Annotated in this window: 46 protein-coding genes, 3 pseudogenes, 1 riboswitch and 1 other annotated feature (2 of these 51 cut by a window edge); of the genes and pseudogenes, 6 read left to right on the top strand and 43 right to left on the bottom strand. The window is 40.9% G+C overall.

The annotated features are described in order from the left end of the window. From IAE45_RS03265 to IAE45_RS03355, 19 genes and pseudogenes are all read right to left on the bottom strand, one after another. Positions 1–216, bottom strand: the 5' end (the start) of a protein-coding gene (locus IAE45_RS03265) for a serine hydrolase domain-containing protein (protein ID WP_200124955.1). 768 nt of this gene lie to the left of the window's left edge; only the first 216 of its 984 coding nucleotides appear in the window; its start codon is at positions 214–216; its stop codon lies beyond the left edge, outside the window. Positions 217–355: 139 nt separating this feature from the next. After that, positions 356–892 (bottom strand): CDP-alcohol phosphatidyltransferase family protein, encoded by a 537-nt coding sequence (locus IAE45_RS03270; RefSeq protein WP_200124957.1) that lies wholly within the window; start codon positions 890–892, stop codon positions 356–358. A gap of 134 nt (positions 893–1,026) precedes the next feature. Continuing rightward, positions 1,027–1,719 (bottom strand): M23 family metallopeptidase, encoded by a 693-nt coding sequence (locus tag IAE45_RS03275; protein ID WP_200124959.1) that lies wholly within the window; start codon positions 1,717–1,719, stop codon positions 1,027–1,029. Between the two features lie 320 nt (positions 1,720–2,039). Further along, a complete protein-coding gene (locus IAE45_RS03280) occupies positions 2,040–4,013 on the bottom strand; it encodes an ABC transporter permease (RefSeq protein WP_200124961.1) in 1,974 nt (657 codons plus the stop codon). Between the two features lie 2 nt (positions 4,014–4,015). Further along, positions 4,016–4,774 carry an ABC transporter ATP-binding protein gene (locus IAE45_RS03285; protein ID WP_200124963.1) on the bottom strand — a complete coding sequence of 253 codons (759 nt, stop codon included), beginning with the start codon at positions 4,772–4,774 and terminating at the stop codon, positions 4,016–4,018. A 93-nt stretch (positions 4,775–4,867) separates the two neighbouring features. Continuing rightward, on the bottom strand, positions 4,868–5,851 hold the full coding sequence (locus IAE45_RS03290; protein ID WP_200124965.1) for a sensor histidine kinase: 984 nt from the start codon (positions 5,849–5,851) through the stop codon (positions 4,868–4,870). Next, complete coding sequence (locus IAE45_RS03295; protein ID WP_016611088.1) at positions 5,844–6,536, bottom strand: response regulator transcription factor; 693 nt, start codon at positions 6,534–6,536, stop codon at positions 5,844–5,846. The genes IAE45_RS03290 and IAE45_RS03295 overlap by 8 nt, the downstream gene beginning before the upstream one ends. Before the next feature lie 109 nt (positions 6,537–6,645). Continuing rightward, positions 6,646–7,038 (bottom strand): annotated as a pseudogene (locus IAE45_RS03300) (prenyltransferase); the annotation flags it as partial. Between the two features lie 252 nt (positions 7,039–7,290). After that, positions 7,291–7,719 carry a VOC family protein gene (locus IAE45_RS03305; protein WP_200124967.1) on the bottom strand — a complete coding sequence of 143 codons (429 nt, stop codon included), beginning with the start codon at positions 7,717–7,719 and terminating at the stop codon, positions 7,291–7,293. A gap of 74 nt (positions 7,720–7,793) precedes the next feature. Beyond that, complete coding sequence (locus tag IAE45_RS03310; protein WP_200124970.1) at positions 7,794–9,455, bottom strand: phosphoenolpyruvate carboxykinase (ATP); 1,662 nt, start codon at positions 9,453–9,455, stop codon at positions 7,794–7,796. 1,478 nt (positions 9,456–10,933) lie between these two features. After that, positions 10,934–12,727, bottom strand: a complete 1,794-nt coding sequence (locus IAE45_RS03315; protein ID WP_200124972.1) for a glycoside hydrolase family 2 protein — start codon at positions 12,725–12,727, stop codon at positions 10,934–10,936. A gap of 4 nt (positions 12,728–12,731) precedes the next feature. Further along, positions 12,732–13,757 carry a Gfo/Idh/MocA family protein gene (locus IAE45_RS03320; protein WP_200124974.1) on the bottom strand — a complete coding sequence of 342 codons (1,026 nt, stop codon included), beginning with the start codon at positions 13,755–13,757 and terminating at the stop codon, positions 12,732–12,734. Positions 13,758–13,775: 18 nt separating this feature from the next. Further along, entirely contained in the window at positions 13,776–14,936 is a 1,161-nt protein-coding gene (locus IAE45_RS03325; RefSeq protein WP_200124976.1) for a Gfo/Idh/MocA family protein, read from the bottom strand. A gap of 1 nt (position 14,937) precedes the next feature. Further along, on the bottom strand, positions 14,938–15,810 hold the full coding sequence (locus IAE45_RS03330) for a sugar phosphate isomerase/epimerase family protein (RefSeq protein ID WP_200124978.1): 873 nt from the start codon (positions 15,808–15,810) through the stop codon (positions 14,938–14,940). A gap of 25 nt (positions 15,811–15,835) precedes the next feature. Next, positions 15,836–16,723: a carbohydrate ABC transporter permease gene (locus tag IAE45_RS03335; RefSeq protein ID WP_200124980.1), complete on the bottom strand. Its 888-nt coding sequence runs from the start codon at positions 16,721–16,723 to the stop codon at positions 15,836–15,838. A gap of 2 nt (positions 16,724–16,725) precedes the next feature. Further along, positions 16,726–17,604, bottom strand: coding sequence for a carbohydrate ABC transporter permease (locus IAE45_RS03340; RefSeq protein ID WP_200124981.1), 879 nt, complete (start codon positions 17,602–17,604; stop codon positions 16,726–16,728). A gap of 107 nt (positions 17,605–17,711) precedes the next feature. Further along, positions 17,712–19,022, bottom strand: a complete 1,311-nt coding sequence (locus IAE45_RS03345; protein ID WP_200124983.1) for an ABC transporter substrate-binding protein — start codon at positions 19,020–19,022, stop codon at positions 17,712–17,714. A gap of 212 nt (positions 19,023–19,234) precedes the next feature. Next, positions 19,235–20,671 carry a response regulator gene (locus IAE45_RS03350; RefSeq protein WP_200124985.1) on the bottom strand — a complete coding sequence of 479 codons (1,437 nt, stop codon included), beginning with the start codon at positions 20,669–20,671 and terminating at the stop codon, positions 19,235–19,237. A gap of 10 nt (positions 20,672–20,681) precedes the next feature. Next, positions 20,682–22,448: a sensor histidine kinase gene (locus tag IAE45_RS03355; protein ID WP_200124987.1), complete on the bottom strand. Its 1,767-nt coding sequence runs from the start codon at positions 22,446–22,448 to the stop codon at positions 20,682–20,684. Between the two features lie 332 nt (positions 22,449–22,780). Between IAE45_RS03355 and IAE45_RS03360 the strand changes: the two are divergent. Beyond that, positions 22,781–23,315, top strand: a pseudogene (locus IAE45_RS03360) (ISL3 family transposase); the annotation flags it as partial. Between the two features lie 5 nt (positions 23,316–23,320). Then, a pseudogene (locus IAE45_RS19350) lies at positions 23,321–23,515 on the top strand (ISL3 family transposase); the annotation flags it as partial. 280 nt (positions 23,516–23,795) lie between these two features. On the opposite strand, the gene rlmD reads toward IAE45_RS19350, so the two are convergent. The 5 genes from rlmD to IAE45_RS03385 all read right to left on the bottom strand — a co-directional run bounded on the left by rlmD (position 23,796) and on the right by IAE45_RS03385 (position 29,528). Continuing rightward, on the bottom strand, positions 23,796–25,163 hold the full coding sequence (gene rlmD / locus IAE45_RS03365; RefSeq protein WP_200124989.1) for a 23S rRNA (uracil(1939)-C(5))-methyltransferase RlmD: 1,368 nt from the start codon (positions 25,161–25,163) through the stop codon (positions 23,796–23,798). A 243-nt stretch (positions 25,164–25,406) separates the two neighbouring features. After that, positions 25,407–27,236, bottom strand: coding sequence for a translational GTPase TypA (gene typA, locus IAE45_RS03370; RefSeq protein WP_200124991.1), 1,830 nt, complete (start codon positions 27,234–27,236; stop codon positions 25,407–25,409). 129 nt (positions 27,237–27,365) lie between these two features. Beyond that, positions 27,366–28,133 carry an inositol monophosphatase family protein gene (locus tag IAE45_RS03375; RefSeq protein WP_016611043.1) on the bottom strand — a complete coding sequence of 256 codons (768 nt, stop codon included), beginning with the start codon at positions 28,131–28,133 and terminating at the stop codon, positions 27,366–27,368. Positions 28,134–28,141: 8 nt separating this feature from the next. After that, positions 28,142–28,414, bottom strand: a complete 273-nt coding sequence (locus IAE45_RS03380; RefSeq protein ID WP_008381425.1) for a UPF0223 family protein — start codon at positions 28,412–28,414, stop codon at positions 28,142–28,144. Between the two features lie 208 nt (positions 28,415–28,622). Beyond that, a complete protein-coding gene (locus tag IAE45_RS03385) occupies positions 28,623–29,528 on the bottom strand; it encodes a hypothetical protein (protein ID WP_200124993.1) in 906 nt (301 codons plus the stop codon). Positions 29,529–29,716: 188 nt separating this feature from the next. Between IAE45_RS03385 and IAE45_RS03390 the strand changes: the two genes are divergently transcribed. Next, on the top strand, positions 29,717–30,241 hold the full coding sequence (locus tag IAE45_RS03390) for a type 1 glutamine amidotransferase domain-containing protein (protein ID WP_077453782.1): 525 nt from the start codon (positions 29,717–29,719) through the stop codon (positions 30,239–30,241). Between the two features lie 72 nt (positions 30,242–30,313). Here the strand turns inward: IAE45_RS03390 and IAE45_RS03395 are convergent, their stop codons facing one another. The 19 genes from IAE45_RS03395 to purC all read right to left on the bottom strand — a co-directional run bounded on the left by IAE45_RS03395 (position 30,314) and on the right by purC (position 55,673). Further along, the gene (locus IAE45_RS03395) at positions 30,314–31,513 is read right to left on the bottom strand and encodes an MFS transporter (protein ID WP_200124995.1); all 1,200 of its coding nucleotides are present in this window, start codon (positions 31,511–31,513) and stop codon (positions 30,314–30,316) included. A 162-nt stretch (positions 31,514–31,675) separates the two neighbouring features. Then, positions 31,676–32,947, bottom strand: coding sequence for an O-acetylhomoserine aminocarboxypropyltransferase/cysteine synthase family protein (locus IAE45_RS03400; RefSeq protein WP_200124998.1), 1,272 nt, complete (start codon positions 32,945–32,947; stop codon positions 31,676–31,678). Between the two features lie 50 nt (positions 32,948–32,997). Then, positions 32,998–33,251 (bottom strand) — a binding site (T-box leader). Positions 33,252–33,361: 110 nt separating this feature from the next. After that, positions 33,362–34,768, bottom strand: coding sequence for a dihydrolipoyl dehydrogenase (gene lpdA / locus IAE45_RS03405; protein WP_005230052.1), 1,407 nt, complete (start codon positions 34,766–34,768; stop codon positions 33,362–33,364). Between the two features lie 7 nt (positions 34,769–34,775). Further along, positions 34,776–36,422 (bottom strand): dihydrolipoyllysine-residue acetyltransferase, encoded by a 1,647-nt coding sequence (locus IAE45_RS03410; RefSeq protein ID WP_005236379.1) that lies wholly within the window; start codon positions 36,420–36,422, stop codon positions 34,776–34,778. 25 nt (positions 36,423–36,447) lie between these two features. Beyond that, positions 36,448–37,425: an alpha-ketoacid dehydrogenase subunit beta gene (locus IAE45_RS03415; protein WP_005230047.1), complete on the bottom strand. Its 978-nt coding sequence runs from the start codon at positions 37,423–37,425 to the stop codon at positions 36,448–36,450. Positions 37,426–37,427: 2 nt separating this feature from the next. After that, positions 37,428–38,537 carry a pyruvate dehydrogenase (acetyl-transferring) E1 component subunit alpha gene (gene pdhA, locus IAE45_RS03420; protein ID WP_005231936.1) on the bottom strand — a complete coding sequence of 370 codons (1,110 nt, stop codon included), beginning with the start codon at positions 38,535–38,537 and terminating at the stop codon, positions 37,428–37,430. A gap of 434 nt (positions 38,538–38,971) precedes the next feature. Next, on the bottom strand, positions 38,972–41,563 hold the full coding sequence (gene mgtA / locus IAE45_RS03425) for a magnesium-translocating P-type ATPase (RefSeq protein WP_081118912.1): 2,592 nt from the start codon (positions 41,561–41,563) through the stop codon (positions 38,972–38,974). Positions 41,564–41,750: 187 nt separating this feature from the next. Further along, a riboswitch (M-box (ykoK) riboswitch) is annotated at positions 41,751–41,922 on the bottom strand. 389 nt (positions 41,923–42,311) lie between these two features. Further along, entirely contained in the window at positions 42,312–43,412 is a 1,101-nt protein-coding gene (gene wecB, locus IAE45_RS03430) for a non-hydrolyzing UDP-N-acetylglucosamine 2-epimerase (protein WP_140966327.1), read from the bottom strand. Between the two features lie 121 nt (positions 43,413–43,533). Beyond that, positions 43,534–44,511, bottom strand: coding sequence for a GMP reductase (gene guaC, locus IAE45_RS03435; RefSeq protein WP_005230038.1), 978 nt, complete (start codon positions 44,509–44,511; stop codon positions 43,534–43,536). A gap of 210 nt (positions 44,512–44,721) precedes the next feature. Next, complete coding sequence (locus IAE45_RS03440; RefSeq protein WP_081118545.1) at positions 44,722–45,636, bottom strand: aldo/keto reductase; 915 nt, start codon at positions 45,634–45,636, stop codon at positions 44,722–44,724. Positions 45,637–45,806: 170 nt separating this feature from the next. Then, positions 45,807–47,093, bottom strand: coding sequence for a phosphoribosylamine--glycine ligase (purD, locus tag IAE45_RS03445; RefSeq protein WP_200125000.1), 1,287 nt, complete (start codon positions 47,091–47,093; stop codon positions 45,807–45,809). 16 nt (positions 47,094–47,109) lie between these two features. Next, on the bottom strand, positions 47,110–48,645 hold the full coding sequence (gene purH / locus IAE45_RS03450) for a bifunctional phosphoribosylaminoimidazolecarboxamide formyltransferase/IMP cyclohydrolase (protein WP_200125001.1): 1,536 nt from the start codon (positions 48,643–48,645) through the stop codon (positions 47,110–47,112). After that, entirely contained in the window at positions 48,638–49,222 is a 585-nt protein-coding gene (purN, locus tag IAE45_RS03455; protein ID WP_081118542.1) for a phosphoribosylglycinamide formyltransferase, read from the bottom strand. The genes purH and purN overlap by 8 nt, the downstream gene beginning before the upstream one ends. Then, complete coding sequence (gene purM / locus IAE45_RS03460) at positions 49,219–50,265, bottom strand: phosphoribosylformylglycinamidine cyclo-ligase (RefSeq protein ID WP_081118541.1); 1,047 nt, start codon at positions 50,263–50,265, stop codon at positions 49,219–49,221. The genes purN and purM overlap by 4 nt, the downstream gene beginning before the upstream one ends. 115 nt (positions 50,266–50,380) lie before the next feature. Continuing rightward, positions 50,381–51,805: an amidophosphoribosyltransferase gene (gene purF, locus IAE45_RS03465; RefSeq protein ID WP_010749590.1), complete on the bottom strand. Its 1,425-nt coding sequence runs from the start codon at positions 51,803–51,805 to the stop codon at positions 50,381–50,383. Further along, positions 51,790–54,018, bottom strand: coding sequence for a phosphoribosylformylglycinamidine synthase subunit PurL (gene purL, locus IAE45_RS03470; protein WP_170920135.1), 2,229 nt, complete (start codon positions 54,016–54,018; stop codon positions 51,790–51,792). The genes purF and purL overlap by 16 nt, the downstream gene beginning before the upstream one ends. Then, positions 54,011–54,688 (bottom strand): phosphoribosylformylglycinamidine synthase subunit PurQ, encoded by a 678-nt coding sequence (gene purQ / locus IAE45_RS03475; protein WP_016620871.1) that lies wholly within the window; start codon positions 54,686–54,688, stop codon positions 54,011–54,013. The genes purL and purQ overlap by 8 nt, the downstream gene beginning before the upstream one ends. Then, positions 54,685–54,957: a phosphoribosylformylglycinamidine synthase subunit PurS gene (gene purS / locus IAE45_RS03480; protein WP_081118540.1), complete on the bottom strand. Its 273-nt coding sequence runs from the start codon at positions 54,955–54,957 to the stop codon at positions 54,685–54,687. The genes purQ and purS overlap by 4 nt, the downstream gene beginning before the upstream one ends. Next, the gene (gene purC, locus IAE45_RS03485) at positions 54,948–55,673 is read right to left on the bottom strand and encodes a phosphoribosylaminoimidazolesuccinocarboxamide synthase (RefSeq protein WP_081118539.1); all 726 of its coding nucleotides are present in this window, start codon (positions 55,671–55,673) and stop codon (positions 54,948–54,950) included. The genes purS and purC overlap by 10 nt, the downstream gene beginning before the upstream one ends. A gap of 214 nt (positions 55,674–55,887) precedes the next feature. Between purC and IAE45_RS03490 the strand changes: the two genes are divergently transcribed. The 3 genes from IAE45_RS03490 to pbp4 all read left to right on the top strand — a co-directional run. After that, positions 55,888–56,322, top strand: coding sequence for a hypothetical protein (locus tag IAE45_RS03490; protein ID WP_081118538.1), 435 nt, complete (start codon positions 55,888–55,890; stop codon positions 56,320–56,322). A 101-nt stretch (positions 56,323–56,423) separates the two neighbouring features. Next, positions 56,424–57,029 carry a DUF1054 domain-containing protein gene (locus tag IAE45_RS03495; RefSeq protein ID WP_081118537.1) on the top strand — a complete coding sequence of 202 codons (606 nt, stop codon included), beginning with the start codon at positions 56,424–56,426 and terminating at the stop codon, positions 57,027–57,029. A 1-nt stretch (position 57,030) separates the two neighbouring features. Beyond that, a protein-coding gene (pbp4, locus tag IAE45_RS03500; protein ID WP_200125003.1) for a penicillin-binding protein PBP4(5) crosses the window boundary here: on the top strand, positions 57,031–57,671 show its beginning. It continues 1,408 nt past the right edge of the window; 641 of the gene's 2,049 nt are visible here — the first part of the coding sequence; it begins with the start codon at positions 57,031–57,033; its stop codon lies off the right edge, out of view.

Below are 57,671 nucleotides of genomic sequence, written 5' to 3' on the forward strand. Positions count from 1 at the left end.
TTTGTCATTGACACTCCTGATGAAGCCTTGATCGATCGCTATCCCGACTAGTAGAGAAACGATACTTTTCGTAGCGGACATAAAGTGGCAAGTGTCCTCTGGCTTATACTCATGCCATTCATCCGAGTAAACTTCCTTTCCATTTTGGTAGGCAGAAATTTGGCAAATATTGGGCTGGTTTTTACTGATACATGCATGCAGTTCTTGTCTAATCATTTGTAAGCCTCCCTTTAAAGATAAGCATAAGGCCATTAAAAATGGTTTTCAACGTTATTTTTAAAATTGTTTTTAACGAATCTTTTAAAAGACTGTTAGCTTTGAATAAGCAAAAAAGGCCCTCAATGATAGAGGTACCTTACTTAAAGCTTTCGAATATCGATTTTTGATTTCTATCCAGATTTTTTGAGAGGATCGTTATCAGTAATTCTTCTAATGCGGAAATAGTGGCGATGATCCCCAAAATCAAGACAACAATTTTTTCATGGAACATGATGAGCAACAACGGGAAAATACATAAAAGAAATCCGACTGCTTTGTTAAGCCATGTATGCAGACTGCCAAAAGACCGATATTTTATATAGCCAATCAGATAACTGACGAAACGGATGATAGCGATCACCAAGATCCAAACCATGATTGCTTGGGTTTCCAGAAGCCGAGGTAGTAAAGAAAGAAAAACGGCGAGAAAAAAGCTGACATCTGCGAAACTGTCTAGTAAGGCACCGACCTCACTGGTGAGCTTCATCCTTCCTGCAAGCAGCCCATCGACAAGGTCACTTAAAAAACAATAGGAATAGAGCAGCCAAAACCAGCCAGACATTGGCTGAAGGAATAGTAAAAGTGGTGATAGAATCAGTCGAGAAGTGGTAAGGATATTGGGTAATTGCTTCATTTGTTTCCCCCAGAGATACATTTTCTGAATACTTAAGATTGTTGCAAATTTTTTAAAGAAGCTCAGAAACGTTTAAATGTTCTTTCTTCTAATCATTTCGGCGATGCCCCCTATGAATGTTTCACAGCTTGTCCCTAATGCTCCTGCAAAAATCTTATCCGTTCTGTACTATCTGGCATCTGATTCCAAACCTTTATCCATCGTCCTTCTCGGTAAACCTCGTATTCTTCAAAACGACAAGGAAGCCCTTTTGCATGAGCGATATCACTGGTGTCCATCACTTGAAAATGCAGATGAGGCGAAGTCGAATTTCCTGAATGGCCGACGTTTCCGATCACCATCCCTTTGGTGATGTTTTGTCGTACGGAAACAGTGACAGATCCTTTTTGCAGATGGACAAATGCCATATAAACGCCCTCAGAAGCTTTTATCACAATGTAGTTGCCAGCTATTTGTTGATAATCATCTTTGTGTTCATTATAAAACAAACCATTTTTTACAGCGATCGAAAAGTCTCTGATCCAGTGAACGATTTTCCGTTCCCGATAGCCATCTCTTGCAACAATTACTTCGCCATCACAAGGTGCATAGATTTTTTCGCCCCAACAATAACAGCTCTCCAGCGGAACCCCTAAGAAGAAATAGCGCAGAAAGCTTCGATCATGAAAAGCCTTGGTTTTCCCCTCAAAATTAACTTGTAAAAAATCAAAGGAATAACGCAACCCCATTCGATCGGTACCATGGCTAGGAATCTTTTCGGCTGGTGTAGTCGGCGCAAGCCACTCACCTCTTAAGGGGAATCCAATGGTTATCGGCTGCTCTTTCATAAGGCTTTCTCCTTTTTGGCTCACATGATCCCTTTTATTTGGAAATGACTATCATCCGCACGGCACTCTACACCTGCGCTTTACTCCTTTTCACTATAGGTCACCTAAGGCTTTTTTTCAACTCTAAAAAAGTGGGCTAACGGGCGTGTTATCAAAAAAACACCTCAATCATGTAGCAATTCCAAAATGTTAGACCAAAAATTCTAACTCTTGAGCGTCGCTTCACGAATGGGGTGTTCTTACATTTTATTTTTGTAGCTCCTGTCGGTGACGGCTAATCCATCCAGCTATCATCTGACAAAATAGCGTTTGTCCATCTTCTACTGTTTGCGCTCCACCAATCGATAGTAGACCCTTGCGGTGATGAAATACACCAGCAGATAAATCATTGTAAACAATAGGACAGAAATAATCGATACCGTAATCAATAAGTTGCGATCTGTTAGACCAAAAAGAAGCAACAACTTCTGAATCATCGGAAAAGCAAACGCTAAATGGATGATCGCAGCAGCTAAAGGAAACGAGAAGATCATCAAGACTTGCTGCTGGATCACTTGTTTGACTTCCTTATGGCTTAACCCAACTTTTTGCAAGATCTCGAAACGTTCTTTGTCCTCCATTCCTTCGGAGACTTGTTTATAATAAATGATCAACGCGGCAGCTAAAATAAAGATCACACCAAAAATCAAGCCTAAGAAGAAAAAACCACCAGTAAAGGTTTTTGTCTCATCTTCAAAAAGATCTTTTGACTGAACGCTCGCATGAGCATCTGCTGCCAGAAGTTCGCTGCGAATCTCTTTTGCGATGATTTCACGATCGCTTGCTTCTGCTGTTTGAAAATTGAAGACTGTTGTTGTTACTGGTTGCTGGTAAAGCTGGAAATCTTCGTTTTGATACCAAGCGCTTAGCTTTTCGGCAAGCCACTGATCATCCGCCACGAGAACAAGATGCTGAACGGGGTTTTCTGTTTTCGTGAATGTTGGCAGTTCTTTCAATTCCCGCAAGCGAAATTGACGATCATCGATCGTCGTCTTTTCTGGTAATGCTTTTTGCGTCCAGGTTGCCGGAAAAACGAATAATTCATCTTCAGCGGGTCCTGTTTTCCCGGTGATTTCATGGTATTCAGAACTGGTAAGAAAAATAAGATACACGGCTTTATCTAAGCTACCGCTATTTTCTTCAAAAGTGGTTGAGGGAACAAAAGTTGGTTCCTCAAAGGTAAAAAGCAACGGTCTTGTTGTAGTGACTTGTTGGCGCTCTTTGATCGTTAGCTTCTCTTCAAGTCCATCAATCGCTGTGTTGATTTGCTGGGAATCAGCTGCTGATTCAATTTGAACATCGTACGGATAACGGGTGTCGATCACATTCTTTTGTCCAAAATAAAGACTGGCGGTCGTAGCAACGGTCACTAACACCATCGTTGATAAGATACAGATACTCGCTAAACCAGCCGCATTTTGTTTCATCCGATACAACATGGTAGAGACATTGATAAAATGGTTCGTTTGATAATAATAGGTCGTTCGTTTTCTTAAAAACTGCAATGCTTTGATACTGCCAGCAATAAACAACAGATAGGTGGCTAAAATCACGAGGATAACTGCGACAAAGAAGAGCCCTAAGGCACTGATGGGAGACTTGATTGTCACAGAAATCGTATATCCTGCTACTAAACAAAGGACACCCAAAAGTGCTAAAATGCCTTTCGCACGAGGCTCTTTTTCATTACGTTTGCTTCCCTGTAGCAGTTGAAGTGGGTTGGTTTTGCGTACTTGCAACAGGTCAAATAAAAATAAACACCCAAAGATGAATATAAAATACAGGATCACCAAGCCAATACTCTCAAATGACAGTTTAAAAACAAAGAACTCGCCTACAGCTAATATTTTCTTCAAAATCAAAAATCCTAATCGTGCAAACAATAAGCCACTGATCAATCCGGCGGCAAGGCTAATGAGAAAACTGTAAAAGAGTTCCCAAAAGACCACGAAGGCTATCTCACGTTTTCCTAGTCCTAAAACATTGTAGAGACCAAATTCTTTTTTTCGCTGTTTGATCAAAAAGTTATTGGTGTAAAAGGAAAAGATCGCCGCAAAAATCATGAGGATGATATTTCCTAAACGAAACATGAAGATGGCGCTTTGACTACTAGGAAGTTCCTTCATTCCTGGATTGTTCACGATGATTTGCGTCATCATCAAAACAGCCACCAAGAAAATCATAGATAATAAAAAGGGTGTGTAAGCTTTAGCATTTTTACGCAAATTGGAGAAGGCGATTTTTTGAAAGAACATCGTTACTCCTCCTTTGCAAAGACAGCAGTCATTGTTTCGGCGATTGCTTCTAGAAAAGCGGTATTGCTGCGATCCCCTCGATACAGCTGGTGAAACACATACCCGTCTTTGATAAACAAGACGCGTTGTGCGCGACTGGCTGCGATCGAACTGTGAGTGACCATCACGATCGTCTGTCCATTTTGATTGATCTGTTGAAATAATGTCAGCAGTTGATCAGAGGTTTTCGAATCCAGCGCTCCGGTTGGCTCATCTGCTAAAAGCAGTTCTGGTTTTGTGATGATCGCTCGTGCGACGGCGACCCGTTGCTTTTGTCCGCCAGACAATTCATACGGATAGTGCTGCAATAAATCGGCGATCCCTAAAGTTTGTACGATGGGCTGAAGCTGCTTTTCCATTTGTTTGAAGGAAACTTTCGATAAAACTAATGGCAACAAAATATTGTCCTTTACCGAAAAGGTGTCCAACAAATTAAAGTCTTGAAAAACAAAGCCTAAGTGATCCCGTCGAAAACTCGCTGCGTCTTTTTCCTTGATCGTGGTCAGATCGATGCCATTCAGCTGCATTTCCCCCGCTGTCGGTTGGTCTAACGTCGCCATCAAGTTCAGCAACGTACTCTTTCCCGAACCTGATTCCCCCATGATAGCGACATATTCCCCTTCTTCTACCATAAAGGTAATGTTTTTCAACGCTTCAACGGGTTGTCCGTTCAGCTGGCTTTGATAGATTTTTTTTACTTGTTGAATGTTTAAAAGTGTCATCTTGTTCCCTCCTTCCTTTTTAGAATAAGCTGAGTGGCAGAAAAAAGCGACTTACAATAAAAACCGCAAACTTACAGTGTTGAAAGTTTGCGGCTATCGGTTATTTGTGGTGGGAAAACGAAGCGTGACAATGGTTCCCTGTCCTACTTCAGAATCAATCGATAAACGGCAGCCGATTTTTTCAGCCGCTTGTTGACTCATATATAAGCCTAGCCCGCTCGCTCGTTGCTGAAAGCGACCATTTTGTCCCGTATATCCTTTCTCAAACACCCTTGGCAAGTCTTCCTTACGAATACCAATGCCGCTATCTTGAATCACCAAGGCATTGTCTTTAGTGAAAACAGTGATGCCACCGGTTTCGGTATACTTCAAGCTGTTGAAAAGAACCTGTTCAAAAATAAAAACAAGCCACTTTCGATCGGATGTCACCGTTAAATCCACCGCCATATCCAGTTGCAGATTCTTTTTCGAGAAAAACAAGGCATACTTTTTGATCGTTTGACGAACGAGGGGCGCTAAAGCAATCGACTCGAAGACAAAATCTTCATTCGCTAAATTTTGTCGTAAATAATTCAACATCATTTGCAAGTAATCATTCACCTTAAATAATTCCGCTTTGACCTCCGTCGGTGACAACGAATCGCTTTGCACCAAAAGATCTAGCGCCGCTAGAGGCGTTTTGATTTGATGAAGCCACAAACCGAAATCTTCATAAATTTCTTCATTTTTCATGGTTGCTTTGTAATCGGACAGCGTTTTTTCTTTTGCCAGCTGCCTTAGAAGGGCTTGGTATTCGTCTTCTAAACGATTTCGATTGGCAGGCAAGAACGCCAACGCCGCTTCCGTCATACGTTCTTTTCTTAATAAATGCTGTAGCTGCTTTCTTTTTTGTGCGTAACGAAAATAATGAAAAAGGGAAAGTCCCCCTAAGATCACCCCTGAAAAGACCACATAGTCAATGAAGGGCTCCAATGAAAGGCTATGGAGAAAGAATAGCCCAAATAAGCCCGTACTAAATAGCAGGTAAACGAGATAAAACTTTCCATAAAGCACGAAATATTCTTTCACGTTAGTCATAGGCGTGTTCCTTTTCGATCAAATACCCTTTATTCTTTACCGTCTGGATCAAATCGGATAGTTCGATCTGGCTCAATTTTTTTCGCAAGCGAGTCATATTGACTGCTAATGTATTGTTATCGATGAACTCTTCACTATTCCAGAGCATTTCAATGATGGTCTCTTTGGCTACGATCTTCCCTCGATGCTGCAAAAGCAAGGAAAGAATCCGAGCTTCATTTGGAGACAGTGGCAACTGTTCCCCCTGTTTTTTTAATACATTTTCTGTGGGATAAAAGGTTACTTGCCCTATCTCAAAGGTCAGCGCTTGTTGGTGGCTATACTGATAGCTGCGCCGCAGCAACGCTTGGATTTTTGCCAAAACGAAGGCTAAATCAAAGGGTTTTGTTAAATAATCATCCGCCCCCATGTTCATTGCCATGATCTGATTCATCTGTTGATCCATCGACGAAAGGAAAATGATCGGCACTTCTGACGTCTTGCGAATTTCTTGGCACCAATGATACCCGTTGTAATAAGGCAGCGAAATATCTAAAAGAACGAGATCCGGTTTGATCTCATGAAACTCTTGCAAGATACTAGCAAAATTCTTCGCCGAAACACATTCGTACCCCCACTGCTGCAAATATTCTGCTAAAACAGAGACGATCGTTGCATCATCTTCAACAAGATATATTTTTTGCATGTCTTTCTCCCCTCTGTTGTTTAATCAACTGCTTCTTTACAGACAGTGTACCAGAAAAGAAAAAGAATCGTCTAGATGGGGGGAAAACTTTCAAAGGGCTGTTTTTTCCTCAATCCTCTGCCAATCGAGCAAGGATTTCTTGGTAACGCTGTGTAGCAAAGGGACTGATTTGTCCTTTTTTACAAAAATTCAGTTTCCCCAGTTTTGGTACGACCCGTTCTACGATGACATTGCCATTTTGAACTTTTGATTCAAACTGCTGCAAAGCCTCTAAAAACCGTGCGTCTTTTCTGGCAGCAGGATAAAAAGACAAGACATACAGATAATAAAAAAGATTGTACCCTCTAAAGGGATATTCTGTCTGCATAAATAATGTGCCCATCCCATAATGACAAGGACTGATTGGCTGCCGGATCTCCCAATGAGCAAGCAAAAATTCGATTGCTTGCTTAAGCGTTTCCATCTGCTCACGATCATGAGTATATCGAAAGGCATCAATGATAAAAATTCGAACGTTTTTTAACACACGAGTTAGATTTCTGTTTTTGAATTATCCAAATGAATTTTAGGAAACAAATAGTTTTTTCCAGACAGACGTACTTTTAAAAAAGAGTGTTCTAGTTTTCCTGATGACAGGTTCGAAAAAAGTTTGTCTCTGATATCGCATGGTCATTCGAACCCCATAATGAAAGATCACCTGAATAGGAACACGTTCACGCAACAAGTTCATGCCACGCTCTTTTAGTTTAAGGAATCAGGCATAATGAAATAGTTCAAAACGAATGCCTTCTGGGCTTTCAAAGAATAAGGCATAGTAGTTAGGGGCGATGCGCTCTTTGTACTCCATTGGTCGATCGTGAAGGATCTTTACCCCTAAGGCTTTTATTTGGGGAAAGATCCCATCTACTATTTCACGGCTTTCCGCCTTAAACGCCATATGCTGAATAGAGCCCGGTTTTCTTGAATCGATTTTCTCGTTCTTCCATTCTTTTCGTGGGGAACAAATACCGAAATCAAATGAATCCCCTATATATTCTACTACTTCCATCTCGGCATGTTCTAAATACCCAGAATATTTCTTCTGAAGGTCGAAACCTAATAGTGCAAATAATTGGTCATAAAAGCCTTCTGCTTTTTTTACATCATTGACTGTGATTTGGATATGGTGAAACTGAATGCTCATAATCGCTCCTTTCTGGCTAACCAAATAAGTGTTTCAGGAAGAAAAGCCGCTTGCGGGAGATTGACTCAACTAAATTAACTAGGAAGCTCACTTAATTTAGAAATCACCTTTTCCATTGCCTTTGCTACTTCTTTAGGCAGCTTATTATAGCCGTCATTTTCTGTTTCTTGAGCCAAAATAAAGTCCAGCCGTCCTTGCATTCGCTCTCTTAAATAAGCAACATAAGAGGCATCTTGAAAATCAACTTCAAAGCCTGTTACTGGCAGGAAACTCATCTCTGTGATCCCGCCAAAATTTTTAAATTCAGCCTCATGTTCTACGATTATTTCAATCGATGTCAGCGTGACCTCAGGCGTGACCTTCTTGCCTTTGTAAAAGCCTGTGTTTAGAATATAACAAGCCGTTTGGTTTTCTTTGAATAAGTGCATGAAATGAGCAAAATCTTCTCCTAAAGGGTAAACTCTAAATGGATTGGCATAAGGTTCGATGACCAGTTTATCTATATCCGTGGTCTCGACAACATGTTCAGCTGTCGTACGCTTCGTAGCTAAGGTCAAACCAAAAACAGCGGCTAAAATCGGATCGTCAATTTTTACTACAGGAGGCAGCGTGTCATCTTTCATGATCCAAAATACTGCATCGATCGGTGAATCTAAATGATCCACCCGATTGGGTGTGACATACCGTGATTTGACGGTTCGGCCATTCCCGTTACGAATATCTTGGGTCACGAGGACCTTTTTTCCTTCCTCGTCCAAAGTAACCCCAACATTTTGACAGGTGATAAAGTAGCGGACATTTGGGTTGGTTAATGGATAGTCTTGCGTTTTATCAAAATAAGAAGGCTCCAGAGCAGTGGACGCACCATTTGTTTGATTAATCACAAATGCATCGTCATGCAGAACCTTGATCTCATATTTGCCATCATGTTCCGCCAATGTGATAGTCGATTTTCCTGATCCTGAAAGACCAAAAGCAGCCATCGTAAATGTTCGATTCGGTAACTGATATTGCTTCATTCCCCCATGACACGCCACAAAGCCATTGCGATGCGCGGTAGCCCAAGCCAAAGTTAATGTCGCTTTTTTCAATTCACCAAAATAGTTTAAGCCTAAGACTGCCGCAACATTGTGTTCAGGATCAAAGAGAGACAGCCCATAAGGAAAATCAGGATGAGACCAATCTGGATCAGCGTACAAAAAAATGTCCGTCTCTGGATATTCTTTGGAACGTTGATACCTTTCCTCCCATGATTTCGTCATCAATTGAAAATTCAACAAATAAGAGTAAAAATTGGTTTCATAGTGCTCTGGTAACAACAGGTGAGCTTTGACCATAAACGCTTCGTCTAATCCTACAACAACTTCACTGCCATAAAATTTTTTACGTGTCCCTTGAAACAAAGCATCTCTTAAAATCCCTTCATACAATTTTCGATCAATCCCGGGATGTCCGATGATGCGTCGAGCTGCTGCTGTCCGCCCGACTACTTTCCCGTCATTAAACACGATGACTTTTGCATCCTCTGGTAAACCTAGCTCTTCGGTGTTGGTGACCGGCATATCCGTAAGAATAGCGCCAGAAGATTCTTTTGCTAAGTGATAAGCAGTGGCTAGATCATCAATCCAAGTGACATTGTTCCCATAAAAAGCTGACTCTATCAACACTTTAAAACTCGACAAATGCGTATTCTGCGGTGTAATCTCTTTGTGTGAAAATGCACGAATCGTTGCCATGTGCAATCCCTCCTAACAAAAATTTTCTATTCACTACGTTTATTATAATACTTTCTAATCACCACATGCCATATTTTTTTATACGCTTACATATTAATGGCCGACCAAACTTTATGTTGAGGGATTTGGATGTCTGCATATTTGAAGCTTCACCACAATATTTAAGCAGCAACTCAAACAAAATAAATGAGAATCGAAAAATTTTCTCCCTTCCCTCATGCAAATCTAAACTTTTGACAACAATTGGTCATGAAAGATTATAATGCAGCTCCTTATCTTCCTTTTCCATAATCACAACGCTAAATACACCTAATGGAGTTTTTTATGAGGCCGGATTCAAGATTTTGTATCCATCTTATTGTGATGTCCATATCAAAAATTTGTTAAAAGGCCTAGAATAAAAATATCGAATCTTAACATCATCGTAGTAACACTTTATATTAGACCTATTATAACTAGTTAAGATTAGGTTAGTTAGGTTAATAATTCATTTCGTTCTACCCTTTTCTGATTACATAGCAATTTACAAAATAAGTAAAATAAATTCTCCCGCTGTAGAAAAATACTCGAAAGCATTGCTTTTTTCTCAAGTTCCCCCTCGTTCTCAATAAGCAACAGCCATTGTATTGACCAAAATTTTTTCTTTAATATATGTAATTAACTAACTTTATATTCTTAGCTTATATCTATAAGTGAGAAAAAAATGTAGGAAATAAATAAACAAAATAAAATGACTGATAAGTATTTCCTGTTTTTCATCTTGGGTTCTAAATCTTAACTATAAACTTTCTCGAATTTTTATACATTTTTCCACTATAAACTTCATAAACAAGTTTTAATATAGATAATCGACAACAACATTTAATCAATGCAATTTAACAGCTTGAATTTCTTTTTGTTTGATGGATACAAGTTTTATGTAGCATAGCAATTACTATTAATTGGTTACTCAACAAGAAATTAATCACTATATCATCATTACAGTGATGATTTAAGCTTGGCCCATATGAGAAGGACGGTCTACAAAGCAAATAAAGCAGAACTAAAAATTGGTGTAAATCCATAAGCAAAACTGTCGATCTCTACCTCACGTCGTAAGGTACGATCATTTCCAAATATACCAACAAGTACAATCATTGAATAAGTTCCAATCAATTAGCTTAAAAAGATGATATTAACAACTAATGCTTATAAAAATATCAAAAATAGCTTACCCAAACTCCCTATATGAAAACCACTACTCAAAATAAAATATAGAAGAAGATCCAAGAAAATCCTGAACATCGACATCAAAGCTGGAACTATCTATTCAAAATCCCATTAAATGTTGCACTAAATTCAACTAAAAATAGTTGATTTTAGTGCAACAGTTTTAGGTGCCACATTCGAAACCTAAAGACTATATAAAGTAAGATAGTCTTGCGCCGCCGTTAATTATTGTTCATATAACAGAATTAAGGATGTTTATTCTTTAAAAATTACAAAGAAATCATCGGCACATGAAATTGCTGATTGATTTTTTTGATTTCAGTTAAATCACATTTAGGCTGACGATCATAGGTCAATAATCCATTGATTTCCTGTTCCACATCCGTCAATTGTGTATAACAATATCCCCACAAAATTTGTGACTGGCTAACTGCATCCATGATTCGTTTATACTCTTTTAGAAAAGTTGCTTCATCTTTTACTGAAGTATAGCCCCATCCTGGTTGACCAGAAACATCATAGCCAATTCCGCCAAACTCAGTCAATAAGATTGGTTCGCCTTGGTGATGAAATCCTTCTGCATAAATACTCCATGGTGCAGATAAATGAGATAAAATCGTTTCTTTGCTATTTAATGTTTCTACAAAATAGTTATACTTTTTCACCTCTTCTTCTGTTCCATGGGCATAATTATGGATCGCACAAATATCTGTTTCCGTCATAGACCAACCATCATTTGAGATCACTAAACGAGTAGTGTCCACTGAATGGAGATAGTGGTACATTGTTTGCGAAAAATGTTGCTGCTGACGATCTCGCTGAATCGCCGGCACTCCCCAACTCTCATTTACTGGAACCCACGTCACGATACTCGGATGATTGTAATCCCGAGCCACAATTTCTCCCCACTCTTTTAGTGATCGATCAACCATTTGTTTACTATACCATGCTGGAGACGCTGCTTCTCCCCATACGAGATAACCCAACCGATCTGCATGATACAAGAATCGTGGGTCTTCTGTTTTCTGATGCTTTCTACAGCCATTGAAGCCCATTTCCTTTGCCAATTGGATATCTTTCACAAAGGCTTCATCTGATGGAGCAGTCAATAAACTTTCTGGCCAATAGCCTTGGTCCAACACGAGTTTTTGATAGTAAGGTTTATTATTCAAATAGACCATACCATTCTCTACATGGATTTTTCGCATACCAAAATAGCTACTCACATGATCAATTACGCGTTCATCCTGATATAAAACTAAGTTCAAATCATAAAGATTAGGGGTTTCTGGTGTCCAAGATCGACCTTCCCCATGAAAGTTTTGATTAAAAATCTTCCCGCCGATGACATCAACAGCAAAATCAATCACAGGATTCTCAATTTTAACTTCTCCATTTGCAACGGCTTCATTTTTATAAGTAATTTGATAACCTAATTTGAGATTTGAACACTGTCTATTGATTGAGGCTACGATGTTAATTTTATCGGCATCAAAGAGTGGTGTTAGCTTCAGATCCTGCAAATAAACTTCGTGAACTTCCTCGATCCAAACCGTTTGCCAAATCCCAGTGGAATTTGTATACCAGATCGAGCGGCTTTCTTCTTCCCACGTTTGTTTGCCCCTTAAAATAGTTTCATCTTGGTGAGGATCAAAGACACGCAAAGTGATATTCTGCATCATATCCTTGTCCATCGCTTCAGTAATATCTACTTCAAAGGACGTGTGTCCCCCTTCATGGGTAAATACTAGCTGACCATTGACGTAAACATCCGTTAAATAATCTACCGCACCAAAATGTAGCAAATATCTTTTCGCTGGTTTGGGAGTCAGATCAACTTCACGTTTATACCAAACAATTTCATGTATGGAGCGATCATTGATTCCACTTTCTTCTGTTTGATAAACAAAAGGAACTTGAATCTCATTAGAAAGTGCTTCTCTCAGAAACCATTTTTCTTGCTTGCCCTGATTGTCATCGTCAAATTCAAACCCCCAAGTGCCGTTCAAGTTGAGCCAATTCTGACGAACAAATTGCGGTCGGGGATACTCTGTTCTTCTCATTTTCTTACCTCTCGTATTCAGTAGGTGCTCGTAATTCCACCCATTCATTTTTTTTATTTGATTCATAAAGACCACAAACTACTTGTAATGAGTCAAAAGCATCAGTTATGGCCAGTAATTTTGTTAGATGATTTTCTATTCCTTCCAGTCGCAGCATCAGTGCTTGGTAAACAGCCAAGTGGCCATTACCCCAATATTCTTTGGCAACTGTTGAACGCTCAAAATGTTCTAGTGGAAGGGCACAATTGTTAAACCACAATGCTTCATTCGTAAGAACTGCCTGACCAGCAGTATAATCAAAAGTGATCCGTGGAGAGGAATCTTTTGCGTAATTATTTGAAGCATAGAGAACAAATTTTGTTTCTTCATTAATCAGACCGGTTCCAATAGCAGCATCTTCTACTTCAATCAGCCCTTCAAGAAATGAGGTCATAATTTTTCCTTTGATCTTTTTGGGAACACCGGCAAAATGACAAACGGCATCAATCGTATGGATTGCTTGATTGATCAATACACCGCCACCTTCTTTTTCCCAAGTGCCTTTCCAAGACGAATCTGCGTAGTAAGCGGCCTCTCGATTCCATGAAACTTCCGCTTTTACCCCTTCTAGTTCTCCCAAATCTTGACTGATGAGTTGTTCCATTGCTAAAAAAGAAGGATTAAATCGGTTTTGGTAACAAACATGATAATATTTATCTGTCTTAGCAGCAGCGGCCAGTATTTCCTCGGCCTCTGCCACTGTTGTAGCCATTGGTTTCTCACACAAAACATGTTTATGTCCATTTAATGCTGCGAGACTCATCTCTTTATGCAAATAATGGGGTGTCAAAATCACAACTACATCCACTGTTTGATCAGCGATCAACATCTTATAGTCTGTATAATAGGAACATCCTTCTGAACGAGCAGTTTTTCTGGCTTTCTCTTCATCACTATCACAACAAGCGCTTATGACACCACCCGCTGATCGTATCGCTTCTAAGTGTATGTGATGAATAGCACCACAACCAATTATTCCAAACCGAACCATACCCACTGCCTTCTTTCATTAATAAGTATTTCTGGTATCTAATACTTTTTCTTCGCCTAGTTTTATTTCTGATGCATCGATTCGTTTCGTTAATTCTTCTAAGAAAAGTTCTTCATCAATCGGCAGATCGACCCACCGCTCTTGCCATGAGGATAAATGAATCGCGTTAGAGATACTTAAACCGAATATGCCATCTTGAGCAGGAGAAAGGAGTGTTTCATCAAATAAAATATGATTGATAAAATTTTGTGTGACCTTCCAATGGCCGTTTTCTCCATCAAAAATCACTGGCACCTTGATTTCCCAAACTTCAGGCTCTCCGAAACCTCCTGAGTAAGTAGCATTCCATTCTGTCTCATCCACAGTAGTACGCCAAAATTTTAATTGATCTTCTTCAATGACAATCTTTCCTTGAGAACCAACGATTTCAAAACGATTTGTTCCAGGCGTCTCTGTTGTTGTAGTAACGAAGACACCGGTTGCGCCATTGGGGTATTCAACATACGCAGTGACTTCTGTTTCAACTTCTACATTTCTCCGTTTGCCGTTATACGTGAACGCAAATATTCTTTGAGGCATACCACAGATCCATTGCCACAAATCCAATTGATGGGGATCTTGATTCAGTAAAACACCTCCCCCTTCACCTTTCCAAGTCGCACGCCAATTACTAGAATCATAATAGCTTTGCGAGCGATACCAATTTGTGATTATCCAGTTGCTACGACGCAATTCGCCAATCTGACCACTGCCTACTAACTCTCTTGCTTTTTGATAAATTGGATTCATGCGCTGATTGTACATCAATGCTAACGTTAATTCTGGATGTTTTTTTGCTTCTTCAATCATTTCACGGACTTTTTTCGTATAGACCCCAGCAGGCTTCTCTACTAAAACGTGTTTACCTGCTTTTAGACCTGCAATAGCTAGGATCGGATGGTCATAATGAGGGGTAGCAATCACAATAGCATCGACGGCTGGATCATTTAAGATTGCCTCATCCGTAGAGTAATAGCGAAACTGATCACCGTAACGCTCCTGAACAAGTGCTAATTTATCTGGATTTACATCGCAAACAGCCACCAGTTCGACATGATCTATCTTGCCGGATAAGATATTAGTTAAATGCAAAGTACCAATGTTGCCCACACCAATAATTCCAATACGTACATTTTTCATACTACTTCCACTCCTGTTCCATTTCAGAAACTAAAATCGTTTTCAACGCTTCGCTTGCTACTGTAAATAGTTTGGCTCCGTCTCCTTCATTCGAAGCAATCGAATCACCTGATTCTAAATCAGCAAAGCCATCAAAAATCGATAAGTGAGGTTCTAGCGAAGCAAAACCTGCGAAACCATCTGCGACTAATGCTTCCAAAACGTTTTGAACTTGCCCATCTCCTTTTCCAGCTGGTGTGACACGATGATCTTCATAGCGTGCATCTTTGATATGCATATACGCAATATGCTTTTTCAACAAGCGATACGCATGGGGGAAGACTTCTACATCACATTGCACAAAATTTGCAGGATCAAATGCAGCTTTTACTTGAGGGCTGTTTAATGCCTGTAGCAGATGCAAGCAACGCTCTGGTGTGTCTCCATATATATCTTTTTCATTTTCATGGAGCAATGTAATCTGTGGATATTCTTGCGCTATTTCTAAAAATTGTTGCCAGCGTTCAAGCACCTCATTTTGGTAATCATCAGCTTTATCGGGATCATCGATATAGAAGCTGAACATCCGGACATAAGGACTTTCAAAAATAGCAGCCAGTTCCAAAATATGCTTAAAGAGCGCTAAATGTTCAGCGAAGTCGTCTGTCAATTTGATTTTGCCAATAGGAGACCCAATGCTTGAAACTGCGATTCCAGCTTCTTCAAATTGTTGTTTATATTCTTTGGCCTCTGACAAAGTTAATTCACTGACATTTTTCCCATCAAGACCTCGTACCTCGATATGACGAATATCATTCTTTTTTAAAACTCGGATCTGCTCCGACACGTTAGGACTGATTTCATCTGCAAAACCTGTAATTGTAAAATTGTTCATATTTTTCACCTTTTTCAATTGTATTTTACCCTTTGACCCCACCAGCGGTCGATCCACCAATAAAATGTTTTTGAGCTGAGAAATAGATCAAAATAGAAGGTATCAACCCGATAATGGACATGGCAATATTTTTGTTCCAACTAAAATCTGCTGAGGTTGTATCCAACGCCATTCGCAAAGCGAGGGAGACCGGATATTTTTCTACGGAAGAAATGTAAATCAGAGGACCTTGAAAATCAGTAAACGTCCAAATAAATTGGAAAAGGCCTGCAGTGATCAACGAAGGTTTCAGTATGGGAACTAGCACTCGAAGCAATGTCATGAATGAATTGCAGCCATCTATTCGGGCGGCTTCATCAAGTTCTTTAGGTACACTACGGAAAAATTGGACAAGCATATAAACAAAAAAGGTGTCACATGCAAAAGCCGAATTCGCAATCAATGGAATATATGAATCCAATAAATTCAAGTTTTTCCAAAAGATATACAATGGAATTCTTGTCACAATGCCTGGCAAAAATAGCGTACCGATCATAATCGGAAAAAATACTTTCTTCAATGGAAAATCAAAACGTGAGAATCCATAAGCAGCTAAAGTACAGGAAATCAATGTCAAAATAACTTTTGGGATAACGATCAGAAAGGAATTCATAAAATAAGTAAAGAACGTATATTGGCTAGATGTCTTCCAACCTTCAATGTAAGGTGTAAAGTCTAACTGATTCGGTACAAACCAAATCGATTGAAAAATTTCAGAATTACTTTTGAAGGAAGCGCCAAAAAGCCATAGAATTGGATAAAGCATGACTAAAGCACCTAAGACAAGTGCAAGATAGCGTAATGCCGTGATCAACTTCTTTTTAGGATTAGTTGATTTCTTTTTTGCTGCTTTGTTTTTCATTGAAAATTCCATCTCTATTTTCCTCCATCCGCATAGAAAACCCAATGTTTAGAAGTCTTGAATAAAATTGCTGTGAAAACCATGATCATGATGAATAACACCCATGACAGTGCACTGGAATAGCCCATGTTGAAATTTTTAAAAGCACTTTCATAAATATACATAGGCAACAAATAAGTTTGTTTCATGGGTCCTCCACCCGTCACTAAAAATGGTCCGTCAAATTCTTGGAAGGCTTGGACCAATTGTAAAATCAAATTGAAGAAAATGATCGGTGATAATTGCGGCAATGTGACTGAAAAAAATTGTCTCGTTTTTGAAGCCCCATCAATTGCTGCAGCTTCATAAAGCTCTTGTGGAATTTCCGCTAGTGCATTCAAAAAGATAACCATTGCAGAACCAAATTGCCAGATCCGTAGAAGAACAATCGTAAACATAGAGCCAGCAGCACTAGAAAACCAGCCAATCGATCCAATTCCGACCATATTTAATACCATATTGACTAAACCGTCTGCTTTAAATAGAAATTGCCATAGTACAGCAATCGCTACATTCGCTCCTAAAATAGAGGGAATATAATAAGCTGTCCTAAAAAAGCCAATAAATTTCAATTTTGAATTCATGATATAGGCAATTAAAAGAGCAAAAACCAATTTAAAGGGAACCGTAAACACAACAAATTTCACCGTTGCTTTCAAAGAAATCCAAAAAGTTGGATCGTCTTTGAACATTTTCAGATAGTTGGAAAATCCAATAAACGTAGGCTCATTAAGTAGCGAATAATCTGTAAAACTATAATACAAGGATGACGTAAAAGGATAGATAACAAAAAAGCAAAGGCCAATCAACCAAGGAGTGATATACACAAGCCCTAGTAATTTATCTTTTTTCATAATAATGAACACCCCTTAATATAATGAACACTGCAATAGAAAAACTTTGGGGCTGAATACTAGGTAGAACATTTGTGCTACTGCGCTCCAACCCCAACGTGATGAAATTAACCTTGTAATTTAGTTCCTTCTTCTTTGAAGGCCTCGTACAACTCTTTAGCTGCTTCTTTGGTAGAGATTTCTCCATAATCCAATTTCGTAATAACATCTAAAGTTACTTCATTTAATTTTGCCGTGTCCCATTTGAACATTGTTGAAAGACTTGTATCCACTTTTTCTTGACCTAAAGTCAATATTTCTTGAGCCATTGGGGCAATCAACTGATCTTTTTCAAGAGCTTCTTTGCCTGCTTTACTATCGGGAATCCCATTTTCTAATTTCTGAATTTTATTTGCTTCTGGATCATTCATCAGATAATTAATCAATTTAGCTGCTGCTTCTTTGTGTTTGCTTGTCTTTGGAATGGAATAAACCATTGATGGCTTGGTCCAAACACCCGTTGACTTTTCACCAGTCATTGTAGGGAATCCCGCAACCGCTAATTCAAAGCCTTGTTCTTTCAATTGACTTTCTATTGTATTCGTATTGGCAATAAACTCAAATAAACTGACCCATTTTCCTTCTAATAAAGCTGGAGCCGGAGCCCCCTCGATAGAGCCGGAGTTGTCCACCTCTTTTTTTGAAGGCATGATTTTTTTTTCTACCAATTCATGATAAAAATCAATCATATTTTCAAAATCAGACAAGGAGTAGTTCAAATTGTAATCCTCATCAGATATTGGTTTGCCAGTCTGTTGCGCAAAAATTGAAAAGAATACGATTGGTGATGCATATTTTGCACCAAAAAAATTAGCCATTGGATAATAATCTTCTGGTAATTTATCTCTCATTGCGAAAATGTCATCCCAAGATTCTGGTTTTTCAATTCCATATTTATCAGTAACCGTCTTGTTATAAAGTAAGGGACGGTAGTTGGTGGATAAAGGTAATCCTAAGATATTCCCATCGGATTTTACGGGTTCCAATACATCATCAGAAAAGTTATCAAGGCCGATTTCTTCTGATAGAGTTCCTAAATCTTCTAGTTGATTTTTATATTGGTCCATCCACATAGAATCCAAGCGAATCACATCAGCCGCCGTTCCACCAGATAATTGGGTCGTCATTTTTTCTTGATACCCGCCATAACCACCAAACTCTGCTTTTACTTTGATGTCTGGATTCTTCTCCTCAAATTTTGAAATTGCTTCTTGAACAGCTTTATTCCTAGAATCGCCTCCCCACCACGAGATTCGGATTTCTTCTATTCCACCACTTGATTTTTCTTTTGTATCGGAACCGCAAGCACTCAAAAGCATGAGTGCGCAGCCTGCTACTAACCCCATTTTTACTGTTTTCAATGCACTTTTGTGGATCATTTTCGTCTCTCCTTTATTTTCATGTCTTATTATGGCTTTCCATGAGATAATATTGTTATCGCTTACACGGTTATATTAACGTAGAAGCCCCTCTAACAATTAGATAAAAAATCGACTTCGACCCGTAAAAAATCGACTTTTAGAAAACGCTCTCTCATTTTTGAAAAATATTACACTCGCACTAATCAATCAGTAAAAAAAGATCAGAATATTCATGACTCTGATCTTTTCAAAACTTGATTTGGCGTTTTACCATACGTTTTTTTGAACAATTTACTAAAGTAATCTGGATTCTCTCGGTATCCAGTCATATCGGCTACTTCATAAACTTTATATCCACTTTCAAGTAAATCTTTGGCCTTAAGCATTCTTATCGCTTGCAAGTGATGTGAGAATTTCTCGCCAGTTTCTTTCAAATAGGTCCTTCCCAGATGTTCAGCATTTAAAAAGAGCAAATTTTGGGAAATCCATTTTAACGATAATTCTGATTCAGCGTAATATTTGTCAATGATTCGATTGAGATTGACAGAAATTTTTTCTGCTGGTGAAACAAATGTATCTGCTTGATTGATGAGTTTTATTTGCATCATCACTAAACTCCTCAGCTCTAAAAATGTTTGAGTCTGTCGCAGTTTTTTTTCAAAATCAGCAATTTCCAAATAGCTTTTGCCATTCTCTACAAAAACTTTGGAAAATTTCTGTAATAGCCATTGCTTCAAAAGTTTCACCGGTAGTAATACTTTGATTGCTTCTTGGAAAAAGCTCTCTAGTTGACTCAGAGCTTTGTCATTGTCTTTCTCTTGCAAGATATGTTCCAACCCGTCTAATTGTCGTTTACTATTTCGTTGGTTCTCTGTGACTAAGTATGGAAACTCATCTAGCATAACAACCTTTTCATCCGGATAGTAAAAGTTCCATTGGATATAAGCGATCCCCTTCTGATAGTGATGCGTTAAATCGGATAATTTAGCATTTTTTAGAACAACAATCGTAAAATGTTCATCAGAAAATGTTTTTTGAATCGGCCCAATCAGCTTGCAAGCATCTGTTTCGGATGAAAAGTAATATTGGGTAATCGGATTGATTTCTCCTAACACATAAGGTACCTTTTCTTTTTCAAAAAAATGACGCAAAGCCTCACCTATTCGCTGATTATCAGCCGATGAAATCATCCATAGAAAGAGTGACTTGTCGAAGGGATAATCCGTTTTTCCTAACAATATTTGTTCACTTAAATGGCGTAAATTCAATAATTCATGACGCTCTCTTTCAGTAATTTCTTTTAATACGTCTTGAATACTTTCTAAAATTTGATCAGGAAAAGCTGGCTTTTGTAAGAAATGTTTCACACCAAAGCGCATCGCTTTTTGCGCGTACGTCAAAGAACCAAAACCAGTCAAAATCACAATACGAATTTCTGGATCAATTGCTTGGATTTCTTTGATTAGGTCGATTCCGGAAAGCTTTGGCATATTGATATCTGTAATCAAAAGATCCACAGGATTCTCTTTCAGATAAGCTAATGCTTGTGTGCTAGAGTATAATGTCATGGTCTCCAAACTTCCGCTATAGTTTTGTCTGATAATCTCACTAATACCATCTGCACTGATTTCCTCATCATCTACCACTAAAACTTGATACTTATTCATTGGCTTTCCCTCAATTCTCACTTTCTAAGACTTCTTTATTGATTTTGATTGTAATAGCTGTTTGGAGATGGGGTACAGATGAAATCGTTAAGCTGGCTTCTCCTTGGTATAATAGCTTTAAACGAGTAGAAATATTTTCCAATCCGATTCCTGTGGATTGGTGGTGTGAAGAATTCTCCTGGAAACCCGGTCCATCATCCGAAACGACGATTTGAAACTGATCTTCTTGTTCCGTTATCATTAATTCGATATGAATTGCTTCTTCTTGCTTTTCTAGCCCATATTTGATTGCGTTTTCAATCAATGGTTGGATAATCAGTTTGGGAATGAGAAATTGATAGGTCCTCCGGTCAATGTCAGAATGAAAAATCAGCCTAGATTTAAAGCGTACTTTTTGAATAGTGAGATAAGCTTCAACAATTGCCATTTCTTCACGGACAGTATGGTAATCTTTTTCTAAATTCAGTTTTGATCTTAACAAAATAGCCAGTGATGTAACCATCATTGAAGTATCTTTATCCTTGTTCTTGATAGCCAGCCAATTGATTGAATTCAGGGTATTATACATAAAATGGGGATTTAACTGCGCTTGTAAAAAACGATATTCCATTTCCTGTGATAAAATTTTTGCTTGATACTCCTTAGTAATAAGTTCTTGAATCTCATTGACCAGATGATCAAAATTTCGATTTAGCTGGCCTATTTCATCTTTTCGTGTGAGATTTAAATGCTTGATAATTTCATTAAAATTTTGTTCTTGACTAAAATTCGTCATATTATCGGCTAAAAGATTAATGGGATGAACCAGTCTTCGAGTCAATTGACGGAAAAAAATAAAGCTAAAAAATAATACTATTAGTACAACGAAATAATAGCTGATAATGATCTGGATCACGTCCCCAATCATTTCTCGATTTTGAAGGTAATAAGTGACGGATAGCTCTTGATTTCCTACTTGAAATTCTTTTTTTAATTTGTAGAAGCGATTTTCGCCAATCGTTTGAAAGCCATAGACATCTTTGAAATGCTCATTCAAATTCTCGGCCTTTTGTTCATGCTTTCGGACTAATTCAGCAAGTTTTTCATTTGTTGATGTACTTTGACCTTTTGTTTCCAAAACGACAAAGTCGTTTTTAGAAAAAATATCACTTGAAGCCAGTAATTCTTGAACAAAAGTTAAATTAATGTATAAAATTAGACTCCCATTACGCTTAATAGGAGTATCACGGGTACCAAATAAATGACGAACGTATATAGCTTCGCTCATATCAGGTTCAAAATGCCAGAGACCTTCTGTGTCCTCGAGACCTAATGCTTTGATCACCCGCATATCAAAATCATTTTGATATTTTACATCCACATTCATCATGTTCCCAGCAATTTGTTGAAAATTTGCATCGTACAATAGCGTGTTTTTGATACTAAGTTTGTTTACTTGAAGCCAATTTAATTCATTCTGAACACTCGTAGCTAAAAAAGTGCGTTCAATCTCAGAGAGTTTTTTCTCTTGTGCTTCTTCCAAGCTTTTTTGAATCAGCTGGTTTTGCCCGATCTCTGTTGTTAACGTTTGTGCCTGATCAAGTTCATTTTTCATACTATAAGTTAATAAAGATAGCTTCTCTTGGTTTCGTTTATAAATACCTTCCGTCATAGAATTTACCAGAAAAATACCCAGCAAAAGTAAAATAACTGTAATGATTGTAAAAATAGAATAAAAGAACAAACGAATTTTTTTCTCATAAGATGTGTCATCGAACAAATTCCAAAATGAATTCATAAAAAGATTCTCTCCTTATTTGATAGCTAAAATCATCTCTTTGCTAATTGCAATAATAAACACCTCTTTCAAAAAAAACAATACTAGGGACATGATAATTTATTTTCGATTTATTAATGACTAATTTTAATACAATTAAATTTTACCTTCCTGCAAAAAAGAAAATTCAATAATCTTTGGTAAATTTTTATCACTTATTCAACTGATCTCCAATTTATTATTTCATTACATCTTCATTTTCAATAAAAAATATCGTTCTCTAATATAGTTACATCACGACAAAATAAATCCTTGTGAAAACAATAGTCTAGTTTAATGATTTTATCAAACAAATGCTGAGGTTAATAAACGAGAATTTGAAGACTAATTAAAGCTAATACAAAACCATTGATAAGGAGTCGACCTTGATCGTCAATATTGTTTTCTCACCTGCTCCTCGCGCCTGTATAAGTTGTGGTTCTACTGTGGTAGATGAAAACAGGAAAGCAATTATAGTGAAAATTTCAGAAAGAAGCTATTGTCCACTTTGAATAATACAATCATATGCCAATAGTTTTGCACTAAAAAATTAGTGTTATACCTGTAAAAACTGTAGAACCTCTTGGACTACTCAAAGTTATTTTGTCCGATTCAAACATTCAATCGCAAATCATGTTAGAATTAAAATTGCTTCTTTACTGACTGAGAAAGTATCTTTATCTTTTATTGAGAAAAGGCTTTCATGTATCTTTGACTCCGTTATTCGTATATTGAAAAAGCTTAAAAGCCATTTACTAGAGCTCTCTAAGAGAATGTTCCAAAAAAAAATGGTTGGTTGATGAATTTCGTTCGCGCGCTGCCATAGAAGATAAAATGAGCTTTATTTGTATAATCGCGAGAAGTTTCAAAATGTTCTGATCTATGAAGAAGGCATTACCCATGCGATTATCTATCCCTACTCCAATAGAAAAATAGAAGCGAAGAATACGCACATAAGGACAATGAAACGAATATCCTAAAGATTTATATTATTTGAGGACATGAGAATCAAAATCTTTTTGATCAATCAATTAATCAAAGTAAGATAACAAAAAATCTGGGTCAGAATGAGGTTCATTCCGACCCAGATTTGATTTTGCACAATTCATAAATTTTTATTGACAAAGAGTCCATTTTATAGAAACGTCCAATTCTGGCGATAAAACAGATACAATATAACAATTAATTTATATTCGTTATTTTCCTATCGATAAATATATAATCATCAATACATCTATCTATCCATCAACATTACATCTTAGTTATTTATTCCCAATATTTTTGTAGAACACATACTAGGATAGCAGCCAAATAATAAAGATTTCAAACTTAAAGACGTTCTAACAACACGACACACTCCACATGGGTCGTTTGTGGGAACAAATCAACAGGTTGGACTTCTTTTGTCACATACCCTTCTTCTTCAAACAACGCGAGGTCACGAGCCAAGGTTGCTGGATTGCAGGAAATGTAGACGATGCGCTCTGGTTTAACCGCAGCGGTCGTTTCGATAAAGCTAGCATCTAAACCTTTGCGAGGTGGATCAACGAAGACGACTGTCGGTTGAATGCCTTCGCGTAGCCATTGCGGCATGATTTTTTCGGCTTTACCGATAAAGTAATGCACGTTTTCGACACCATTTCTTTTGGCATTGGCTTTGGCATCGTTCACTGCTTCAGGAATGACTTCCATCCCTAACACTTCTTTCACGCGATCAGCCAAACTGATCCCGATCGTTCCGATTCCTGCATAGGCATCCACAACGACATCATTTTCAGACAGTTGTGCCATCTCGAAGGCGGTTTGGTACAAGACTTCTGTTTGCGCTGTGTTGACTTGGTAGAAAGATTTCGCTGAGATTTGGAAGGTTTTGCCTAATAATTGATCATCGATCGATGACTTGCCATACAAAACACGCTCGAACTCGCCCATGATCACATTGGTTTTTTCTTCATTGATGTTTTGAATGACAGAAACAACTTCTGGAATCTCTTCGTGGATCACTTCCGCGATTTCTTCTCCCTTGAAGAATTTCGGTTTACGTGTCACTAATACGACCATCATTTCACCTGAGTGATGCCCACGACGCACGACAATGTGGCGTAAGAACCCTTCATGGGCTTCTTCATTGTAGGCTTTGACATTGAAACGCTGCAAAATATCTCTGACTTTGATGATTGCTTGATCGATGTTTGGATCTTGAATATAAAAGTCTTCGATCGGTACCAGAGTATGGCTGTTTTTACGGTAAAATCCAGTCGTTAATTTTCCATGAATCTTTTGCACAGGGATTTGCGCCTTGTTACGGTAACCGAATGGTTTTTCCATCCCAATTGGCGCATTGACTGTGATTTCAGGCAATTTGGCGATTTTAGCCAAAACATTCTCTACTTGCTGCTGTTTGAAGGCTAATTGTTTGTCATAGCTCAAATGACTCAATGGAGCGATCCCGGTGCGCAACAATGCTTCATTCGGTAATTCTTGCCGATCAGGACTTGCTTGCAACAGTTTCATCACTTTGGCAAAACCAAATTTGTTGCCGACTTTCAATACTTTGACTAAGGCACGTTCATTTGGCAGGGTGTTTTCAATAAACAATAGGTAACCATCGACTTTGGCGATCCCATTTCCTTCATGGGAAAGATCCAAAATATCGACTTCAAGTTCCTGATTCTTTTTAACAGGATAATTTTTCATAGATTTCTCCTTTGTGCTTGCTTTCTTCATTTTAAAAAGGAATGGTCGAAATTGCAAGCGGTGCTTATTCTAACGGTTCAACTTGACTTCGAGCAAAAAAGAACCGAAGGAGGGAAATCGGCTGATTGCTTTTCTACGGGGTGCGGCGAAGAGCCGCTGCACCACAGGAGCAATCCCTTTTCCATCCTTCGGAAAATCGAACAGATCAGAAGTGTTTAAAACTTTCGATCACTGTTTTAGTTATCAGTTGTTTTTCTTTTTCTGTGCTTTTTCCCGTTCGCTCTTGTTCAAGATTTGTTTTCTCAAACGAATGCTTTCAGGCGTCACTTCACAGTATTCATCCTTGTTCAAGAATTCCAACGATTCTTCCAATGAAAGAATGCGAGGTTTCTTGATAACTGAGGTTTGGTCTTTGTTTGCTGAACGGACGTTGGTCATTTGCTTTGCTTTCGTGATATTGACCGTTAAGTCTTTGTCACGAGAGTTTTCACCAATGATCATTCCTTCGTACACTTCGGTACCTGGTTCAACAAAGACCGTTCCACGTTCTTCAATACTCATGATTGAGTAGGTCGTTGCTTTTCCTGTGTCGATCGATACAAGTGCGCCTTGATGACGACCGCCAATTTGTCCTTGGATCATTGGCAAATATTGATCGAAGGTATGGTGCATGATGCCGTAACCGCGAGTCATTGAGAGGAATTCAGTCGTGTAACCAACCAAGCCACGAGCTGGTGCCAAGAAAATGATTCGAACTTGTCCATTCCCTGTATTGATCATATCTTGCATTTCTGCTTTACGCATTCCCAATGATTCGATTACTGATCCCATGTATTCTTCTGGGGTATCGATTTGCACTCGTTCAAATGGTTCACATTTCACGCCATCGATTTCGCGTTCGATAACTTCTGGACGAGAAACTTGCAATTCAAAGCCTTCACGACGCATATTTTCGATCAAAATTGACAAATGAAGTTCGCCACGTCCAGAAACGATCCATGAGTCAGGTCCGATTGGATCCACACGCAATGAAACGTCTGTTTGCAATTGCGCCATTAAGCGTTCTTCAATTTTACGAGCGGTTACGAATTTTCCTTCGCGACCCGCAAATGGTGAATTGTTCACGATAAAGGTCATTTGCAATGTTGGTTCATCAATGTGTAAAACAGGTAATGAATCTTGATGATCGATTGGTGTAACAGTTTCACCAACGAAGATATCTTCCATCCCAGAAACAGCAATCAAATCACCGGCTTTGGCTTCTTGGATTTCTAAACGTTTCAAACCGAAGAAACCGAAAAGTTTCGTCACACGGAACTTTTTAACTTCTCCGTTTAATTTCATCAATGCAACTTGGTCGCCAACTTTGATTGATCCGCGGAAAACACGGCCAATACCGATACGTCCAACGTAGTCATTGTAATCAAGCAATGATACTTGGAATTGCAATGGTTCGTCACTGTTGTCGATTGGCGCTGGAATATGTTCGATGATCGTATCAAACAATGGTGCCATCGTTTTTTGTTGATCAGCAGGATCATCTGATTCACTTGAAGTTCCGTTGATCGCAGAAGCGTAGATCACTGGGAAGTCCAATTGGTCATCGTCGGCACCTAATTCGATAAATAGTTCTAAGACTTCATCGACAACATGCTCAGGGCGAGCAGATGGTTTGTCGATTTTGTTAACAACAACGATTGGCACTAAGTGTTGTTCCAACGCTTTTTTCAATACGAAACGTGTTTGAGGCATCGTTCCTTCATAAGCATCAACAACTAAAACAACACCATCGACCATTTTCATGATCCGCTCTACTTCACCACCGAAGTCCGCGTGTCCTGGGGTATCCATGATATTGATTTTGGTTCCGTTGTATTCAACCGCTGTATTTTTCGCTAAGATCGTGATACCACGTTCTTTTTCGATCGCATTTGAATCCATCGCCCGTTCTTGTAATTGGGTATGGCTATCTAACGTTTGGGATTGTTTCAATAATTCATCAACTAATGTAGTTTTTCCGTGGTCAACGTGGGCAATAATAGCGACGTTGCGGATATCATTTCTAATATTCAATTTATAAACTCCTTTTTTGGTGACATTGCACTCGACAAGCCATTATACCAGAATTTCTTTCTGAAATATAGTGCAAAGTTTTCATTTTTACAGAAAAAACCAGATATTAAAAAAATATCTGGTTTTTTCTTATTGATTGACGATCGCCAATAATTCTTCAAAAGCTTTCGGTGTACCGCCGACAAACAATTCCCGTCCATTCAGGGATAATGGCTCTCCTTTGATGTTTGCCATTTTTAATCCAAGGGTTTCTAACAAAACGCCCCCTGGCGCATAATCCCATGGCGCAAGATGAGAAAGATAGCCTGCTCTTTGTCCTTTAGCGAGGGCGATCAGCTCTACCCCAGCACAGCCAGTCATACGAATGCCTAATGCTTTGTCACTGACCTCGGTTTCGTGGTGGCGGTTATGGATCAACATGGGTGAATTCAAGCCAACGAGCCCTTCGGATAAGGCAATATCTTTCGGCGGTTCGATCTTCTCGCCATTGTTATAGACACCAATCTCTGGACCACCCCATAAGAATTCATCTTTCATGACATTATAGACAAAGCCAAAGCGCCCTTTGCCCTCTTCGTAAATCGCGATCATGATACAAAAGTTTTCTTTTTCCAACACGAAATTCATCGTTCCATCGATCGGATCAATGATGAAGACCCGTCCACTCATGTCAGCAAGTGTGTCCAGTCCGTTTTCTTCACCTAAAATTTTGGCATCCGGATCATAGGATTGGATCTTACCAATCAGAAAATCTTGCGTGGCTTTATCCAATTCTGTCACTAAGTCTTTCCGTCCTGATTTTGTCTCGACCACCAAGTCTTCTTTATTTAAATTGTCTTTGATCGTTTCGCCTGCAGCGATCATCCACTGGCGAACTTCATTAACTATTTCATGCATTCGTTGATCTACCCTTTCATTTTTAGTTTTCCCTCAGTCTTTTTCGCTGCCTGCACGGCATGGTATAACGAATAGCCTGATAGTTCTTCAAATTCTCTACCTAAACGGCGTTCCTCGCCAATGCTGGGAACGACTTTTTTAAAGGCTTGATACGCCTCAAGAAACGTACTACTAGGAAGGCCTTTTTCATAGGCTTGTTCTAACCGTTCCCACATCTTCATGACGACGACCATTTCATCCGTCGACCAATCTAAGTCCAGAGGATATTGATAATCCCGCATATTACCACTCCTATTCATCTTATTCAGTGTACCACAAAATTGAAAATAGGTCAGAGCCTCCACTGCAAAAAAAGGTACATCCTGGCAATGAATGTACCTCTTGTTTACAAACTATTGGGATTTTTAGAAGCTGAACTCCATGAATCTCAAATAAGAAGGAAATTCCTTTGTTCTTTCAACGAGATCGCTGATTAAAAGATGGCCGATTTCAAAAAGGTTCGTCTAGAAAAGCCCGCAAAAACAAAAAATTTTTAATGATAGCAATTGATTTCCACCACTGTTTACTAATGAAAAACTCTGGGTAATCCGTTCCCCATTGCCATGGAATGACAAATGATCCGTCTGCTTGTTGGTGTTCTAAAATTTTTTCGGCTTCTTTTTTACATAATTCTTCACTAAAAATCCCAAGCAGCTGCTCTCTTGTAAAGAAAAAATTTGAAGGTTTGCTGACATAAGATGTGAACCACTCTTCTGGCTCGTTTGAGACTGTATGGCGAATTTGCTGGAATAAGATCTCGCGAAAGCGTTCATTTGCTAAAACAGGCTGATACTGGATTTCTTCACAGTCTTGTAATAATTCTAGATAGACGACTAATGTGTGCATTTCACTGGTTGGCTCATTAAGAAAACTTGCAACTGCTGTTTCGGCGATTGCTTGTGCTTTTTGATAGAGGGTCGTTTCCCCTGTTCTTAAGATAGTACCAGCTAGACTGACCGTTGGGTTGTCTGCTGGCACGCCCACAGGACTCTCCCACCAAATCGCATGCGGATAGGATACCGTTGACGGCACTTGGTTGAACCATTTCCCTTCAGAAAATTCTTTTCCACTAGCTAAATACCTTAGAATCCCTTGGACTTGTGGATTTGTCGAATGAAGGCATTCAAGCTCTCTTAAAATTCGACATGCCTCCCACACTGCAATTGGTGTACTATTGGGATTCCAATGATCAGGTTCCAAACCATGCCCATACCCCCCATCTTCATTTTGGTAGACTTGTAACGCCTGTAAGACAGCCTCGCAAGATCCATTTTCAAAATGGTACTGCCAACGAGCAAGGTCTACAGGGCGCGCGTTTTTGTAAATAAATTTTCGAGCTTTTTCGAATGCTTCCACATCTTCGCCTCCTTTGGCTTTCTCTCATTATCTCTTACTTTCCTTGTGATTACAACGCTTACATCATTACCATTGCTCTGAATGACCATTCTCAAAATAGCTCCTTGGCATTTTTTAAGAAGCATACTTTTGGTGTTTCTCTTTGCATGATGTTACAGTAAGAATAACAAGAAAAAGGAGGAATTCTCTTGCGTTTAGAAAACAAAAAAATCATTGCCTTAGTCGACAATGATTTCGAAGATTTAGAACTGTGGTATCCGGTCCATCGGTTACGGGAAGAAGGCGCACAAGTCGATTTAGTCGGTGAAGAAGCGCATAAAACGTATATTGGCAAATACGGCGTACCCGCAGAATCAGCCTTTGCTTTTTCTGATATTCATGCCGATGACTACGATGCCATCTTAGTTCCAGGTGGTTGGGCGCCTGATAAATTGCGACGTTTCCCAGAGGTCATCTCTTTCGTGCAAACGATGGACAAAGACCAAAAAATCATTGGTCAAATCTGTCATGCAGGCTGGGTCTTGATTTCTGCGAATATCCTGCAAGGCAAGACGGTCACCAGTACACCAGGCATCAAAGATGATATGACAAATGCTGGAGCCACATGGGTCGATACACCTGTTGTTACGGATGGACATATCGTTTCCAGCCGCCGTCCCCCAGATCTACCAGACTATATGCGGGAATTTATCGCTGTATTAGAAAAGAAATAGTACCCGTTGATCAGATTCAAAAGAGTTGCGACCGAAGCAAATACGGCCGCAACTCTTTTTTTTACCTATCGATCATTCGCTTACGATCGCTAATTTCTTGTCGCTTTTAGGGATTTTTTTCACACCGATAAAGGTCAATGCAGCACCCAAAACGGCAAACCCAGTCCCAATCAAAAGCATTTCCCAGACACCGAAGCTTTGGATCAGCATCCCGCCCAAAAGATTGCCGATCACGCCACCGATCGTGGTAGCAATGATAATAATCGTTTGTCCAAAAACCCGATCTTCATCTGCCAAACTATGGTTGAACAAATAAGCCGAAGCTGGAATAAACAAAGCAAAACTAATCCCTTGCATCAAATGGCTCATTTCCATCAGGATGATGGAGCTGATCAACAGCATCAGCACCCCACGAATGGCAAAGGCAACACTGGACAGCAACAGCCAAAAACGACTAGACCGTATCCTCACTAACTGTTCAAAGAAAATCATGCCTGGCAATTCACATAACGCCGCAATCATCAGGGCGATGCCAACTTCCTTACTGCCACCGCCAATATCGGCAAAAATTTGTGCCAAAAAACTGTTGATCATCGTGTGGAAGCTGAAGAGAAAGCTAAACCCGACAAAGAGAAAGAGTAAAAAAGGATATTTTTTCAAAAAGGCACCTGAATGACTTTGTTCTGTAAGTATCACGGGCATTTCTGGCTTCTTGATCGCTGGCAGCAAAAGCAAAATAATGAGAAACAAAACGGCTTGCCCGATAGCGATCATTGGCAACAGGGCTGCCGAAAACTCCTCTAAGAGCTGCCCCAGTAAAAAGGAAGTAGCCGCAAATCCTAGTGACCCACCGGCACGGGAAAAGCCAAAATTGATTTTGTTGCCGCTATTCGTGTATTCAAATGCCAAGGCGTTGAGAAAGGACTGCATGGAAACGAGCAAAATCCCTCCTAAAACATAAGTCAGTATCGATAATGCAGAGAAAATCACACCTGCTAAGAGCACCGTGACCACGCCGATTGTCATCGTTTTCAAGACAACGATCAGCGGTACTTTGCTTTTTTTGATAATGACTTGACTGATGAAGGGCTGCAAAATCGTAGACGCAATATTGACTAGGGCTAAAATACCGCCAATTTTTGCCGGATCGACCTTGAAATAAATCAAAAAGAGTGTCGCAAAGCCATAGATTGAGCAAAACATCATCCAATAAAGAAATTGCAAACTTGTGTAGTAAAACCGAATCCTCTTGTCACTTGCATGATTACGCATACATCCCCCACCTTATCCATATTCCTTAGCAACTAAATATAGCATAGAACCGATGGATTTACTATCCTTCTATCAACAGAAACCGCAGTTTTATTTGAAGCACTAACCCACAACAAAAAAGCGCAGCATAGTATCCTGCGCTTTTCCTACTTATCCAACTATTTAGAGCTGTTGAAAAGCTTGTGTGAGATCTTCCAATAGATCATCGATGTTTTCCAATCCAATGGATAAGCGAATCGTCTCTGGACGAATTTTGGCTGCTGCAAGTTCTTCTACGCTAAGCTGGGAATGGGTCGTCGAAGCTGGATGGATGATCAAGGACTTTGCATCCCCGACATTTGCCAGTAGCGAGAAGAGCTTAGTTGCGCCACAAAAGGTTTTGCTTGCTTCTGCCCCACCCTTTAATCCGAAGGAAAAGACCGAACTGGTTCCTTTGGGGAAATACTCCTGCGCCCGTTCAAAATAAGGACTGTCTGGTAGTGTTGGGAAATGAACCCAAGAAACTTCCGAGCGCTTGGCTAAAAATTCAGCAACTTGTTGCGCATTTTCTACATGACGTTCCATCCGCAACGAGAGGGTCTCGATGCCTAAAAGCAACACCCATGAATTGAAGGGAGAAATCGCAGCACCTGTATCCCGTAAAAGAATCGTTCGGGCCCGAGTGATATAGGCAGCGTTACCAGCGGCTTCTACCCATGAGATTCCATGGTAACTATGATCGGGATCGACCAGCTTGGGAAATTTGCCGTTTGTCCAATCAAAGTTGCCACTATCAATAATAGCCCCTCCTAAAGCAGCCCCGTGACCACCGAGGTATTTTGTCGTGGAATAAACGATGATGTCTGCCCCATGCTCAAACCCTCGAAACAGATAGGGAGTCGCAAAGGTGTTGTCAATGATCAGGGGAATCCCGGCTTCATGAGCGATCGCTGCAATCTTTTTAAAGTCGGCAATATCAATATCTGGATTGCCTAAAGACTCTAGAAAAACTGCTTTGGTATTTTCTTGGATGGCTGCTTTTAGTGCTAGTAGATCTTCACTATCGACAAAGCTTGTGGTGATGCCAAAATCTGGCAATGTATGGGCAAACAAATTATAGGTACCGCCATAAATTGAAGCAGCAGAAACGATATGATCTCCTGCTTGTGCGAGATTTAAAATTGCATAGGTGATCGCTGCTGAGCCAGAAGCCGTAGCTAACGCACCAACACCACCTTCTAATAGGGCTAATCGTTCTTCTAGAACCGCGGTCGTCGGATTGGTAATACGGGTATAGATATTGCCGCTCTCACCAAGACTAAATCTCGCTGCCGCTTGGTCAGCATCATCAAACACATAGGATGTGGTTTGATAAATGGGTACGGCGCGACTTCCTGTGGTAGGATCTGGTATTTGTCCTCCGTGTAATTGAATCGTCTCAAATCTTTCTGTCATACTATTCCTCCTTAATAATGCAAATAAAAAAGCCCTCTGATATCGAAATATCAAAGGACGTGTTTACGTGTTACCACCTTTATTCAAGCAGACTTTTCAGCATGCTTCTCAGCAAGTACGCGACAAATAAACGTCGTTATACTTTGACGCGATAGAGGGCGCACCCGGATCTCCTTATCTTTCGTACAAGTTCAGAAGATCACCTTAGAGGCCATTTTCGATTGATCCTACAAGTTCTTCTTGCACCTTACGAAGACTCTCTAGGCTTGCCAAATCAATTTACTTTCCTCATCAACGGTTGAAATATTAAGAGCATCGTATCATTTCCAGAAGATTCTGTCAATAGCATAAGATCGCTTTATTTCTGGTGATAAAAAAACTCGTTCACCAAATGATGAACGAGTTGCACAAAGCTTAAATGTGGATTGGTAATCCTAGAGCTAACTCAGCAGCATCCATTGTGATCTCACCTAGAGATGGATGTGGATGGATCGTTAACGCGATATCTTCTGCGTTCATGCCAGATTCAATAGCAAGAGCAAGTTCTGAAACCATATCGCTTGCTCCTAGACCAGCAATTTGCGCACCGATGATCACATTGTCTTCAACCGTTGTTACTAAGCGGATAAATCCTTCAGTTTTTCCTAGAGATAACGCACGACCGTTACCTGAGAATGGGAATTTGAATGCTTTTGCTTCAATTCCAGCATCTTTGGCATCTTTGATCGTCATACCGACAGAAGCCAATTCTGGGTCAGTAAAGGCAACTGCTGGCATTGCTTTGTAATCAACTGCAACTTTTTTACCAGAGATTGCTTCAGCAGCGATTTTTGCTTCGTAGCTAGCTTTATGTGCTAATGCAGCACCAGGTACGATATCACCAATTGCGTAGATGTTTGATACGTTGGTACGGCCTTGTTTGTCAACCGTGATCAATCCGCGTTCGCCTACTTCAACACCTGCTTGTTCTAAGCCCATGTCATCAGTATTTGGACGACGACCAACAGTAACCATTACGTAATCAGCAGTAACTGATTCTTCTTTACCATCTACGGCATATTTCACAGTTACGCTATCGCCATTGTCAATTGCTTCTTTCGCCATTGCGTTGGTAACGACTGTTACACCTTTTTTCGCAAAGTCTTCTTCAACCAATTTGACCATGTCTTTTTCATAGGTTGGCAAGATTTGAGGAGAGCCTTCAAGGATCGTTACTTCTGCACCTAAGTTTGCATAAGCTGCACCTAGTTCAGAACCGATGACACCACCACCGATAACAACGAATTTTTTAGGAACTTCTTTTAATGCCAATCCGCCAGTTGAATCAAGAACACGTCCGCCGAATTTGAAACCAGGGATTTCAATTGGACGAGAACCTGTTGCGATGATTGCATTGTTGAAAGAGTATGTTTGTGCTGAATCTGGGTGGATGACACGCAATGTGTGATCATCAACGAAGAAAGCTTCTCCTTCAATCGTTTCTACTTTGTGTTTTTTCAATAGGAAACCAACACCTGAAGTTAATGTTTTAACGACTTTGTTGTCTTTCCATTCTTGAGTTTTGGTAAAATCAAGGGAAACATTTTCACTTGTTACACCAAACATTGTTGAATCCAAAGATTCTTGATAATGATGACCTGCAGCGATCAAGGCTTTTGAAGGGATACAACCAACGTTCAAACAAACGCCGCCGATGTATTCTCTTTCAATGATTGCTACTTTTTGTCCCATTTCAGCAGCGCGGATGGCAGCTACATAGCCGCCAGGTCCCGCACCGATTACAACTGTATCTAATTCAACAGCAAAATCTCCAACTACCATTTGTTAATCATCCTTCCATCATTAATAGCTCTGGATCAGCTAATAGACGTTTGATATTATTCATTGCTTGTTGCGCTGTTGCGCCATCAACGATACGGTGGTCGAAGCTTAATGAAAGTTTCATCACACGTCCGACAACGATTTCGCCTTCAGCGTTTACGATTGGTTGTTGCGCGATTGTACCTACACCCAAAATAGCTACTTCAGGATAGTTGATTACTGGTGTGAACCAGCCGCCACCAACTGAACCGATGTTACTGATTGTGATGGTACCATTACGCATATCATCTGCAGCCAATTTGCCGTCATGAGCAAGTTTTGCTTTTTCGTTGATTTCATCAGCGATAGCAAACATGCCTTTACGATCTGCATCTTTTACGTTTGGTACATACAACCCATGGTCAGTATCTGTTGCGATACCGATGTTGTAATAGTTTTTGTATACGATCTCTTGTTTTGCATCATCGATTGACGCATTCAAGATAGGGAATTTTTTCACTGTTGCAGTCAATGCTTTTACAACATATGGTAAGAAAGTAAGTTTTGTGCCGTTTGCAGCAGCAACTTCTTTGAATTTCTTACGGTTATCCCATAGGTTTGTTACTTCAACTTCATCATGCAAGGTTACATGAGGTGCTGTTTGTTTGCTGTTTACCATCGCTTTAGCGATTGCTTTACGGGTAGGTGTTAAGGCAACACGTTCTTCTAAATCACCTAAGTTTGATTTGAAGGCTTTTGCTGGAGCTGCTGGTTTGCTTTCAGTTGCTGCAGCTTTTGTTTCTTCTTTCGCAGGAGCTTGAGTTTCAGCTTTTGCAGCTTGTCCGCCACCTGATAGGAAGTTTTCGATATCTTCTTTTGTTACACGGCCGCCTTTACCTGTTGCTGATACTTGAGAAATATCAACATCTTTTTCGCGAGCAAATTGACGGACAGAAGGCATAGCCAAGACACGTTTGTTAGGATCTGCTGCTTCAACAACACTTGCTGAACCAGAAGTTTCCACTTTTTCTTTTGGTGCTTCTGCAGGTGCGCTTGATGAAGCAGGCGCACTGTTGTGACCAGGTGCGTCGATTTCAACCAAAACATCCCCAACATTTGCAACTGTTCCTTCAGCAACAACGATGTTTTTCACTGTTCCTGTTACTGGAGATGGGATTTCTTCCACTGATTTGTCGTTTTGAACTTCAAGCAACGTATCATCTTCATTGATGGTATCTCCTGCTTTAACGAACCATTTTACGATTTCGCCTTCTGCAATCCCTTCACCGATATCTGGTAATTTGAATTGGAAAACGCCTGCGCCTTCAGAAGAACCAGCTGATGCTTCAGCCGTTTCCGTTGTAGGTTCTGCCGCTGGTTTTGCTGGTGTTTGAGACTCTGCTGCTACACCTGCATCGCCTTCGTTGTCTTCATGTCCTGGTGCATCGATCTCAACAAGGACATCCCCAACGTTTGCGACTGTACCTTCAGGGACAACGATGTTTTTCACTGTTCCTGTTACTGGAGATGGAATTTCTTCCACTGATTTATCATTTTGAACTTCTAGTAAGGTATCATCTTCATTGATGGTATCCCCTGCTTTGACGAACCATTTTACGATTTCGCCTTCTGCAATTCCTTCACCGATATCCGGTAATTTAAATTGAAATGCCATTTTCTATTCTTCCCTTCTTCAACTATTAAAAGTTCACGATTTCTTTCACTTTGTCTTCGATGTCTTTTGCATTTGGCAACCAAATGTTTTCAGCTTGACCGAATGGGAAGATCGTATCTGGTGCAGACACGCGTCCGATTGGAGCTTCTAGTGATAGAACCGCACGTTCAGAAATTTCAGAAACGACTTGAGCGCCAACACCTGCTTGTTTTTGTGCTTCTTGAACGACAACTACACGACCAGTTTTTTCAACTGATTTGATGATTGTTTCAACATCAAGAGGAGCAACTGTACGCAAGTCGATGATTTCAGCGTTGATGTTTTCTTTTGCTAAGTTGTCAGCAGCTTTGATTGCTTCACGAACCATCGCACCATAAGTGATGATTGAAACATCAGAACCTTCACGAGTGACTGCTGCTTTGTCTAAAGGAACTTCGTATGCTTCTTCTGGCACTTCTTCACGGAATGAACGGTAAAGTTTCATGTGCTCTAAGAAAACAACTGGGTCATTGCTGCGGATAGAAGCAATCAATAATCCTTTTGCATCATATGGGTTTGATGGAATAACGACACGGATACCAGGTGATTGAGCGATCAATCCTTCCAAGTTATCTGAGTGTAATTCTGGTGTGTGCACACCGCCACCAAATGGTGAGCGAATAGTGATTGGTAAATTACGTGTACCACCCATACGGTAACGAGTACGCGCCATTTGACCAACGATTTCGTCAAATGTTTCAAATACGAAACCAAAGAATTGGATTTCTGGAACTGGACGGAAACCTTCTAATGCTAAACCGAAAGCCAAGCCGCCGATACCAGATTCAGCAAGAGGGGTATCGAAGACACGATCTTCGCCGAATTTTTCTTGTAAACCTTCTGTTGCACGGAAAACCCCGCCGTTTTTACCGACATCTTCACCAAAGACTAAAATCTCTTTGTCATTTTCCATTTCAACAGCTAAGGCATCTGTAATTGCTTGAATCATTGTTTTTTGTGCCATGACTATTTCGACTCCTTCGCTTCGTAAGTTGCAATTTGTTCTTTAATGTTTTGTGGTTGAACTTCAAACATGTTTTTCAAGAAATCTGAAACTTTTTGTTTTGGCACGCGGTCCGCTTCAGCGATCGCTGCTTTGATTTCTTCTTTTGTTTGTTCAATGACTTGTTCTTCTTTTTCTTCAGACCAAAGTCCTTTTTCAGTTAAGTAAGTACGGAAACGTACCAATGGATCTTTTTGTTGCCATTCGCTGTCCATGTCTTTTGAACGGTAACGGGTTGGATCATCACCAGACAATGTATGTGGACCGTAACGGTAAGTCAAGGTTTCAATCAATACAGGACCGTTGCCGTTTGCTGCCCATTCACGAGCTGCTTTAGAAACATAGTACACTGCCAATGGATCCATACCGTCAACTTGGATACCAGGGATCCCAGCTGCTGCAGCTTTTTGTGCCAAGGTTGGTGCCGCACTTTGTACTTCACGAGGTGTAGAGATCGCAAAACCATTGTTTTGGATGTAGAATACAGCGTTTGCATGGTAAGCCCCTGCAAAGTTGATTGCTTCATAGAAGTCCCCTTGTGAAGAACCGCCATCACCTGTATAAGTAAATACTACATTTTTCTTGTTACGTTTTTTCAATCCTAAAGCAACACCGGCTGCTTGGACGTATTGTGCACCAATGATGATTTGTGGTGGCAATGCCTTTAAATCTTCTGGGTAAAGGTTCCCAGCAACGTGACCACGTGACCATAAGAAAGCTTCTTTCAATGGCAGGCCGTGTTGGATCAATTGTGGTACATCACGGTAACCAGGTAATAAAACGTCTTCTTTTTCAAAAGCAAATTGACTTGCTAATTGGCTTGCTTCTTGTCCAGCAGTTGGCGCGAAGAAACCTAGACGACCTTGACGGTTTAACGCAGTTGAGCGTTGGTCTAATACACGAGACCATACCATACGAGTCATCAATTCAACTAATTCGTCGTCACTTAAATCTGGTACTAACTCTTGATTTACAATTTTCCCGTCTTTGTCCAAAGCTTGGTAAGTTGGAAAATCCGCATTGACTTGCTCCAAAATCGCTTGGAAATCAAGTGCTTTTTGTTTTTTTGCCATCTTGACACACTTTCCTCTCTGATATAAAAATTCACTTTCGTATGTAACAGGGTTTAAATCTGTACTATCGAAATTTCATTTACTCTTATAAATTATCATTTAACTTCGAAAATGACAAGTGAAAAGGGTATTTTTTTTAATAAAAGAATTCCCACTGTAGCAACTCTTAAGAAAACATTAGTGAAATTAATCACATTAAAGCAATCGCTTTCTTCGATTTTTTCTTTTCAGATTCTTTTTTTTATTTAAGAATAGTACAGCAATCATCATTATACAAAACAGATTAAGCATAATCCTTTTATTATCACTTGTGAAAGATTCGACTTGGATCTAAGAGAAATTTCTTAATATGAGAAAAAAATAATACAGAGAACGGATAAAAAGAAACAGATCGGCGATTCTCCCCTTGTTAGGAAGAACGCCGACCTGTTTTTTTAAATCCATTCTCTCGTGACATGAATGTAAATGCGTTTCGCAAACTCAACTGTTACTAAATAAGCTAGATTGATACCGACATACCATGGCCAGTAACTTGATGGCAGTGCTGCAAAATCAAAGACGGTATGCAATGGCGTCAAGATGACCAAGAAGCCAACTGCAATCGCTAGAACACTTGAAATCAAAACTGCAGGTGATGCGATACTTTTGATAAATGGTAATTTTCTCGTTCTGATCATGTGAACGACTAAGGTTTGTGTCGTTAAGCCAATCATAAACCATCCTGCTTGGAACAAGGCTTGCTCTTGGATGGTATTTGCACTAAAGACATGCCACATCATAAAGAAGGTCAAAATATCGAAGATGCTGCTAACAGGTCCAATGCCGACGGTAAACTTCAATAGTCCACCCACTTGCCATTTAACTGGTTTTTCTAACTCTTCTTTATCTACGTTGTCCCATGGAATCGTCAATTGGGCCATATCGTACACCAAGTTTTGAACCAACAGTTGAATGGACAACATTGGTAAGAAAGGTAAAAAGGCACTAGCAACTAAAATCGAGAACACATTTCCGAAGTTCGAACTCAAAGTCATTTTGATGTACTTCATCATGTTGGTAAATACTTTGCGGCCTTCGATGACTCCTTTATCAAGGACATTCAAACTTTTTTCTAATAAAATGATCGAGCTGGCATCTTTGGTGATATCTGCTGCGGTATCAACCGAGATACCAACATCTGCCGTGCGTAAAGCAGGCGCATCGTTGATGCCATCTCCCATAAAGCCGACCGTATGGCCTGCCGCTTGAATGGTTTCAATGATTCGGGATTTTTGCATTGGATTTAATTTTGCAAACAGATTGGTTTTTGCAGCTTTCTCTGCTAACTCTTCATCTGACAGATGATCTATATCGGTTCCTAACAAGTATTCATCTGCATCGATCCCAACATCTCGACAAACTTTTTGCGCAACGATCGCATTATCTCCCGTCAGCACTTTGACATTGATGCCATGACCGTGTAAAGAAGCAATCGCTGTTTTTGCTGTTTCTTTTGCTGGATCTAAGAAGCCCATAAAGCCAATCATGATCATGTCTTGTTCATCTTCTACAGAATAAACGGCATCTGCGTGGGCATCCCGTTTTACAGCAACAGTCAACACGCGCATTCCTTGTTTGTTCAAGCGCAAATTCACTTGACGCAATTGTTCTCTCAATTGAGGAGTCAATTCCATCACTTTGCCATCAACTTCTACATACTTGCAGACTTGTTCCATTTCCTCGGCTGCCCCTTTAGTGACCATCAGTTGATGACCATCTGCATTGACCACAACCGTCAAGCGGCGACGTGAGAAGTCAAACGGAATCTCATCGATTTTTGTCACATCGTTAAATGGCGCTGACAATCCTTCTTCTTCATAGTAGTTTAAGACAGCAATATCCATCAGGTTTTTCCACCCTGTTTGATAGTAAGAATTTAAATACGTCATATCAAGGACTTGTTTATCTTCTACGCCAAATGGATTTAAATGCTGTACCAGTACAACACGATCTTCGGTGATCGTACCCGTTTTATCGGTACATAAAACATCCATTGCGCCTAAGTTTTGTATAGAAGGCAATTCTTTGACGATCACTTTTTCTTTTGATAAAGAGATTGCCCCTTTGGCTAAGTTGCTGGTGACGATCATTGGTAGCATTTCTGGCGTCAAGCCAACTGCTACTGCTATCGCGAAGAACAACGCTTCGCCCCAATCGCCCTTGGTCAATCCGTTGATCAGTAATACGATCGGGAAAAGCACCATGACCATTCGCAACAATAGTTTGCTGACTTTCGTTAAGCCATCTTCAAAAGTTGTTTTGCCGCGTTTCGTCGTCGCATTTTTAGCAATATCACCAAAGAATGTACTTTGACCAGTTTTCAAAATAATCGCTTTTCCTTGGCCACTTAAGACATCGGTACCCATGAAAACGAGGTCTTGCATGTCTAAAGCTGAAATTTGGGCATCACTTTCTTTGATCCCAGCATCCACAAATTTTTCAACTGGCATTGACTCGCCAGTTAATGATGATTGATTGATAAATAAATCTTTGGTCCAAATCAAGATGGCATCAGCAGGGATCATATCGCCGGTTGCTAAGGTGACGATGTCTCCTGGAACGACTTCATCCATTGGAATTTCTCTCGTGATACCATCTCGAGTGACGGAACAAGTATTTTCAATAAGTTCTTTTAACGCTAAGCTTGCTTTTTGGGAACGGTATTCTTGGACGAAAGTAATCATGACACTTGCCAAAATCATGATTCCCATCACGATCACTGCTTCAATATCGCCTGTTACAAAAGAAATAACCATTAATAATGCCAAAACTAACACAAAAGGATCTTTGAAAGCACCTAGGATCATCAACCAAGCAGGTGTTGGTTTTTGCGCATCCACTTTGTTTGGACCATACTCTGCCAAACGTTCTGCAGCATCTTCTTCCGATAACCCTTGGAAAGATGTCCGCATTTCCATCAGCAATTCTCTTTCGGTCAATTTTGCCAGTAATTTTAATTCTTGATCTTTCGATAGTTTTTTTAACATCTTTTTTTCCTCCTAGCACTTAGGAGTTGCCTACGCCACCCCTAGCGATTCGATAACTACTCCGCTGTTTCATCTGGGGACTGGGGTATTCCATGTGAATCTTCCTTTCTTTTTATTAGGTAAGTCACTGTGGAACGCGCGTAAAAGACACAAAAAAACGCACGCTCCCAATAAGCATGCGTAAAAAACTCATGATCATTGTAGAGCTTTAGCACTATAGGGCGTAGATAGCAAATCTGCTATCAGCTACTTTGGGTTTAACCTTCACGATTAGACCTGTCCTACCAACTAAGTATCTCTCGATACTTTTGCGGCAGCAGCTTGTGTCCATATAGGAGCCTCACCTAACAATTATTTGTATAAAATGTCAGTTCGCCGGAAGTCTTCCTTCCAACTACCCACATAATAACTGCTATCCTAGCCAATGTCAACCGCAACAATGGAAAAAAGCACCCTTTTTTCTTAGATTTTCGTTCGTTTTTAAATGAAAGGTCTTACAATAAAATAACAACGTTAAAGAACCGTTGTGATTTTATACGTGATAAAACTTTTTTCATGAATAGATAGAAAGTTTCTCCTAACAAAAGCCATAGCACAACAAGCCGTTCGTCTATCCCCTTGAACGAGAAAATGAAAAAGATAATACAGTACATTCCTTAAACTTGCACAAAAAAATAGACAACCATTTATCAAATAGCTGTCTAATCATCTATTGTTTTTCATACTGAGAGATTGTTCTTTCTAACTCTCACGAAAAATGTTCAACTAAAATCTGCAGGATTCGCTGGCTTGCTTTCCCATCGCCATAGGGATTTTCTGCATGTGCCATGGCATTGTAAGCTTCTGGATCTTCTAACAGTCGCTTTGTTTCTTGATAAACTGCAGCTTCAGACGTACCGATCAGCTTTAACGTACCTGCAGCAATGCCTTCGGGACGCTCTGTTGTATCTCTCAGGACCAAAACAGGAACGCCTAACGACGGTGCTTCTTCTTGGACACCGCCAGAATCCGTTAAAATCAGGGTACTTTGATTGGCAACATTGTGAAAATCAATGACGTCTAAAGGTTCAATCAGCGTGACATTTTCTAGTTCCCCAAGTATCTCCATAGCAATCCCTCGGACTTGAGGATTCTTGTGCATAGGAAAAACCACTTTGATGGTTGGTTTCTCCTTAGCGATTTTCGCTAAAGCGCGGAAGACTTGCTGCATCGGAACACCTAAGTTCTCTCGACGGTGCATTGTCAGAAGAATCATGGTTTGATCTGCTGCGGAAAGTTCTGGATGCTGATAGTCCTCCGAGATCGTATAACGCATCGCATCAATGGCGGTATTCCCCGTTACAAAAATTGCATCTTTATTGCGATTTTCCGCTAATAAATTTTCTTTACTTTGGGCAGTTGGCGCAAAATAAAAATCTGCTAATACATCGATCAGCTGACGATTGGCTTCCTCCGGATAAGGAGATTTTTTGTTCCATGTACGCAAACCGGCTTCCACATGCCCCACAGGAATCTGCTGATAGAAGGCTGCCGTCGCGGCTGCATAAGCTGTGGTCGTATCCCCATGAACCAGTACGATATCAGGAGTTTCTTTTTGCAAGATTGGTTCCAGATCCAGTAAAACTTTGGTAGTAATCCCTGTCAAAGTTTGCCCTAAAGTCATAATATCCAGATCATAGTCTGGTATGATTTCAAAAACCGTTAAAACTTGATCCAACATTTCTCGATGCTGCGCCGTCACCACAACGATCGATTCAAAACGCGGGTCGTTTTCCAATTCCTTTACTAGTGGCGCCATTTTGATGGCTTCCGGTCTGGTACCGAACACAGACATCACTTTGATTGTCATTTGGTCACCCGCTCCTCTACTTCTCATTGCTTCTATTATAACGAAGAAAACAGAAAAACAAAATGGTTGTTCCAACAAAAAAAGAAACGACCGCTAAAAGGCCGTTTCTTCAGTATCCAGCTTAAATAGTATCTCCATTGAAAATCGAATTCTTCACGATTACGTAATCCACTTTACGAATCGATTCTAAGTCTTTTCCACCTGCATAAGAGATCGATGACTGCAAGTCTTGCTGCATCTCAACTAACGTATCTTTTAAAGAACCTTTGTATTGAATCCAAATTTTCTTTCCTTCCACGTTTTTCTTTTCGCCTTTTTGAAATTCCGATGCAGAACCAAAGTATTCTTTCATGACAACGCCATTTTCTACCTTGGTTTCCCCTGGTGATTCTTCATGCCCAGCAAACAATGAACCGATCATGACCATGGTTGCACCAAAGCGGACAGATTTAGCGATATCGCCGTGTGTTCGAATGCCTCCATCTGCAATGATTGGTTTGCGAGCAGCTTTGGCACACCAGCGTAGTGCTGCCAATTGCCATCCGCCAGTTCCGAAACCAGTTTTGATTTTTGTGATACAAACTTTCCCAGGTCCAATGCCGACTTTCGTTGCATCTGCGCCAGCGTTTTCCAATTCACGAACTGCTTCTGGCGTTCCAACATTTCCAGCGATCACAAACGTTGCTGGTAAATGCTTCTTGATGTGTTGAATCATATTGATCACGGCGTTTGAGTGGCCATGAGCAATATCGATCGTAATAAAATCAGGAACAAGCTCTTTGTCAGCTAGTTCTTCCACAAAGGCATATTCATTTTCTTTGACACCCACACTGATAGAAGCAATCAAGCCGCGGCTTTTCATTTTTTTGATAAATGGAATCCGTGCTTCTTCATCAAAGCGGTGCATAATATAAAAATAGCCATTTTCAGCTAAAAATTCTGCGATTGAATCATCAATAATTGTTTGCATATTTGCAGGAACAACAGGCATTTTAAACGAGTGTCCGCCTAATGTCACCGTGGTATCACATTCTGAACGGCTGTTCACGATACACTTATTAGGAATCAGTTGTATATCTTCGTAATCAAAAACTTTCATGTCAAACATAAAAATATCCTCCAAATCTTACTAAGAGTGAAGCAAGCATCAAATGGCATCAGCCTATTTTTAACGCCCACAACAATTTAAACCACCTGGAAATGAAATACAAGCTTTTTAGAAATACTTTTCCAAAAAAAAGGATGAATGTTCGTCTTTTACGAACATTCATCCTTATAACTACTGAATAAAACGGAGTTTATGGATAAATTACGGCAAGATGTTCCCTGCTGCTTTATACACTTCATACCATTCATGGCGGGTCAATACGATTGAAGAAGCTTGTGCGATTTCTTCGATCCGATGTGGGGTCATCGTTCCAGCAATCACTTGCATGTTTGCAGGGTGACGTAAGATCCACGCAGAAGCAATACCTGTCGGTGTCGTTTGATACTTGTCCGCTAGTTCGGTCAATTTTTCGTTTAACTCTGGGAATTTCTCGTTACCGATAAAGACCCCTTCGAAGAAACCATACTGATACGGAGACCAAGCTTGGATCGTCATCTCATGCAAGCGAGAATATTCAAGAATTTCTCCATCATGATCGACACTACCAGCATCCGTCATGTTGACATGAATTCCTTGATCGATCATTCCCGTATGCATGATCCCGAATTGCAGCTGATTCGCTACTAAAGGTTGGGAAACATATTTTTTCAACAATTCAATTTGTCCAGGTTTTTGATTGCTGACACCGAAGTATTTCACTTTGCCGTCTTTTTCTAATTGATCAAAGGCAGCTGCCACTTCTTCTGGTTCAAACAAAGTATCAGGGCGATGCAGCAATAGCGCATCCAAATGATCGGTTTTCAAACGCTGTAAACTACCTTCCACAGAAGAGATAATATGCTCTTTCGAAAAATCAAACATTTCACCTGGAACGATGCCACATTTTGATTGAATGAACAAATCTTCTCTTTTGGCATCCGTTTTTGCTAACGCTTCCGCAAAAATCGTTTCACACTCCCCGCGACCATAAATATCGGCATGGTCAAAGAAGGTAATGTCATTTTCAATCGCAGTCGTCAAGACCTTCACAGGATCTTTGGCATTGTTGATTCGCATCAAGCCTAAAATCACACTAGATACTTCTAAATCAGTAGGACCGAATTTAATATTTTTCACGTAAAGTTCCTCCTTATTTAAACTACACTCCTATTTTAGCACAACAAGATGAAAACGCTATACCAACGTCAAAAAAAACCTCCCATAAAACGAAAACCACCAGCACAACCGATCGGTTCTACTGGCAGTCCTCCTATCATTACAGTTTGCGTTACACACAGAAAGGTTCTTTACTTCATCGCCTTTGATGAGTTGCTATATTGCAAGGCTTTATCGCCGATATCGTTTCGATAATACAAGCCAGATAACGACAACTTGCTGATTGCTTCATAGACGTTCTTTTGTGCAGTAGCTAAATCCTCAGCTGAAGCTTCCACAAGAAAAACGCGCCCACCAGCTGCCGTCAAACCATCTTGGTCGGTAGCTTCCTCAACTCCTGCATAAAAGAATTGAATTCCTTCTCCTTGAGGGCTTGGGACAGGCATTCCTTGCTGATACTTGCCTGGATATCCTTGCGATGCAATCACGACACCGATCGAAGCCGATTGATTCCATCGGATCGCGGGCACTCGATCCTGCAATAGATCATCAATGATTTGGGCTAAACTGCTATCTAAACGACTTAACACGACTTGTGTTTCTGGATCGCCGAAACGCGCATTGAATTCGATGACTTTCGGTCCATCATTGGTAGCAATCAGACCTGCATAGAGAATCCCCGTAAACGGTGTCTTATTACGAATCATCCCTTTTGCTGCAGGAAGTAAAACTTCTGCTACTGCTTGATCGACCATTTCTTGCGGAATCTGCGGTACCGGTGTGTATGCCCCCATACCTCCTGTATTCGGCCCTAAATCGCCATCAAAGGCACGTTTATGGTCTTGAGCAATGACCATTGGATAGACGGCTTCGTCCTTAACAAACGCCAAGAGCGAAAACTCTTCGCCAGCCAAAAACTCTTCGATCACCACTTTTGCACCACTTTCACCGAAAGCATTTTGCTCTAGCATCGCTTCGACAGCCGCATTCGCCTCATCAACGGTTTCAGCGACGACTACGCCTTTGCCCGCCGCTAAGCCATCCGCTTTGATAACGATTGGTGCACCTTTAAGCTGGATATATGCTTTTGCTTGCGCACTATCTGTAAAACTTTGGTAGTCTGCTGTCGGAATCTGATTGTCCCGCATCAATTCTTTGGCAAACTCTTTTGATCCTTCGATCATCGCTGCTTGTCGATTGGGGCCAAAAATTGCCAAGCCCGCCGCCTGAAAATCATCTACGATGCCATTTAGTAACGGAACTTCCGGACCAACGAAGGTCCAATCAACCTCCTGCTCTTGAGCAAAAGCAATTAGGCTTTCATGATCGGACTCTTCAATTGCGACTGTCTTGATCCCGTCTTTTCGCATACCGGGATTGCCCTTCGCACAAAAGACTGTTTCCACTTGAGGATCCTGCAGAAACTTTTTTGCGACGGCATGTTCTCTACCGCCACTACCAATAACAAGTATTTTCATCGTCTTCTCCTATTTCTTAGTGTTTAAAATGACGAACACCAGTAAAGACCATCGCCACACCGTATTTATCTGCCATGTCGATCGACTCTTGATCTTTGATACTGCCACCAGGTTGAATAATCGCTTTGATTCCTTGTTGCGCTGCATATTCAACACTGTCATCCATTGGGAAAAAGGCGTCGCTTGCCAGCACTGAACCAGCCAATTTATTGTTTTCACGGGCTTGTTCCACAGCGATTTTCACTGAACCCACGCGGTTCATTTGACCAGCGCCGATCCCGACGGTTTGCTGTTGATTGGCTAAAACGATGGCATTAGATTTCACGTGTTTCACCGCTTTCCAAGCAAAAGCCAAAGCTGCGATTTCTTCTGTTGTTGGCTTTCTCTTTGTCACCACGGTCCAATCTGCTGGTGTTTCTATTTGATCATCTGGTTCTTGCACCAATAAGCCCCCAAGGACAGAGACAACTTCTGGCTGTTTGGCTGCTCTTTGGAAATCAACAACCAGCAGGCGCAGATTTTTTTTCTTCGTTAAAATTTCTAGTGCTTCTTCTTCAAATGCAGGTGCAATAATGATCTCAAGAAAAATCCGCTGCAGTTGCTCCGCAGTTGCCACATCAACTGGACGATTCAAGACGATGATCCCGCCAAAAATCGACACTGGGTCTGCTTCGTAAGCTTCTTGGAAAGCTTCAGCAATCGTTTCTCCACTTCCAATCCCACATGGATTCATGTGCTTGAGGGCTACCGCAGTTGGCTCTGTAAATTCTTCTGCGATCCGCAAGGCAGCATCAGCATCTTTAATGTTGTTGTAAGACAATTCTTTGCCGTGGATTTGTTTTGCGCTGGCAATCGAATAGGGCACGGGTAGTGCGTCTTGATAGAAGGAAGCTTTCTGATGGCTATTTTCACCATAACGCAATGTTTGTTTCAAAACATAGGTTTTCGTCAAGGTCTCCGTTTCTGTTTCAGCCACCGCTTTGGTCAAGTATTCACCAATCAAGGCATCGTAGGCTGCGGTATGGCGGAAGACTTTGGCAGCTAATTTCTTTCTTGATGCCAACGTCGTATTGCCTTCCTTCAGCTCAGCTAAAACCCAGTCGTAATCCTTGGGATCAACGACAACAGTTACTGAGGCATGGTTTTTCGCCGCAGAACGCAGCATGCTTGGTCCGCCGATGTCGATATTTTCGATTGCGTCGGCTTCTGTGACGTCAGGCTTACTGATCGTTTCTTTAAATGGATAAAGATTGACGACAACGAGGTCGATTGGTAAAATACCGTGCTCAGCCATTGCCTCCATATGAGAAGGCAGATCACGTCGCCCTAACAGACCCCCATGCACCCGCGGATGTAGCGTCTTGACCCTACCGTCCATCATTTCAGGAAATTCTGTGATCGCTTCGATGCCGATCGGTTGAAGCCCTGCTTTCTCTAAGACGGTTTTGGTCCCGCCAGTTGAAATGATCTCAAATCCTAAATTGGTCAATTCTTGGACAAATGGTACCAGTCCTTCTTTGTCAGACACACTGATTAATGCACGTTTATTCACGATTTGATAGCCCCTTTTCCACAATTTCAGCTAAAACAGCTGGATAGATTTGGTGTTCCACTTGATGAATTTTCTCTGTCACACTTGTTAATGTATCGTCGGTGTCGATCCGAACGATTTCTTGGGCAATGATTGGCCCTGTGTCAATGCCAGCATCGACATAATGAACCGTCACCCCCGTCACTTTCACGCCATAAGCGAAGGCATCGGCAATCCCAGACTTACCTGGGAAGCTTGGCAACAAGGAGGGATGGATATTGATGACTCGTCCTTCATAAGCGGATAATAAGGTGTTGCCGATGATCCGCATGTACCCTGCTAAAACAATAAAATCGATGGCATGATCCTGCAATTCTTCGATCAATTTACTTTCAAAAGCTGCTTTTGACGCAAATGCCGCTGGCTCCAAGACAAGCGTTTCATAGTCTCTCGCGCGGGCTTTTTCTATTACTGGCGCTGTAGGTTTATCGGAAAAGACCAACCCGATCTGCGCTCCTTTGATTTTATTTGCTTGGATCGCATCGGCGATCGCGGTAAAATTGCTGCCCGTTCCAGAAGCAAAGACGGCGATCCTCATCGGACTGCCTCTTTGAAGCAAACGGCTTCGTTGTTACGTTTGGTCACTTTCCCGATCCGGTATGCTTGTTCTTCATTGGCGGATAGAAGTGCCATCACTGCCGCAACATTTTCTGGCGCAACGGCTAAGACCATACCGATACCCATATTGAAAATCTCGAACATTTCTTGGTGAGGAATCGCGCCATGAGCAGCGATCAGATCAAATATCGGCAACTGCGGCCAAGTGCCTAAGGCGATTTCTGCCGCCAGACCTTCCGGCAGCATCCGCGGGATATTTTCAACAAAGCCGCCACCAGTGATATGAGAAATTCCAGCGAGCAATCCTTCTGTCAATAAAGGTTTCAATGCATCAACGTAAATTCTCGTTGGCGTCAATAAACTTTCTGCAAGTGTTTGGTTGCCAAGTTCCGCAAACGTTTCTGCTCCTGTATAGCCATGCTGTTCAAAAAAGACTTTTCTGACTAAAGAGTACCCATTGGAGTGAATGCCTGATGAAGGCAAACCAATCAGCTCATCGCCTTCTTTGATGGTTTCTCCAGTGATCAAGCGACTTTTTTCGACGATCCCTACGGCAAAGCCAGCAAGATCATATTCTTCTGGCTGATATATCCCCGGCATTTCAGCGGTTTCCCCACCAATCAGGGCAGCACCCGCTTGCACACAGCCCTCCGCGACACCAGCAATGATTTGTTCGATCTTTGCCGGATCGTTTTTACCAACTGCAACATAGTCAAGGAAGTAGATAGGTTCTGCCCCTTGAGCGACGATATCATTCACGCACATCGCGACGCAATCAATGCCGATCGTTGCGTGCTGTTCTTGTTGGATCGCCAACAAAAGCTTGGTTCCTACACCATCAGTTCCAGAAACAAGTACGGGTTCTTTTAATTGGTACGATGATAAGTCAAAACAGCCACCAAAGCCCCCGATTGCCCCCATCACGCCTAGCCGTTCTGTTCGTTTCACATGCTTTTTGATCCGTTCGACTACTTCATAACCGGCCTCGACATCGACACCGGCTTTTGCATATGCATTTGCCACGTTCGTTCCTCCTCAATCATTCATCCGCTTTTCTTCATTCAGCTCACTCGTCGTTAACGTAAGCAAACCATCAGTCCTTCACTGCTGCGCTTGAAAAACCATTCTTGCCTACTTTTTATTCAGCTAAAGACGCGAGATAGTTTTCTTCATAATCATACAAAGGGGTTGGATAATCGCCATTGAAATAGGCCATACACAAGCCTGAGTAAGGTGCGTCAAAATCTAAACCGATCGCTTCGATCAACCCGTCTTCACTTAAAAAGGCCAAAGAATCTGCTTCGATTTTTTCACAAATCTCAGCTTCCGTATATTTGGCTGCGATCAATTCTTTTCTCGTTTGAATGTCGATCCCGTAAAAACATGGATAGCGCAAAGGCGGCGAACCGATACGCACATGAACTTCTTTCGCACCTGCCTCTTTTAGCAGTTGCACGATACGGCGGCTGGTGGTTCCTCGGACGATCGAATCGTCGACTAGAATCACTCGTTTGCCTTCGACTACGCCACGAACAGCTGAGAGCTTCATCCGCACGCCTTGTTCCCTTAACTCCTGCGTCGGTTGAATAAACGTTCGTGCAATGTATTGATTTTTTACTAAGCCCAATTCATAAGGAATACCTGAAGCTTCGGCATAGCCGCTGGCAGCAGATAAGGATGAATTCGGTACACCAATGACCATATCCGCTTCGATCGGCGCCTCTTGTGCTAAGCGACGGCCCATATTTTTACGGGCACGATGGACATTGACGCCAGCGATGTTGGAATCAGGACGGGCAAAATAAATAAACTCCATCGAGCAAATCGCCGGCTGTACTTCTTGGGTATACTGCTCGATTTGAATGCCTGCATCATCAATGATCACGACTTCGCCCGGTCGGACATCACGAATAAATTCCGCACCGATGACTTCCAACGCACAGGTTTCTGAAGCTACCACATAGGCACCATTGACCATTTTCCCGATTGACAATGGCCGAAAGCCATTGGGGTCTAGTGCTGCGATCATGGCATTTTCGGTCAGTAAAAGGTACGCAAATCCACCTTTAACTTGATTCAATGCCTCCTTGACCCGATCCATAAAAAGCGGTTCTTCACTGCGGCGGATCAAGTGCATGAGAATCTCTGTATCGGAATTCGAGTGGAAAATCGCACCAGCCTTTTCTAAGGATTTCCGTAGACTTTTCGCATTCGTCAAGTTGCCGTTATGAGCTAAGCCAATCTGCTGATCAAAAAATTTGAATAAAAATGGTTGAATATTATCAACGCTACCATTACCAGCAGTTGCGTAGCGAACATGACCAATGGCAGCATCTCCTGTCAGACGCTGGAGGACACGTTCATCCGAAAACACTTCCGCTAGTAACCCTAAATCACGGTGGCCATTGAGTTTCCCGGCATCATTCGTGACGATCCCTGCACCTTCTTGGCCGCGATGTTGCAAACTGTGTAGTCCGAAGTAGGTGACACGAGCGGCATCTGGATGACCCCAAACACCAAAAACCCCACATTCCTCGTTGAGGCTCTTTACTTCATTAAACATGGAATGGCTTCCTCCCATTTCAATTTCGCCTCAGCAAGGGGCATCTCGATCGCATCATCTTGTGCCTGCATGCGAATCTGGCCATCAGCAGTCACTTCGCCGATCGCTGTTGCCGCAGCGCCTACCAGTGCTTCAAAAGCCGCTTGCTTATCAGGTGCGACTGAAAGCACAAAACGGGATTGGGTTTCTGAAAACAATTGTGCTGCTGGCAATGATACGGTCACATTTAGACCAAAGCCCTTGTCAAAGGCGGATTCGGCTAAAGCGATCGCTAAACCACCTTCGGCACAGTCATGGGCACTTTGAACAAGACCTGCTTGGATCGCTGCGGTAACCAAATGTTGGTTCGTTTTTTCTGTTTCAAGATCAAAGGACATTAAACGCCCAGCGATTTTTCCTGTCTGCAGTTTTTGCAATTCAGACCCATTGAAATCAGCATGGGTTTCCCCTAGGACATAGATTACATCCCCTGCTGCTTGGAAATGCTGCGTCGTGATATGCGCCAGCTCTTCAATCAATCCGACCATCCCAATAACAGGCGTTGGATAGACCGATTGTCCGTCTGTTTCGTTGTATAACGAGACGTTTCCAGAAATGACTGGCGTCTCTAACACACGACAAGCTTCTGAGATCCCGTCAGCAGCCGTAGATAACTCCCAGAATCCTTCTGGTTTATCTGGCGAGCCGAAGTTAAGGCAGTCAGTGATCGCCAATGGACGCCCACCGGAAGCGACGATATTTCGAGCTGCTTCTGCAACTGCGATCTGTCCGCCGACTTCTGGATCTAAGTAGAGGTAACGAGCATTACAGTCAGTCGTCATCGCCAAGGCTTTATTGGTTCCCTTGATTCGTAAAACAGCGGCATCACTGCCGGGGCCTACCACGGTATTGGTACGAACTTGCGAATCGTAGGTTTCAAAAATCGAGCGTTTCGAAGCGATCGTCGGCTGCTGCAGTAGATCCGCAAATACAGACGTTGCTGAATGAATCACTGGAACAAAGTCCGGTGTTTCCTTAAACACTTTGATCCGTGCTGGTTCTGCCATCTCTTTGTAGTAAGTCGGTGCATCTTCAGCTAAAGCATCCACTGGTAAATTAGCGACTTCCTGTCCATGATGGAACAAACGATAGTTGCCATCATCCGTCACTTCACCAATCACGACTGCTTCTAGATCGTATTTCTTAAAGAGGGCTTCCACTTCAGCTTCATGCCCTTTTTTGACACAGATCAGCATCCGCTCTTGGGATTCTGACAACATCATTTCATAAGGCGTCATATTGGTTTCTCGCTGTGGGACATCATCTAACGTTAAGCGCAAACCTGATCCAGCTTTTGATGCCATCTCGGCACTAGAAGAAACCAATCCAGCAGCGCCCATATCTTGAATCCCGACTAAAATGTCCGAATGATCCACGATCAATTCCAAACAAGCTTCCAACAAGAGTTTTTCCATAAAAGGATCACCGACTTGTACGGCGGAACGTTGTTGTTCTTCTCCTTCGACAAATTCTCCCGATGCAAAAGTCGCCCCATGTATCCCGTCGCGTCCTGTTTTTGCGCCGACATACATGATGGTGTTCCCAACACCTTTGGCTTGCCCTTTTTGAATATCCTTGTGGGCAATGATCCCTACACACATGGCATTGACTAATGGATTGCCTTCATAACAAGGATCAAATGCCACTTCACCACCGACGGTCGGAATCCCGATACAGTTGCCATAGCCACTGATCCCAGCAACGACTTCTTCCAAAAGATATTTCGTTCTTGGATTGTCTAACTCACCAAATCGTAAGGAGTCTAAAACAGCAATCGGTCTTGCTCCCATACTGAAGATGTCGCGGATGATCCCACCAACACCAGTTGCTGCTCCTTCATAAGGTTCCACCGCAGAAGGATGATTATGGCTTTCCGCTTTGAAAACGACGGCTAGATCATCGCCGATATCCACGATACCCGCACCTTCTCCTGGTCCTTGCAGCACTTGCGACCCTTCTGTCGGGAATTTCCGCAAAACAGGTTTGGAATTTTTGTAAGAACAATGTTCACTCCACATCACTGAAAACAGTCCAGTTTCGGTATAGTTTGGTAAACGCCCCAAAATATCTTCTGAGATCATCCGATATTCTTCTTGGGTCAATCCCCATTGCTCGTATAATTTCGTGTCTTTGATTTCTTGTGGTGTAGGTTCTTTTACGATCATTTTATCCATTTACCGGCACCTTCCCAAAATTTTTCAATAATGAAGCAAAAAACTTCTTGCCATCTTCTGAGCCTAATAAACTTTCCATCGCTCGTTCTGGATGAGGCATCATGCCTAGAACATTGCCTGCTTTGTTGCAGATACCAGCGATATTGTGTAGACTACCGTTGACGTTATCTTCATAACGGAAAACGATTTGATTGTTGGCAACCAATTCCTGATAAGTCGTTTCATCACAATAATAATTGCCCTCACCATGAGCGACAGGAAGCGTAATGACTTGATCCGTTTCATATTCAGAAGTAAAAGCTGTTTGATTATTCACTTGTAGACGGACCGGCTTGCAAATAAAATGCAATGATTCATTTCTTTGTAAAACTCCCGGTAACAAGCCCGCTTCCGTTAAAATTTGGAACCCATTGCAGGTACCAAAGACAGGTTTGCCTTCATTTGCTAAACGAATGACTTCTGACATGATCGCTGAAAAACGAGCGATTGCACCGCATCTCAAATAGTCACCATAGGAAAATCCTCCTGGGAGCAAAACACCGTCAAAACCGGCTAAGCTTTCTGCATCATGGCGCACATATTCTGCTTCTGCACCCATAATATCTTTGATTGCCCACATCAAATCAACATCACAATTTGATCCAGGAAAGACGATCACTGCAAATTTCATAGGGCTGCTTCCTCCATTTGAACCATTTCATAACGGTAGGTTTCCATATTGACGTTTGCTAAAAGTTTGTCACAGATCGCTTCAATCTCCTCTGCTACTGCTGCTTGTGTTTGATTGTTGGCAGGTGTCACTTTGATTTCAAAGTATTTCCCGATGCGAATATCACTGACATCTTGATACCCTAAGCGATGAACAGCTCCTTTAACGGCTTCTCCTTGAGGGTCCAAAACAGATTCCTTATAAGTGACGTAAACTTTGACTAAATACATGTTGAATTCTCCTTTTCTAAACGATTTAAAACTTCTTCATAAACAGGAACGATATCCCCTAAATCACGACGATAGACATCTTTATCAAGATGTTCATTTGTACCCATATCCCATAAGCGGCAAGTATCTGGTGAAATCTCATCAGCCAGGAGCAACTCGCCCTTCTTGGTTTTGCCGATCTCGATTTTAAAATCGATCAATCGAATGTTGATACTTGCAAAGATTTCCAGTAACGCAGCGTTGACTTGTATCGCCAGTTTTTTGATCTGGTCCAGTTCCTCTTTTGTGGCAAGACCCAGATAGAACACATGATCATCATTGATAAACGGATCATCTAAGCGATCCTCTTTGTAGTAAAACTCCACGATCGGCTTTGGCAGTTTGGTTCCTTCTTCGATGCCCAAGCGCTTTGAAAAACTACCAGCAGCCGTATTGCGAACAACGACTTCTAAAGGAATCATGGTGACAGCTCGAATTAATTGTTCGTGTTTAGACACTAATTGAAGAAAGTGACTTGGGACATTTTTATCCGCTAAGCGCTGAAAAAGATGCGCAGTGATCTGATTGTTCAAGGCACCCTTTCCTACAACGGCATCTTTCTTTAAACCGTTCAGCGCAGTTGCTTGGTCCAGATAAAGGACTCTCAACACATCTTCTTCGTTGGTTTTAAACAATTTCTTGGCTTTTCCTTCATAAAGAAGCACTTCTGATTCCATATTCCACCTCAGTTAAGTATTATTTTTCACATAGCGATGACACACATCTTTATTTGCTTATTATTCTAACAACGCTGAAAAAGCGGGTCAACGATTATCTGTACATTTACACATTAATAAACACGAATGTTCGTTTTTTATCCCGTCAAACAAGTTTACCTCTCCCGTTTGACTGGCGAAGGATTTTATAAAGCGTTTACAACAATCTTTTTTCATGCTATATTTAGGTCGTATTGTAGCTACATTCAAGGAGGAGTACTATATGTGGTCGCTAAAGAATCGTGCTGAACTTTTTTTAGCTCATTTATCAGACAAAGAAAAACAACAGCTCCATAACGAATTATTGGCCGTGCAGCAAATCCTTTCCATCAACCAACAAACAAGTTTCTATGTATTCAGTCCCTTCAAAAAAGGGGCACGTCCTCACTATGCGGAAGAACAAAAAAGAGTCTTACAATTTCAAAATGGCCGCAATGACGAATTGATCATTCACCAGATTCATCGTCAAAGCTTATTTAAACATACGTATTCTTTCCGTATTTATTTTAACTTAGAAGAAATGGATTTTTCTTTCTTGGATGATCTTCTGCATCTTTTGAAGGAACAAAGCCTTGCCCCTACCTTTAACTTAAGTCCCGCTGCGAATTAGCTAGTGATCACTAAATAAAAAAAAGATAAAAAAAACAAAAGCCCGAAATTTTACGGGCTTTTTTTGTTATACTGTTTTCAGACAAAAGAAAGGACACGATTATGCTATTTACAAAACAGTCATTTGATGTTTTTGCTTTAGAAACATTAGAAGAAAGAATGGAAAAAATCCGTTCAGAGATCCAGCCGATTTTCCAAACCATCGGCGAGGCAGCGATCCCATTATTTGAAGAAAGTTGTCACGAACCTTTTTATTTGCATATTGCTCAGCATCGGCGTAGAACCGTCTACCCTCCTGCCGAAACGTGGGCGGGGATCGGCCCTAACAAGCGTGGTTATAAAATGGACGCCCACTTTCAAATTGGGATCAATCAAGCGTATGTTTTTGTTTGGCTCAGTGTGATCGATCAACCGAAAAATCAAGCAACGATCGCGGAATCTTGGCTGGCTCAAAAAGAATTATTTGATCAATTGCCAGCAGACTTTACGCTATCTCCTGATCATACCAAATACGATCACTTCCCTATCGCTATGTGGCCAACCTACTTAGAACGATTACAGAAAGTCAAAAAAAGTGAACTTCAGATTGGTAAGATCTTTCCAAAAGAAATGATCGAAGACGTTGAGATGGCGGATATTTTAGCAGTTTATCAAACGCTGTTGCCGCTTTATCACGCCCGTTTGTCGGCACTAAAGGAGGAACAATAATATGTCAGAAAACCGGCGCTCTCGCAACGAAAAACCAGCGAAAAAACCTAAGCGTTTCGTCTGGCTGGCACTCCCTGCCGCCTTATTAGTACTTGGTGGCGGTTATTATGGCTATACAGTCTATCAAAATCGACAAGAAGAAGCAGCAGCAAAAAAAGTCCTCAATTCCTTTATCGATGCTATATCTGATCAGAAGTACAGCGATCTATCTGCTTTACTGACCGAAGAAAGTTTGGAATCAAACGGCTTTACCGCAGACGAAGTCTCAGCAAAATACGAAGCGATTTTCACTGGTATCGGTGCCGAATCATTTAAAGCTTCAGGAATTGAGGTAACGCCCGATGATAAGGATTCCGATCAATTCAATTTCCAATACAACGGTTCCTTAACCACCTCGTTAGGTGAATTAACAGAGCTGTCTTATAGTGGCACGATTACTCTGACTGATGACCAAGCCAAGATCGATTGGTCGCCTCAATTGATTTTTCCGGGAATGGAAGGACAAGACAAAATCAGTATCTCGGTAGATAATGCCACACGTGGAGAAATCCTCGACCGAAATAATGAACCGCTAGCAGAAAATGGCACGCTCTATCAACTAGGCGTCATTCCGGGGCAGCTGGGTACGGGAGACGAAAAAAC

The organism is Enterococcus sp. S53 (genome assembly GCF_016516865.1).
GTDB classification, from domain to species: Bacteria; Bacillota; Bacilli; order Lactobacillales; family Enterococcaceae; genus Enterococcus_D; species Enterococcus_D innesii.

Bases quoted from the DNA above. Each gene is read 5' to 3' on its own strand.
- IAE45_RS03270 (WP_200124957.1), bottom strand. From the start codon at position 892: ATGAAGCAATTACCCAATATCCTTACCACTTCTCGACTGATTCTATCA.
- IAE45_RS03275 (WP_200124959.1), bottom strand. From the start codon at position 1,719: ATGAAAGAGCAGCCGATAACCATTGGATTCCCCTTAAGAGGTGAGTGG.
- IAE45_RS03280 (WP_200124961.1), bottom strand. From the start codon at position 4,013: ATGTTCTTTCAAAAAATCGCCTTCTCCAATTTGCGTAAAAATGCTAAA.
- IAE45_RS03285 (WP_200124963.1), bottom strand. From the start codon at position 4,774: ATGACACTTTTAAACATTCAACAAGTAAAAAAAATCTATCAAAGCCAG.
- IAE45_RS03290 (WP_200124965.1), bottom strand. From the start codon at position 5,851: ATGACTAACGTGAAAGAATATTTCGTGCTTTATGGAAAGTTTTATCTC.
- IAE45_RS03295 (WP_016611088.1), bottom strand. From the start codon at position 6,536: ATGCAAAAAATATATCTTGTTGAAGATGATGCAACGATCGTCTCTGTT.
- IAE45_RS03305 (WP_200124967.1), bottom strand. From the start codon at position 7,719: ATGAGCATTCAGTTTCACCATATCCAAATCACAGTCAATGATGTAAAA.
- IAE45_RS03310 (WP_200124970.1), bottom strand. From the start codon at position 9,455: ATGGCAACGATTCGTGCATTTTCACACAAAGAGATTACACCGCAGAAT.
- IAE45_RS03315 (WP_200124972.1), bottom strand. From the start codon at position 12,727: ATGAGAAGAACAGAGTATCCCCGACCGCAATTTGTTCGTCAGAATTGG.
- IAE45_RS03320 (WP_200124974.1), bottom strand. From the start codon at position 13,757: ATGGTTCGGTTTGGAATAATTGGTTGTGGTGCTATTCATCACATACAC.
- IAE45_RS03325 (WP_200124976.1), bottom strand. From the start codon at position 14,936: ATGAAAAATGTACGTATTGGAATTATTGGTGTGGGCAACATTGGTACT.
- IAE45_RS03330 (WP_200124978.1), bottom strand. From the start codon at position 15,810: ATGAACAATTTTACAATTACAGGTTTTGCAGATGAAATCAGTCCTAAC.
- IAE45_RS03335 (WP_200124980.1), bottom strand. From the start codon at position 16,723: ATGGAATTTTCAATGAAAAACAAAGCAGCAAAAAAGAAATCAACTAAT.
- IAE45_RS03340 (WP_200124981.1), bottom strand. From the start codon at position 17,604: ATGAAAAAAGATAAATTACTAGGGCTTGTGTATATCACTCCTTGGTTG.
- IAE45_RS03345 (WP_200124983.1), bottom strand. From the start codon at position 19,022: ATGATCCACAAAAGTGCATTGAAAACAGTAAAAATGGGGTTAGTAGCA.
- IAE45_RS03350 (WP_200124985.1), bottom strand. From the start codon at position 20,671: ATGAATAAGTATCAAGTTTTAGTGGTAGATGATGAGGAAATCAGTGCA.
- IAE45_RS03355 (WP_200124987.1), bottom strand. From the start codon at position 22,448: ATGAATTCATTTTGGAATTTGTTCGATGACACATCTTATGAGAAAAAA.
- rlmD (WP_200124989.1), bottom strand. From the start codon at position 25,163: ATGAAAAATTATCCTGTTAAAAAGAATCAGGAACTTGAAGTCGATATT.
- IAE45_RS03375 (WP_016611043.1), bottom strand. From the start codon at position 28,133: ATGCATGAAATAGTTAATGAAGTTCGCCAGTGGATGATCGCTGCAGGC.
- IAE45_RS03380 (WP_008381425.1), bottom strand. From the start codon at position 28,414: ATGCGGGATTATCAATATCCTCTGGACTTAGATTGGTCGACGGATGAA.
- IAE45_RS03395 (WP_200124995.1), bottom strand. From the start codon at position 31,513: ATGCGTAATCATGCAAGTGACAAGAGGATTCGGTTTTACTACACAAGT.
- IAE45_RS03400 (WP_200124998.1), bottom strand. From the start codon at position 32,947: ATGACAGAAAGATTTGAGACGATTCAATTACACGGAGGACAAATACCA.
- lpdA (WP_005230052.1), bottom strand. From the start codon at position 34,768: ATGGTAGTTGGAGATTTTGCTGTTGAATTAGATACAGTTGTAATCGGT.
- IAE45_RS03410 (WP_005236379.1), bottom strand. From the start codon at position 36,422: ATGGCATTTCAATTTAAATTACCGGATATCGGTGAAGGAATTGCAGAA.
- IAE45_RS03415 (WP_005230047.1), bottom strand. From the start codon at position 37,425: ATGGCACAAAAAACAATGATTCAAGCAATTACAGATGCCTTAGCTGTT.
- pdhA (WP_005231936.1), bottom strand. From the start codon at position 38,537: ATGGCAAAAAAACAAAAAGCACTTGATTTCCAAGCGATTTTGGAGCAA.
- mgtA (WP_081118912.1), bottom strand. From the start codon at position 41,563: ATGTTAAAAAAACTATCGAAAGATCAAGAATTAAAATTACTGGCAAAA.
- wecB (WP_140966327.1), bottom strand. From the start codon at position 43,412: ATGACAATCAAAGTGATGTCTGTGTTCGGTACCAGACCGGAAGCCATC.
- guaC (WP_005230038.1), bottom strand. From the start codon at position 44,511: ATGAAAGTTTTTGATTACGAAGATATACAACTGATTCCTAATAAGTGT.
- purD (WP_200125000.1), bottom strand. From the start codon at position 47,093: ATGAAAATACTTGTTATTGGTAGTGGCGGTAGAGAACATGCCGTCGCA.
- purN (WP_081118542.1), bottom strand. From the start codon at position 49,222: ATGAGGATCGCCGTCTTTGCTTCTGGAACGGGCAGCAATTTTACCGCG.
- purF (WP_010749590.1), bottom strand. From the start codon at position 51,805: ATGTTTAATGAAGTAAAGAGCCTCAACGAGGAATGTGGGGTTTTTGGT.
- purL (WP_170920135.1), bottom strand. From the start codon at position 54,018: ATGGATAAAATGATCGTAAAAGAACCTACACCACAAGAAATCAAAGAC.
- purQ (WP_016620871.1), bottom strand. From the start codon at position 54,688: ATGAAATTTGCAGTGATCGTCTTTCCTGGATCAAATTGTGATGTTGAT.
- purS (WP_081118540.1), bottom strand. From the start codon at position 54,957: ATGTATTTAGTCAAAGTTTACGTCACTTATAAGGAATCTGTTTTGGAC.
- purC (WP_081118539.1), bottom strand. From the start codon at position 55,673: ATGGAATCAGAAGTGCTTCTTTATGAAGGAAAAGCCAAGAAATTGTTT.
- IAE45_RS03490 (WP_081118538.1), top strand. From the start codon at position 55,888: ATGCTATATTTAGGTCGTATTGTAGCTACATTCAAGGAGGAGTACTAT.
- IAE45_RS03495 (WP_081118537.1), top strand. From the start codon at position 56,424: ATGCTATTTACAAAACAGTCATTTGATGTTTTTGCTTTAGAAACATTA.